Source organism: candidate division KSB1 bacterium (genome assembly GCA_022562085.1).
Lineage (GTDB): Bacteria > Zhuqueibacterota > Zhuqueibacteria > Oceanimicrobiales > Oceanimicrobiaceae > Oceanimicrobium.
Map to the genome: position 1 here is coordinate 1 of JADFPY010000001.1, position 52,240 is coordinate 52,240.

At 42.1% G+C, this 52,240-nt stretch carries 52 protein-coding genes and 1 riboswitch; of the genes, 49 read left to right on the plus strand and 3 right to left on the minus strand.

All coding sequences use genetic code 11. The features are described from left to right. Positions 1–215 precede the first annotated feature (215 nt). The 14 genes from IH879_00005 (at position 216) to guaB (ending at position 19,220) form a co-directional block, all read left to right on the plus strand. Positions 216–1,406, plus strand: a complete 1,191-nt coding sequence (locus IH879_00005) for a TonB-dependent receptor (protein ID MCH7673314.1) — start codon at positions 216–218, stop codon at positions 1,404–1,406. A 49-nt stretch (positions 1,407–1,455) separates the two neighbouring features. Further along, positions 1,456–1,656, plus strand: a riboswitch (cobalamin riboswitch). 180 nt (positions 1,657–1,836) lie between these two features. Continuing rightward, entirely contained in the window at positions 1,837–3,981 is a 2,145-nt protein-coding gene (locus IH879_00010; protein MCH7673315.1) for a TonB-dependent receptor, read from the plus strand. A gap of 137 nt (positions 3,982–4,118) precedes the next feature. Continuing rightward, positions 4,119–5,039 carry a cobalamin-binding protein gene (locus tag IH879_00015; GenBank protein ID MCH7673316.1) on the plus strand — a complete coding sequence of 307 codons (921 nt, stop codon included), beginning with the start codon at positions 4,119–4,121 and terminating at the stop codon, positions 5,037–5,039. A gap of 498 nt (positions 5,040–5,537) precedes the next feature. Then, a complete protein-coding gene (locus IH879_00020; protein MCH7673317.1) occupies positions 5,538–6,476 on the plus strand; it encodes a diguanylate cyclase in 939 nt (312 codons plus the stop codon). 8 nt (positions 6,477–6,484) lie between these two features. After that, positions 6,485–7,981, plus strand: coding sequence for a HAMP domain-containing protein (locus IH879_00025; protein ID MCH7673318.1), 1,497 nt, complete (start codon positions 6,485–6,487; stop codon positions 7,979–7,981). A gap of 32 nt (positions 7,982–8,013) precedes the next feature. Beyond that, a complete protein-coding gene (locus IH879_00030) occupies positions 8,014–9,915 on the plus strand; it encodes a PAS domain S-box protein (GenBank protein MCH7673319.1) in 1,902 nt (633 codons plus the stop codon). Positions 9,916–9,920: 5 nt separating this feature from the next. Then, positions 9,921–11,288, plus strand: coding sequence for a sigma-54-dependent Fis family transcriptional regulator (locus tag IH879_00035; protein MCH7673320.1), 1,368 nt, complete (start codon positions 9,921–9,923; stop codon positions 11,286–11,288). A 272-nt stretch (positions 11,289–11,560) separates the two neighbouring features. Continuing rightward, entirely contained in the window at positions 11,561–12,379 is an 819-nt protein-coding gene (locus tag IH879_00040; GenBank protein ID MCH7673321.1) for a ParA family protein, read from the plus strand. A gap of 2 nt (positions 12,380–12,381) precedes the next feature. Continuing rightward, positions 12,382–12,777: a response regulator gene (locus IH879_00045; protein MCH7673322.1), complete on the plus strand. Its 396-nt coding sequence runs from the start codon at positions 12,382–12,384 to the stop codon at positions 12,775–12,777. Between the two features lie 51 nt (positions 12,778–12,828). Further along, complete coding sequence (locus IH879_00050; GenBank protein MCH7673323.1) at positions 12,829–13,536, plus strand: transglycosylase SLT domain-containing protein; 708 nt, start codon at positions 12,829–12,831, stop codon at positions 13,534–13,536. Between the two features lie 323 nt (positions 13,537–13,859). Continuing rightward, entirely contained in the window at positions 13,860–15,263 is a 1,404-nt protein-coding gene (locus IH879_00055; protein MCH7673324.1) for a hypothetical protein, read from the plus strand. Between the two features lie 37 nt (positions 15,264–15,300). Continuing rightward, positions 15,301–16,941, plus strand: a complete 1,641-nt coding sequence (ftsZ, locus tag IH879_00060) for a cell division protein FtsZ (protein ID MCH7673325.1) — start codon at positions 15,301–15,303, stop codon at positions 16,939–16,941. 23 nt (positions 16,942–16,964) lie between these two features. Beyond that, a complete protein-coding gene (locus IH879_00065; protein ID MCH7673326.1) occupies positions 16,965–17,534 on the plus strand; it encodes a hypothetical protein in 570 nt (189 codons plus the stop codon). 213 nt (positions 17,535–17,747) lie between these two features. Further along, positions 17,748–19,220 (plus strand): IMP dehydrogenase, encoded by a 1,473-nt coding sequence (guaB, locus tag IH879_00070; GenBank protein ID MCH7673327.1) that lies wholly within the window; start codon positions 17,748–17,750, stop codon positions 19,218–19,220. 98 nt (positions 19,221–19,318) lie between these two features. Here the strand turns inward: guaB and rpsT are convergent, their stop codons facing one another. After that, a complete protein-coding gene (rpsT, locus tag IH879_00075; GenBank protein ID MCH7673328.1) occupies positions 19,319–19,570 on the minus strand; it encodes a 30S ribosomal protein S20 in 252 nt (83 codons plus the stop codon). A gap of 259 nt (positions 19,571–19,829) precedes the next feature. Here rpsT and mutS point away from each other — a divergent pair, with 259 nt between their 5' ends. The 21 genes from mutS to IH879_00180 all read left to right on the plus strand — a co-directional run bounded on the left by mutS (position 19,830) and on the right by IH879_00180 (position 38,092). Further along, positions 19,830–22,430, plus strand: a complete 2,601-nt coding sequence (mutS, locus tag IH879_00080) for a DNA mismatch repair protein MutS (GenBank protein ID MCH7673329.1) — start codon at positions 19,830–19,832, stop codon at positions 22,428–22,430. A 185-nt stretch (positions 22,431–22,615) separates the two neighbouring features. Further along, positions 22,616–23,644 (plus strand): PorV/PorQ family protein, encoded by a 1,029-nt coding sequence (locus IH879_00085; protein MCH7673330.1) that lies wholly within the window; start codon positions 22,616–22,618, stop codon positions 23,642–23,644. 327 nt (positions 23,645–23,971) lie between these two features. Next, positions 23,972–24,850 (plus strand): YicC family protein, encoded by an 879-nt coding sequence (locus IH879_00090; GenBank protein MCH7673331.1) that lies wholly within the window; start codon positions 23,972–23,974, stop codon positions 24,848–24,850. 9 nt (positions 24,851–24,859) lie between these two features. Further along, on the plus strand, positions 24,860–25,435 hold the full coding sequence (gmk, locus tag IH879_00095; GenBank protein MCH7673332.1) for a guanylate kinase: 576 nt from the start codon (positions 24,860–24,862) through the stop codon (positions 25,433–25,435). Between the two features lie 13 nt (positions 25,436–25,448). Further along, positions 25,449–25,754: a DNA-directed RNA polymerase subunit omega gene (locus tag IH879_00100; GenBank protein MCH7673333.1), complete on the plus strand. Its 306-nt coding sequence runs from the start codon at positions 25,449–25,451 to the stop codon at positions 25,752–25,754. Between the two features lie 6 nt (positions 25,755–25,760). After that, entirely contained in the window at positions 25,761–26,990 is a 1,230-nt protein-coding gene (coaBC, locus tag IH879_00105; GenBank protein MCH7673334.1) for a bifunctional phosphopantothenoylcysteine decarboxylase/phosphopantothenate--cysteine ligase CoaBC, read from the plus strand. Between the two features lie 16 nt (positions 26,991–27,006). After that, positions 27,007–27,714: a uracil-DNA glycosylase gene (locus tag IH879_00110; protein MCH7673335.1), complete on the plus strand. Its 708-nt coding sequence runs from the start codon at positions 27,007–27,009 to the stop codon at positions 27,712–27,714. Between the two features lie 5 nt (positions 27,715–27,719). After that, a complete protein-coding gene (dnaB, locus tag IH879_00115) occupies positions 27,720–29,108 on the plus strand; it encodes a replicative DNA helicase (GenBank protein ID MCH7673336.1) in 1,389 nt (462 codons plus the stop codon). A gap of 3 nt (positions 29,109–29,111) precedes the next feature. Next, on the plus strand, positions 29,112–31,304 hold the full coding sequence (locus IH879_00120; GenBank protein MCH7673337.1) for a bifunctional (p)ppGpp synthetase/guanosine-3',5'-bis(diphosphate) 3'-pyrophosphohydrolase: 2,193 nt from the start codon (positions 29,112–29,114) through the stop codon (positions 31,302–31,304). Positions 31,305–31,380: 76 nt separating this feature from the next. Further along, positions 31,381–31,698 carry an HU family DNA-binding protein gene (locus IH879_00125; protein MCH7673338.1) on the plus strand — a complete coding sequence of 106 codons (318 nt, stop codon included), beginning with the start codon at positions 31,381–31,383 and terminating at the stop codon, positions 31,696–31,698. Between the two features lie 69 nt (positions 31,699–31,767). Then, entirely contained in the window at positions 31,768–32,196 is a 429-nt protein-coding gene (ruvX, locus tag IH879_00130) for a Holliday junction resolvase RuvX (protein ID MCH7673339.1), read from the plus strand. Positions 32,197–32,217: 21 nt separating this feature from the next. Then, on the plus strand, positions 32,218–33,246 hold the full coding sequence (locus tag IH879_00135) for a hypothetical protein (GenBank protein ID MCH7673340.1): 1,029 nt from the start codon (positions 32,218–32,220) through the stop codon (positions 33,244–33,246). Between the two features lie 67 nt (positions 33,247–33,313). Further along, positions 33,314–33,946, plus strand: a complete 633-nt coding sequence (locus tag IH879_00140) for a hypothetical protein (GenBank protein MCH7673341.1) — start codon at positions 33,314–33,316, stop codon at positions 33,944–33,946. 33 nt (positions 33,947–33,979) lie between these two features. After that, positions 33,980–34,801, plus strand: a complete 822-nt coding sequence (bamD, locus tag IH879_00145; protein ID MCH7673342.1) for an outer membrane protein assembly factor BamD — start codon at positions 33,980–33,982, stop codon at positions 34,799–34,801. Positions 34,802–34,808: 7 nt separating this feature from the next. Beyond that, positions 34,809–35,390, plus strand: coding sequence for a nicotinate (nicotinamide) nucleotide adenylyltransferase (gene nadD / locus IH879_00150; protein ID MCH7673343.1), 582 nt, complete (start codon positions 34,809–34,811; stop codon positions 35,388–35,390). Between the two features lie 123 nt (positions 35,391–35,513). Beyond that, positions 35,514–35,798 (plus strand): 1-acyl-sn-glycerol-3-phosphate acyltransferase, encoded by a 285-nt coding sequence (locus IH879_00155; GenBank protein ID MCH7673344.1) that lies wholly within the window; start codon positions 35,514–35,516, stop codon positions 35,796–35,798. Positions 35,799–35,803: 5 nt separating this feature from the next. Continuing rightward, on the plus strand, positions 35,804–35,992 hold the full coding sequence (locus IH879_00160) for a 1-acyl-sn-glycerol-3-phosphate acyltransferase (protein ID MCH7673345.1): 189 nt from the start codon (positions 35,804–35,806) through the stop codon (positions 35,990–35,992). Positions 35,993–36,199: 207 nt separating this feature from the next. Then, on the plus strand, positions 36,200–36,385 hold the full coding sequence (locus IH879_00165) for a hypothetical protein (protein ID MCH7673346.1): 186 nt from the start codon (positions 36,200–36,202) through the stop codon (positions 36,383–36,385). A gap of 16 nt (positions 36,386–36,401) precedes the next feature. Further along, a complete protein-coding gene (locus IH879_00170; protein MCH7673347.1) occupies positions 36,402–36,830 on the plus strand; it encodes an NUDIX hydrolase in 429 nt (142 codons plus the stop codon). A gap of 20 nt (positions 36,831–36,850) precedes the next feature. Beyond that, positions 36,851–37,357: a biotin/lipoyl-binding protein gene (locus IH879_00175; protein ID MCH7673348.1), complete on the plus strand. Its 507-nt coding sequence runs from the start codon at positions 36,851–36,853 to the stop codon at positions 37,355–37,357. A gap of 45 nt (positions 37,358–37,402) precedes the next feature. Continuing rightward, positions 37,403–38,092 carry an amino acid racemase gene (locus IH879_00180; GenBank protein MCH7673349.1) on the plus strand — a complete coding sequence of 230 codons (690 nt, stop codon included), beginning with the start codon at positions 37,403–37,405 and terminating at the stop codon, positions 38,090–38,092. A gap of 50 nt (positions 38,093–38,142) precedes the next feature. Here IH879_00180 and IH879_00185 read toward each other — a convergent pair whose 3' ends face one another. Next, the gene (locus IH879_00185) at positions 38,143–38,838 is read right to left on the minus strand and encodes a response regulator transcription factor (GenBank protein ID MCH7673350.1); all 696 of its coding nucleotides are present in this window, start codon (positions 38,836–38,838) and stop codon (positions 38,143–38,145) included. Between the two features lie 713 nt (positions 38,839–39,551). Here IH879_00185 and IH879_00190 point away from each other — a divergent pair. From IH879_00190 to rnc, 14 genes are all read left to right on the plus strand, one after another. Continuing rightward, positions 39,552–40,865 carry a GTPase gene (locus tag IH879_00190; protein ID MCH7673351.1) on the plus strand — a complete coding sequence of 438 codons (1,314 nt, stop codon included), beginning with the start codon at positions 39,552–39,554 and terminating at the stop codon, positions 40,863–40,865. 8 nt (positions 40,866–40,873) lie between these two features. After that, positions 40,874–41,836: a carbamate kinase gene (arcC, locus tag IH879_00195; protein ID MCH7673352.1), complete on the plus strand. Its 963-nt coding sequence runs from the start codon at positions 40,874–40,876 to the stop codon at positions 41,834–41,836. 95 nt (positions 41,837–41,931) lie between these two features. Beyond that, positions 41,932–43,089, plus strand: coding sequence for an ADP-forming succinate--CoA ligase subunit beta (sucC, locus tag IH879_00200; protein ID MCH7673353.1), 1,158 nt, complete (start codon positions 41,932–41,934; stop codon positions 43,087–43,089). A gap of 48 nt (positions 43,090–43,137) precedes the next feature. Then, positions 43,138–44,010, plus strand: coding sequence for a succinate--CoA ligase subunit alpha (gene sucD / locus IH879_00205; protein MCH7673354.1), 873 nt, complete (start codon positions 43,138–43,140; stop codon positions 44,008–44,010). 62 nt (positions 44,011–44,072) lie between these two features. Then, positions 44,073–44,501: a nucleoside-diphosphate kinase gene (ndk, locus tag IH879_00210; protein MCH7673355.1), complete on the plus strand. Its 429-nt coding sequence runs from the start codon at positions 44,073–44,075 to the stop codon at positions 44,499–44,501. Positions 44,502–44,521: 20 nt separating this feature from the next. Further along, positions 44,522–45,094: a DUF177 domain-containing protein gene (locus tag IH879_00215; protein ID MCH7673356.1), complete on the plus strand. Its 573-nt coding sequence runs from the start codon at positions 44,522–44,524 to the stop codon at positions 45,092–45,094. A 19-nt stretch (positions 45,095–45,113) separates the two neighbouring features. Beyond that, the gene (gene rpmF, locus IH879_00220) at positions 45,114–45,296 is read left to right on the plus strand and encodes a 50S ribosomal protein L32 (protein MCH7673357.1); all 183 of its coding nucleotides are present in this window, start codon (positions 45,114–45,116) and stop codon (positions 45,294–45,296) included. A gap of 65 nt (positions 45,297–45,361) precedes the next feature. Beyond that, positions 45,362–46,384 (plus strand): phosphate acyltransferase PlsX, encoded by a 1,023-nt coding sequence (gene plsX / locus IH879_00225; GenBank protein ID MCH7673358.1) that lies wholly within the window; start codon positions 45,362–45,364, stop codon positions 46,382–46,384. Between the two features lie 4 nt (positions 46,385–46,388). Beyond that, positions 46,389–47,366 carry a ketoacyl-ACP synthase III gene (locus IH879_00230; GenBank protein ID MCH7673359.1) on the plus strand — a complete coding sequence of 326 codons (978 nt, stop codon included), beginning with the start codon at positions 46,389–46,391 and terminating at the stop codon, positions 47,364–47,366. Between the two features lie 36 nt (positions 47,367–47,402). Beyond that, positions 47,403–48,320: an ACP S-malonyltransferase gene (gene fabD / locus IH879_00235; GenBank protein MCH7673360.1), complete on the plus strand. Its 918-nt coding sequence runs from the start codon at positions 47,403–47,405 to the stop codon at positions 48,318–48,320. A gap of 101 nt (positions 48,321–48,421) precedes the next feature. After that, on the plus strand, positions 48,422–49,162 hold the full coding sequence (gene fabG, locus IH879_00240; GenBank protein MCH7673361.1) for a 3-oxoacyl-[acyl-carrier-protein] reductase: 741 nt from the start codon (positions 48,422–48,424) through the stop codon (positions 49,160–49,162). Between the two features lie 135 nt (positions 49,163–49,297). Beyond that, complete coding sequence (locus tag IH879_00245) at positions 49,298–49,540, plus strand: acyl carrier protein (protein MCH7673362.1); 243 nt, start codon at positions 49,298–49,300, stop codon at positions 49,538–49,540. Between the two features lie 50 nt (positions 49,541–49,590). Next, complete coding sequence (gene fabF, locus IH879_00250) at positions 49,591–50,847, plus strand: beta-ketoacyl-ACP synthase II (GenBank protein MCH7673363.1); 1,257 nt, start codon at positions 49,591–49,593, stop codon at positions 50,845–50,847. 181 nt (positions 50,848–51,028) lie between these two features. After that, complete coding sequence (rnc, locus tag IH879_00255) at positions 51,029–51,790, plus strand: ribonuclease III (protein ID MCH7673364.1); 762 nt, start codon at positions 51,029–51,031, stop codon at positions 51,788–51,790. Positions 51,791–51,808: 18 nt separating this feature from the next. Here the strand turns inward: rnc and IH879_00260 are convergent. Further along, the coding region (locus tag IH879_00260) for an amidohydrolase family protein (GenBank protein ID MCH7673365.1) at positions 51,809–52,240 on the minus strand (432 nt) is incomplete at its 5' end.

Genomic DNA, 52,240 nt, shown 5'->3' on the forward strand with positions numbered 1-52,240 from the left:
TTAAATTCGAAGGTAAACAACCTTACTCAAAGGTAAACTTTCGGGCGGGCAGTTGGGGGTATAGCGACCTGGGGATCCTTTTTGCGTTGCCAATCACAAAAAATGTTAATTTCACGTTCTCTGGTAAGCGCCAGGGATTCGATGGATTCGAAGTTAACAGAATGCATACAGGCTCCAGAATTTTTGGCAGAGTTTCATTTCAACCGCACTCAAAAATGGAATTAAACTATACCATTTTTTTAAACAAAAATGAGTTTGAAATTCCGGCGCCTTTACTACCAGCTTTTGTGCCTTTAGCATCTGGTGCCAAACGAAAAGACAAGCGTTTGGATCAGGCCCTGTCTTTAAAACTGGGAAGTCTTTCCGAAGAAAATAAACTGCTTAATGCCAGTTTGTTTTTTTCAACTATTCAGGAACAGTCGATTGCAGACTCGGTTGCATTTAATCCCAGAAACATGACTTTCGGCACAAGAATTCAACAGCAAATAATTGCAGGTAATCATCTTTTTGGTTTCGGAGGAGAATTTAAAACAGATGACCTCTCCAGTCCTCGATTAGGAGATCACACTGATAAGTTTGGACGGGTCTTTATTCAGGATGATTTTCTTTTGGCCGATAAATGGCGCCTGGGATTACAACTGAACTTAGAGAGGAAAAACGATTATCCAATTGGGTTTAACCCTGCTGCGTTTCTCTATTATGAACCTACAGAAATCAACAAAATTTGGATGGGTGTCCGGAGGGCGCGGCGTTACCCAAGCTTTGTGGAACGCTTCTGGCCAACCTCGGGTTTTCGTGGAGAACCCGAACTCTCGGCTGAAAGAAGTTCGATTTTTGAATTAGGTTTTAGTTTAAATCGCGACGATGTTCAAGTACATGCAGCTGCTTTTGTGCAGCAAGTTGACAGCTGGATAGGAAACGCTTTACTAAAAAATCTCGACGACTTCGGGCCGGTCGATTTAGGTAAACGAACTGTCTTAGGTCACGACTTTAAATTTATCTGGAAATATTTTAAGGGAGGCGAGTTTGGATTTGTTAGCTCTTACTTAACCGTTACCGAACCGGGACCCTCAAAAAGATTGCAGATGCCGGAGATTTCCATTTACAGCTATTTGGACTTAGGCGGTCATATGTTTGAAAATTATGTTTATGTAAATATTAGATTCATTGGCAGAGTTTTTGGAGAAAGATCCGGATTGATTTATGAAAACAACTCATTTTTGCCTTCGACGGTGAATTTGCCCGAGGCTGTAGTTTTCGACAGTCAAATTTCTTTTCAATTCTCAGATGCCCGTTTGTCGATTTCAATGGAGAATCTTTTCGATAAAAAATATCAACTGGTGCCAGGGTTTTTTATGCCGCCTAAAACGTTCCGGTTTGGAATTGTCTGGGAGTTTTGGGATTGACAATAATTTTTTACTTGACATTTAACATTTCTTAGAATATATTAACGTATAATTTCAAACGGACACGGGTATTCTCAGTCTGGCATCTGTCAGATTGTGAATGGAAGCCGGTGAAAATCCGGCGCTGCCCCGCAACTGTAAGCAGCTACGAAAGCCGCAAACAAGCCACTTTTCGAACATGATTGGGAAGGCGCGGTGATTAGGGTGAAGCTGCAAAGCCAGGAGACCTGCCCGTGGAAACCTTCGAGGGAAGGACAAGCTTAAAATCGATAACGGTTAATCCCCGACTTTTTCCTAAGGTTGGGGATTTTTTTTTGAACCTACCCGTGTTCATAAACAACGCTGATTAGGTCAGCCTGTCCTTTTCTTAATTCAATTCTGTTCGTTCGCGAATAGAAAAATTATTCATTTTTTAAAAAGGGAGGCCGTCATGTTTCATCGTTGGATTATTTTTGTTTGTTTTTCATTTGTTCTGCTATTACCCGCCCGTATTTTTCCCCAAACAGGTAAACTAAGCGGTTACGTTCTTGATCATTATTCAGGAAAAGCGTTGCCCGGTACCAATATCGTTATAAAGGAAAAAAATATCGGAGTTGCAGTGGATAATAATGGGTTTTTCATTCTAAACCAAGTTCCTGTCGGTAAAAATGTTGTGGAAATTAGCCGCATCGGATTTGGCTCGATTACTCAAGAAATTGAGATAGGAAATGGTCAAACAGCTATCCTGAATTTCCGCTTAAAGGCAGAAGTGGTTAGATTTAGTGAAGTGTTAGTCACAGCGACTCGGGAAAATGCGTTGCAGAATGAAGTAGCGGTCGCTACCGAAGTTATTTCACGTTTAGAACTTCAAGAGAGCCATTCTCAAAATATCGGGGAGGTTCTTGAGTTTGCAACCGGCGTTTTTGTTAAGAATTACGGTCACATCGGTGCACTAAAAACTGCCTCGATTCGCGGAGCCAGCGAAAATCAGATCCTCATTCTTCTCGATGGACAGCGCTTGAATCTGGCCCAGGGCACTGCTCCGGATTTAAGTGATATTCCATTGCAAGCCATTGAGCGTGTCGAAATCATTCGTGGTGGCAATTCCGCTCTTTATGGCACGGATGCGGTTGGCGGCGTTGTTAATTTGATCACTCGTTCAAACACGGAAAGCAAGCCGTTATCGGGTCAAGTTACAACGACTGCAGGATCTTTTGGGACACGGGTACTTGAAGCAAATTTCGGCCAGAAATTGAATAAGTTTGACTATTTTTTGGCTCATACTTACATCAGCAGCGATGGAGATTTCAGCATTGAAGATTCGCAAGGCAGCTCAGTAAAAAGAACGAACAACGAACTGACTTTGAATGATACGTTTTTTAAAGTTAGATATACCCCAAATTCTGCCAGTCAAATCAGTGGGTTCGTTCAGATTCATGATGCCGACCGAGGCGCACCAGGCCCAACAAGTTTTCCGTCCGAGACAGCTATCCAAAAAGATAAATCGTGGAAGTACAATTTATTCTACCGGCAACAATTTGCTGCAAGGCTTGGCCTAAAAGCCCAAACCTATTTCTATAAATTCAAACAAAATTTTGACGATCCGAATCCAGCTTTTCCTTTCTCAAGTGAACATAAAAATGATGTCTTAGGATTTAATTTTCAATCAAATTGGCGAGCATCAAATTCAAACGAGATCACGGGAGGTTATGAATTTCGGCAAGACAAAATTAACAGTACAGATGTTGCTTTGCAAAAGCGCAGTAACCACAGTGTTTTTTTACAGGATCAAATTCGGTCTTCATTAAAACAAAATTTCGAAATTACTCTCGTGCCTGCACTGAGGTGGGATAAATTTTCTGATCTCGATGAGCAGATCAGTCCCAAGATGGGATTCTCACTTAGATACCTAGCCGGGTTTCAGTTGAATCTTAGAGGCAATTGGGGAAAGTCTTTCCGTGCGCCTTCTTTTAACGATCTTTACTGGCCTGCTGGTCCTTTTGCCGTAGGTAATCCCGATTTAAAACCTGAAAAAGGAATCGGTTATGATTTAGGGTTCCTGCTAAATTTAAAAAGAACCGGGTATTGGGCTTTTGAAGTAAACTATTTCAATTCGAACTTGGAGAATTTAATTATCTGGGGGCCGGATGCGAACTTTGTATTTAGTCCGGAAAACGTGCAAGAGGCGAGCATCAAGGGGTTTGAATCGAGACTAAGCTACAGTGATCCAAATGATATCGCCCATCTGAATTTAGATTATACTTATCTCGATGCCGAGGATGCGGTGAACAATAATCAGTTGATTTATCGACCCAAGCATCAACTAAAGGCTGAATTGATTGTGAGTATCAAGCAAATTCGAGTGAAAGGTGGGTTTAGATTCCTGGGGAAAAGATTTACTAACGCCGATAACTCAAGCTTGCTAGACTCGCATAGTTTAGTTGATATTGGAGCCGCTTGGAATCAACCTTTTAATGTTGGTAATTTCAAGATTAAGATAGCAATGCGGAACATCTTTGATAAACAAATAAAAGTTATTGACGGTTTTCCTGCACCCGGACGTGAACTGCGATCCAGTGTGGGTTTTACATTCTAAAATGTTTCAGGGGTTTCCCAACAATGAACTTTAAGTAGGGTATCGCAGTGGCTTCCGACACTGCGATACTTGAGCCGGTGGCTGAGGCCACCGGCCTACCCGCTTGCATTTAAGATTTATCTCAACAAAAACACAAAATGAAAATCGTTTCGCTCTTACCCAGTGCAACCGAAATTGTTTATGCGCTTGGCTTAGGTGAGCAGCTTTTGGCGGTCACACACGAATGTGACTATCCGTCTGGAGCCACCGAGAAGCCGGTAATTACTTCAAGTGTTTTAGAGCATTCGCATAGTTCGAGTCTACAAATACACAAAGGCATTACCGGCTTGGTTCATGAAGGAAAAAGCATTTACCATTTGAATGAAAAACTGCTTGCTGAAATTAAACCGGATTTGATTTTGACACAAGAACTATGTGATGTTTGTGCAGTTTCTTATAACATTGTCTTTGAGGCAGCAAAAATTTTGGAGGGCGAGGAGGAAATTATTTCTCTGGAACCGCATTTTTTTCGAGATATTTTGTCAAACATTTTGCTGGTTGGAGAAAAGACAGGAAAGAATCAGCAAGCTAAACAGTTAATTGAATCGTTTGAGCAAAGAATTGCTTTTGTAGAGGATAAAACCAGCAAACTAACTGCTCCCCGCAAAGTTTATTGCATGGAATGGATCGATCCGCCGTTTGCTGCCGGCCACTGGATTTCCGAAATGGTATCGATTGCCGGCGGCAGAGAAGAGTTGGCCGTTAAGGGAAAGCCATCCGTGCAAATTGAGTGGCAAGATGTGGTTGATTACGCCCCGGAGATTCTTGTTTTCATGCCCTGCGGGTTTGGTTTAGAAAAATCGATTGCAGAAGCAAAGCAGGTTCAAAGTTGGCCGGGCTGGTCAGATCTCCCTGCTGTGCAAAAAGATCAAGTTTATGCGGTAGACGGCTCCTCATTTTTTAACCGGCCGGGTCCAAGGCTAGTCGATGGCCTCGAAATTCTTGCTCAAATACTCAATCCGGAGATTTTTTCTTCTATTTCACAGCAGCAAAATTACCAAAAAATACCTTTCGCCTGATAACCGTTCATATGTTTGGATTTCTACCATTTAATCTGCATAAATTATACCCTAAAATTATTGAATCAACTCAGTTAGAACATAAGCAGGTAATTGTGATAGTATATAGGATTAAAAAACCGGCTCCTTTTTGACTAACGTATTTTTTACATGCAAAATGTTACTATACTTTAACTGCGTTTCAACAAATATTACTTGACTATCAAGTTTATAAATTGTATTTTTTTGGTAAAAGTGAACGGTTTCTGACCACCTCGATTACGATTTCAAATTGTTTTATTACCTATAAATTTGAAAAAAACTTCAATGAAAACACCGGTTGAATTGTTTGACTGTGAACTCATTTCTTCTTTTTTTTAGGAGTGAGTTGTTTAAAGATGAGATGAGTGAACCCACCGAAATAGTCCAACACGGTTACTATGTTAGTCCCAAGCGCTGCAGAAAATTCAAAACCTACTGACTATTTCAAAATTTAACTAAAAGTGAGCACAAGCGAGCATGCCTAGCAGCAGGATACTGGTTGTCGATGATGTCCCGGTAAATATTCAATTACTCGTTACCTATCTTGCTGCTGAAGGCTATGATGTCGTTTCGGCCAAAGATGGGCACGATGCGATGAAAGCGGTTAAGGAGCATCAGCCGGATTTGATTTTACTCGATGTTATGATGCCCAAAATGAATGGCTTTAAAGTCTGCGAAGTAATTAAATCTGATGACGCTACTAAATTTATTCCGGTGATTCTGGTGACGGCGCTTAACGAATTGGAAGATAAAGTTAAAGGCATGAATTCCGGAGCTGATGACTTTTTGGCCAAACCGTTTAACAAATTAGAACTGCTTGTTAGAGTCCGTTCGCTATTGCGGATTAAGCATTTGCACGACGAGCTTCAGGAAAAAGTTATTGAGCTGCAAAGAACAAAAGAAGAATTGCGTCAGCTTGCTATTACAGATGGATTGACCGGTTTATATAATTATCGTTACTTCAAAGAGCAGTTGCTGCAGGAGTTAAAACGGGCGCAACGGCACAGTTTGAACATATCCGTTGTGATGATCGACATTGATCACTTTAAACAATATAATGATAAAAATGGCCACCCTGCCGGCGACGTTGTCCTGAAAGACATTGCGCGATTACTTAGAGACAATATTCGAAATATTGACCTGGCAGCAAGGTATGGCGGTGAAGAATTTTCCCTCATTCTCATTGAAACTGATAAACCGTCGGCAAAAATTGTATCTGAAAAAATAAGAAAGCTTGTCGAAGACTATGGTTTTGCTTATGAAAGTTCTCAGCCGGACGGTAAGCTGACCATAAGTACCGGTGTTGCAACATTCCCGGAAGACGGCGAAGATTTCGATACTTTGGTCAGTAAAGCAGATCAACGATTATATCGTGCCAAAGAGGCGGGCAGGAACCTTATTTTTGTAGATTCATAGAGAGGTTGATGAAATTTCCATTTATAAAAAGACCTTCAATTTTTAAGAAGTTATTTCTTTTAACATTTCTTGTTGCTGCAGTTCCAATTGGATTGTCCTGGATTTATTTTATCTACGTGGGCACCGGCCTGGACAGCCAGGTTGATTTGCCCTTTGTCTATTACGGACTATTTATGTTGACTCTGTGTTTGGCTGTCATTGGCGCTTATTACTTTAGCAGGCAAATCAGCCGTCCTATTACTCAGTTCAAAAATAGCGCCCTTGAAATTGCTCGCGGTAATTTCGACCATAAAATTTCAATAGATTCTGATGACGAAATAGGCAAACTGGCCAAAATTTTTGATTATATGACCGAGGAATTTCGCAAGCAGCATATTCAGGGAAGTCTGTCTCAGAAAAAGCAAATTGAGACGATTCTTCAGGAAATCGGGGATGGCGTTATTGTTACGGATGCGAATAATAAGATCCTGCGAATCAATTCAGTTGCAATTAAGTGGTTTAATTTGGATGAAAATAGCGAAAAAAAACCTCTTCGGGATTTAATTGAAGACGAAACATTGGTTAAATGTATAGATGAAATTGGCAGAAATAGCAAAAAGAAAAGTGCAACCATCGAGATAACTACGTTACCGCTGGGTGAAACTAAACCCATAATTCTGCAAGCGTTGGCTTCCCGAATTGAAGACGACGAGGGCGTCGGAGCAGAAATGAATAACACGGAAGGGCTGATTGGTGTGGCGACGATTTTTCGGGATATTACCCGGGAAAAAGAAATAGATCGTTTAAAGACCGAATTGGTCTCTCTGGTTGCACATGAGCTCAGATCCCCGCTCACTTGTATTTCCGGCTTTAGTGAATTGCTCCTGGATGAAACCATCACCCGCGATCAATCCGAGGAATATGCTTCCATTATCCTTAAGGAATCAAATCGTTTAAGTGAGCTGATAAACAAGTTTCTGGATATTTCAAAAATTGAGGCTGGAAAAAGCCAGATTAGAAAAACTCCCGTCGATATAAAGATGCTGGTTGAAAAAGTACTGGATTTTAATTCTCAATTGGCTGACAGAAAGAAAATTAGTGTTACTTTAGAAGTGCCGTCGGAGGTCACGACGATTTACATCGATCGGGATATGATGGAACAAGCAATTTTGAATGTATATTCAAATGCAATTAAATACAGCGCTGAAAAAGCCCACGTGACCGTACGGATCACTGAAAGTGAAGAGGAAATCCAAATCGGTATTGAAGATACGGGATTTGGTATTTCGGAGGAGTCGCTCCCACATATTTTTGACAAATTTTATAGAATCACTGATGACGAAAAAGTTCGAGATATCGCTGGCTCCGGATTAGGACTTTCATTAGTTAAGGAAATTGTAGAAATACACGGGGGTCTAATTAGGGTTAAGAGCAAGCTGGGTCAGGGGTCAACATTTACCGTCATTCTTCCCAAAAACAAACAAATGACAGAAGAGGAAAATATTGCTGAGCAGATGGCTGGTTAACATAACTCAGGTGTTTATTTAGCGCCGCGCCCATGGATAATAACAAAAAGATAATTCTACTTGTGGATGATGATCCTGATATGCTTGAAATTGGCGGCATTATTGTTAAGCGAGCCGGATATGGGTGCATCCCCGCTATGTCCGGAGAAGAGGGATTGGCCTCTCTAATCCAAAACAAGCCGGATCTGGTCATACTGGATTATATGATGCCTAACATGAATGGGTTTGAGTTTTTCCAGCAACTCAGGCAAAATTCAAAATACAAAATTGTGCGGGATACGCCAGTTATTCTATTAACGGCTGCTTCTGAGAAAGAGACAGAACGACAGAAGTTGTTCGAGTTAGGATTAAGCAATTTCCTATTGAAACCTTTTGGCAATCGCGAGTTGTTAAATATTATCGATAATGTCTTAATTCAACATGAGCTACGTTTAAAAAATAAGGAGTTGCAAGAGCAGGTTAAGCGCATAGAATACAAATACCAGGACTTGATTGAGAATGCTAGTGATTTAATCTTCACCTTAGATGTGCAGGCGAAGTTTGTTTTCATCAACAGACGCATGGCCACAATTTGTAAACAACATAGAGAAGATTGGATCGACAAGAGTTTTTTTGATATTATTGTTGTCGAGGATCGGGAAGAGGCCGCAGCGAAAGTAAAGAAAACCATAGAAGGTCGGTCAAGAATTTTTGAAGTTCGGATTAAAAGCGAAAAGGGCAAATATATTTACCTTTCCATTAACATAAATCCAATATTCGAAAAGGGAGAAATTGTAGGATGTGTCGGTATTGCTCGGGATATCACCGAAAAGAAACAGCTAGGCCAGGAAATTGTTGAATTAAAAAATTTCAATGAGAGCATAATACAAAGTATAAGTTCAGGTTTAATTACAGTTGATCTGCATCATAAGATAACCTCTTTTAACCACAGTGCTGAAGAAGTGTTGGGATATCCGGAAATTGAGGTCATTGGCAAACCCTTAAATGAAGTTTTTGCAAAGGAAGATTGCGAAAAATTACTGTCAAACATGGATGAGCCGGATAGAGAGCTTTTGAACCGTGAGATGCCGCTGACTGCCAAAGACGGCAATCGGGTTTATATCGGTTTTACCGTTACGCCAAGAATCGACACGCAAAATCGGCGGGTTGGCTCGATAATTTCTTTTAAGGACATTACGCAAATAAAACAGATGCAGGTCGAAGTTCAGAGGATGGATAGGTTGGCATCTATGGGGGTTCTGGCTTCAGGAATTGCCCATGAAATCAGAAACCCTCTCGCCGGTATCAAAACTATCGCCCAAACATTAGAGGAAGATATCGAGCCCGATGATTCCCGTCGTGAATATGTCTCCCGTATTGTTCGGCAAGTCAACCGGATGGATGATTTACTTAAGACAATCTTTTCTTATGCAAAACCCCGCCAGCCAAAAAGAAATTTGCACCGGTTCCAGGAAATAGTACAGGAAGTTGTTGCTTTATTGGAGAATCGAATGCGGGCACAATCTGTTAAATACATTGAAGCCTATCATTCTGATTTGCCCTTGGTTCATGTTGATTTTCATCAATTAGAACAGGTATTTGTAAATTTGTTTCTAAATGCCTTAGATGCCATGCCCAAAGGGGGCGAGTTAAAGCTCGAGGCCTATCCAAAAATAACGACGCTATGCCGTGTCGATCGGCGTGGGCGTTCTTTCTCGGTTCAAAACAAGAGCTCTCTGTACACCGAGGTCAGCATAACCGATACCGGAGAGGGAATTGATTCGAGTAACCTGAATTCGATTTTCAATCCATTTTTCACCACCAAACCTCAGGGCTCTGGTTTGGGGTTGTCAATTGTTTATAGAATTATGTCGGAACATCAAGGAGATATCCAGGTAGGCACCACCACAAATAACGGTACGACATTTAAGCTCCTGTTACCTACGGAGGGATAAGATTTATGTCTAAGGGAAACATACTAATAGTCGAAGATAACGAAGATTTAGGCCTAACTCTGGCTGACGTTTTGAGAAAAGAAAGCAACAAAGTCAGCATTGCCTTAACCGGCGAGCATGCTTTGTCTGTCCTTCAAAAAGAGATAATCAACTTGGTTCTTTTGGATATTAAACTTCCCGACATTAATGGTATAGAGCTGCTTCAAAAAATTAAAGAGAAGGACCCGGATATTCTGGTAATTATGATAACTGCACTAACCGACGCTAAACCCGCGATAGACGCCATGAAAATGGGCGCCTATGATTATTTGATGAAGCCGTTTGAATTGGATGAGCTTAAGATCGATGTGGCAAAAGCTCTGGAGACTCAGGATCTCAAAAGAGAGGTGACCCGACTCAAGAGCCAGCGCAAAGAGGCATTTCCAGACAATGAGCTTTTTGGAGAAACGGAACCGATACGCGAACTCAAGAAGCTGATTCATATCGTCGCATCAACACCGAAGACCTCTGTTTTGATTCAAGGTGAAAGCGGCACGGGAAAAGAGCTGGTTGCAAATGCTATTCATAACTGGAGCCAGCGTAAAGATAAGCCGCTGGTTAAAATCAATTGCAGCGCGATTCCGGAAACTCTTCTGGAGAGCGAGCTGTTTGGTCATGAAAGGGGTTCGTTTACTGATGCCAAAACTCTCAAAAAAGGCATCTTTGAAATGGCCAACAACGGCACGATTTTTTTAGATGAAATTTCCAGCATGCAGATGTCCATTCAACCGAAACTTTTGCGCGTACTCGAAACCCAGTCTTTTCGGAGAATCGGCGGGACTTCAGACATCCAGATCGACGTGAGAATAATTGCCGCCACAAATAGAAATCTTGAAGATTGCATTGAGAAGCAGATTTTCAGGGAAGATTTATATTACCGACTGAAAGTGATGGTCATAAACATTCCACCGTTGCGGGAAAGGCAGGAGGATGTCATTCCGTTAGCTATGTTGTTTATTGAGCGAAACAACAAAGAAATTGTCAAAGAGATAAAAGGCATCTCTCCCGAAACTCAGGAGCGCATGCTGAAATACAACTGGCCAGGCAATGTTCGGGAACTTAAAAATGTGATCGAAAGAGCGGTTATTTTATGTGGCGAGGATAAACTCCAGTTAGACCATCTGCCGGAACTGCGAGATGGCGTTTCGAGACTAGGACCTTCCAAGGAATTTTCTTCCTTTTCAAGCGACGACGACTCCTTAGAAGCAATGGAGAAACAGCATATTTTTAGAATGCTGGAAAAATATAACGGCAACAAGTCTCAAACTGCCCGAAACCTGAGCATCTCTCGTTCAACTCTTCGCGAGAAAATGAAAAACTACGGCATCGCTTGATTGGATTGGCCTAAAATCGGCCATCTGCTTGAGATTTCTTCAGCTTTTTTACCTTCCTAAATCTTCTATTTTTTTATTCTTATTAAGCATTTCGAGAGTTGTAAAAATTTCTTATTGAGTTAAGGTTTTGATTTTCTTTGACGAAACTATTTTGAGAGGTTTTCTCTCTATAAACTTTGAGCGAAAACAGATCAACACGTAAAAAATGGTACGGCCTTTGCTTTAATGATGCCAAAATAAGTTTATCAGAAATGACCAACTAAAGGAATGTTATGGGAGAGGTTATCGCCATTTCCAGCCAGAAAGGTGGTGTTGGCAAAACGACAACAGCAGTAAATTTAGGCGCAAGTCTGGCCCATCTGGGGCATCGTGTCTTATTGATCGATATGGATCCCCAGGGAAGTGTTTCGGCAAGTTTCGGTCACAATCGTTATGATATCGTTGCCGGAATTATAGACATTTTTATTGAAGAGGTTCCAGTTTCAAAAGCAATTCATGCGACCGGGCAAGATAATTTTGATTTTATCCCCACAAATTTATGGGCAGATGAAAGCGAAAAAAGAAAGTTAATTGGAATTGCTCCGAAAATACAATTAAAAAAGGTTTTGGAACCCATTAAAGAAGACTACGATTTTATTCTGATTGATTGTCCGCCGTCTGTCGGAAATTTGACTTTTAATGCCCTGACAGCGGCCGACTCGATAATTATTCCAATCCAGTGCGAATACTACGCTCTCAAAGCTCTGGGACGCTTCCTGAAGCTCACCAGAATTATTAAAAATGAGTTGAATCCAAATTTAAGATACCGCGGTTTTTTGTTGACTATGGTGGATATACGAAATAAGCTCACTAATATAGTAATCGAAAAAATCCGGTGTACATTGCAGGGATTGGTTTTTGACACCATGATTCCAAGAAACATTAGGTTGGCCGAAGTTCCTTACCGCGGCGGTGCTGTGATAACCTTTGACAAAAGCTGCAAGGGTGCACAAAGCTATTTAGATTTAGCGAACGAGGTCCTCGACCACAAAGTAAGAACCGTGGTAACCGCTGAAGAGTCTGAGAAAATAAACGTTGTAGAGGGAGTCTAATATTGCCTACGATTCTTTTAGTTGAAGATGATACTAACACTCGTTTTGGACTTGCAGAGATTTTAACAAGTGAAGGCTACGACGTCGTATTAGCGGAGGATGCTGAGGAAGCCCTTGAAAAGGTAGACTGGGAAACCGACTTGCTATTATCAGATTTACAACTTCCCGGGATCTCTGGTTTGGCGTTGTGGAATCAAGCGAGGCAGCGGTACCCGGAGTTGGTTTCAATCATTATGACTGCATTTAACACTCCCGAAAATAAATTGCAAGCGGAGGATTCAGGGGTTTTCTCTTTTCTCAACAAGCCTTTGAATATTGATCAGTTGTTATCAGCAATAGAGAACGCACTGCTTCAAAATAAATTAAATGGGCGACATATTTTGATAAAGGCACTGTGATTGAATCGTGATTCATTTGAGTTCTTTTTAAATCGGAAGGAGGTAACGGTTTTGATAGTTTCATTTTTGGTTTCTATGTTTAAGAAGGCTTTATTTATGGGTCTCATGGTTTTGATGTTCGTATCAGTGATGAGTTTTACCCACAATAATAGCTTAAAACTGCAGAAGGAACGCGAGACGCTCAGCGAAATCACGCGCGAGGTGCTGAACTATCAAGGGACTGTCAAGACAGAAAGTTTCCGAAAAAATGCCATCAACAAAATTATTGGCATCATTGACAGATATAATCGCACAATGAGTAGCAGCTTGAAATATGACATTGCCAGAGAAATCCAAAAGATGAGTGTTAAATATTCAAATTTGGATATCAATCTCATTTGTGCAACCATTACTCATGAAAGCGCGCGAAGTTGGCGGCCGGAAGTGGTGTCCCCGGCAGGAGCTTTGGGGTTGATGCAAATTATGCCATATACCGGGAAACATCTTGTCAAGCATGAAGGGATTAAGTGGACGTCTTCTAAGGAAGTTCTATTTAACCCGATTACCAATATAAGAATAGGCTGCCGTTATCTTTCCATGTTGGTTGAGCTTTACAATGTTGATGGCGGCCTTGCGGCCTATAACGGCGGGCCAAGACGAGCCAAAAAATGGATTACCAGCGGGCGCAATTATGACGTTTTGCTGGAAGAAACCCGGTATTATGTACCCGCAGTTTTGGAATTATATGATCATTATAAAAGCAGAACTTTGTTAGATTAGGTTTAAGTTAAGATATGCCAGTAAAACCGAACGAGTTGTCAATAGATCATTTTCGTACCGAGCTGATAAATCGTTTTTTCCATTCTGAGAGTTACTTTTTACATTGTTTTGGCCACCACCTTCAGGCTTTCCTGGATGAGGGAGGCAACTCAAACAAGAATGAGTATCTGCTCGTCGGAAATTTGATGGATAAACTCGTCGCTTCTCAGAATGTCACTTCCGAATTCGAATCAATTTTAGCGCTGCAAGGTTTTGAAGAGTTCAAGGAAAGGCTCTCAAATGGAATTCAATACCTCTACGAGTCCGACCTGGAACCTGAAAAAATGAAAATCGAGATCGAGAGTCTGGCGCAATCGATGTTCGGCAGTGCAGTAGCTGCTTTTCAAAATGAAGAAAGCAATCATGAAATAAAAAGCCTGCTTGGGATTAATCTCATACCGGCAGATAGTGTAGATGTGTTAGAGTTACAGGAGCCATCTTCTGAAGGACCAGGATTAACGGAGTCAGAATTCTCAATGGAAGAGACAGACGGCATGGATGCCATTCCTCGGAACCAATTTGAAGAAAAGGATTTTCTTCTACCTGTGGATGAGGGCAAGGACGCGAACCCTGATGAACTGGAAGTTGGTTTGGTTGAAGAAGATGGCTCTCGTAACTCTGCCCATGACGATGTTATCCTGATTAATAGTGAAGTAAGTCAGAAACCCGCAAGTGTTGATGAGGCCTTTCATTTGGCTGTGGGAAACCAAGTTAATGAATTACAGAATAAAATTGACCTTCTGAGCTCCGAGAACCATAACAGCAACAGCTTGCAGAAGTGTGATGAAATTTTTGAAAATATTCTTTCCAGTTCGATGATTTGTGGTTTTGACGCGGTTGAAGAAGTCGCTGCGCAAGCAAGAAGATTTTTAGCGAACCTAAGCAGACAGTCAAATTTTGACGGCTGTCTTGCAATCTCACTGCTGACAGAAACAGTCAGCGTTCTTAAGATGATTTTGGAAAACGACCCGGATAACGTTGACGAACAAGCAATTTCGAATCTTTCTCAAAACCTTCTGAACCCGAATACAGTTGTCCCTACCAAAGAAGACGCTTCCGTAGCGCCAAAACCAAATAAAGAAAAGAATGATGAGCCGGTTAATTCTGGGCACTCCAATCTTGATGAATTTAAACTACCTGGCGAGGATGAGATTTTTAGTTTAATTAGCGAAATATCTGGAAATAGTCCACTTCAACAAGGAGTGGATATGCCTCCGAAATCGTCACCAGAGCCAGAGCCTGAAATTAGTGCTGACGTCATGCAGGCTGAACCTGAGGACTTACTTTCAAGTTATAAGCAGCAGGCGGAGCTTTATTTTAAGGTAATTGAGCAAGCGCTGAATCTTCTTGAGGGGCAACCCGGCCATAAAACCGCTCTCAAAGATATTGAGCTCGCTTGCAAATCGCTCTACGAGCTTTTAATGAAAATGAACCTGGATTCCATCGCTAAAACACCTGCACTTATGTCCAAATTAATCAATAGCATAATAAGCAATAGATATTCGCTGTCCACACACGAGCATAGCTTAATCAAAAATTCACTCAAAGATTTTCATGATATTGCCAACGTAGTTGATACGGAAAGACGAGAGTTTAAGGAAAACCTCGCTTCACTACAATCTTTGAATTCAAAAATTAAAATGAGCCAATCTCCATTACCCGATGCCAGAACGATAGACAAATTTTAAAGAAGATAAAGTTTTATTCGCATTACATCATGATGATATGGTTAGTACAATGGCAAACAAAATTAAGACTGAAATAGATAAGCAACTGGAAGCAGTTCTCAGTTCACATAAAACCAAAATTCGTATTGTCGGTACAGGTGGGGGAGGAAACAACACGGTCACCCGGTTAGTTGAAGTCGGCATTAGTGAGGTTGACGTAATTGCCGTAAATACGGATGCCCAGGACTTGCTCTATGCCAAAGCTGATCACAAGGTTTTGATTGGCAAAAACATTACCCATGGCCTGGGAGCTGGCAGCGATCCTCAAAAAGGTGAAGATTCAGCGAAAGAAAACATTGAGGAACTGGAGGAAGTTCTCTCTGACAGCGATATGGTTTTTATCACCTGCGGACTGGGCGGGGGCACAGGAACAGGTTCAGCTCCGGTCATTGCTGAGATTTCCAAGAGATGTGGGGCACTGACCATAGCGGTGGTAACATTGCCATTTAGCGACGAAGGCGTTATTAGATGGGAAAATGCTCGAAAAGGCCTCGAACAGTTACAGAATAACGTTGATACGGTCATTGTCGTTCAGAACGACCTGCTATTAGATTTAGTTCCGGATATGCCCCTGAATGCTGCTTTTAAATTTGCAGACGAAATTTTAGTGAATGCGGTTAAAGGAATCACCGAGCTGGTGACCGAGAAGGGCCTGGTAAATCTGGACTTTGCCGATGTGAAAACCATCATGCAAGGCGGCGGACTTGCGATGATCGGTTTGGGAGAAACAGATTCGCAAGAAAACATCGAAGAAGCAGCCAAGAAAGCGCTGGAAAATCCGCTGCTAGATATCGATATTACTGGCGCGAAGAGCGCGTTGATTAACATAACCGGCGGTCAAGATATGTCTTTGAAGTCAGCGAAAACCATTATGAAGACAGTTGCCGAGCAATTAGATCCATCTGCGAAAATTATTTGGGGAACCCGAATCGACGAATCTATGGGGCAGTCCCTGAGAGTGATGCTCATCGTGACCTGCTTGAAATCCGGCCAACCCTCGACCTCTGGGAAGGAAACCCGGCCGAGCTTCGAAATAAGTGACGAAACGTCTTCCCAAGATGAAGCCGAAGAGGTTCAAGTGGTTGAAAATTCAGACACAGCTTCGCAGCATCCTTCCAAATCTCAAAAAGTATTTTCCGAAATTTTCATGGAAGAGACAGAAACGGACATTTCAGTCCTGGAAGAAGCGATTAATAACTTAGCTGTAGAAAGTGGTGAGAACGAGAAACATCTTAGTGACATTAGCACCTCTGCTTCATCTATTTACAGTTCATCTGAATTGTTTGATTATGACAAAATATCAGAGTTCGCAGAACTTTTGGGAGAAGTTACTAAAGATGCATTAAATGGTAAACTCAATCTTTCTGAAGACGTCATAGAATTATTTCAACAAATGCCTTCAGCGTTAAGAAGTGCCACGAAAGGAGATGGAAAAGACCTCGAAGAGATAAAGCAAAGTATTCTGAAGTTACTGGACTCGATTATTCAATCGCGCGACACCGATTCGGCTCCGGATTTTGAATCCACTGATGAAGAGCCTGAGATTCTTAATGAATCCGAAGCTCAGGAAGAGGAAGTTGAGGATCTTGAGCATACAAATGTTCGTGAAACGGTAAAATACTTTGATAAACTGCTTTAATTTCAGCTGCTAATATTGAAAGCATGAACTCGTCAAGTATGCAGGATCCCTCATTGCAAAAACCTTATGTTCGCAAGGTAATGCGAGGTTTAAAAAAGATAAGGATTGCCCTTGCCAGGGTTCATGACAACCCGAACAATCGCGATGCTTGTATTGAAATTCGGAACACAGCCCAATCAATTTCCGAACTTGCAATGATACATGGGTATCACGGCGTCGAAAGCATCGCGCGCAAGATTTATACCTCATTTAAGCGGTCCAAAATTAAATCAGATCCTGATTTTCTTTACAAAATCGAACTCGCTGTCAAAGGCATTCAACGTGTGGTGGGAATGGAAGACGGGATAGAGAGTAAATTGACCATTGAAAAGGTAACTCGGGGCGCGAAAGAGGTCTCTAAACAAATCTCAAGTCTCGATGAGCTTAGTGAAGAGCAGCGCCAAATGGTTGAATTGGAAAGTGACGCGAAACTTTTATTTGATATAAAAGAGAGCGATTTTTTAAACAATATTCCAGGTGTACCCATCTCAAAAAATATAAAAACCGATCTTAAGATCAACCCGAACCGGCAAGATACCTTCCTGAGCAGATAAATAAAATCGTCTCATAACACCTCCGACGCCAGCTTTTCAATCGAAAGGCTGGCTTTTTATTTGTAAGTCAATTATGGCCGTAGACCTATTTGACAGGTTCAACTTCGAATATCTTTGAACTATCGTCTAACATTTAGAAAACGGTTGATTTTTTCACCGAAATTTATTAAAATGGCTTAACTAAAATCATATTTGGAGAATTTTGGAGACTAAATGCACAAAAAAGTTATTGGCGAAGCGTTAACTTTTGATGATGTTTTGCTGGTACCGGATTATTCCGAGGTTTTGCCCAAAGAAACAGATACCCAAAGCTGGTTAACTAAAACCATTCAACTAAATCTGCCTTTAGTTGCGGCGGCGATGGATACGGTAACAGAATCCGGGCTGGCGATTGCTCTCGCCCGTGAAGGAGGCATTGGGATTATTCATAAAAACATGTCGATTCAGCAGCAGGTAGAAGAAGTGGATCGCGTGAAACGCTCGGAAAGCGGCATGATTTACAACCCGATTACTTTAACACCGGTACACAAAGTTAAAGAAGCCATGTCGCTCATGAACCGGTATAAAATTTCAGGCATCCCCATTGTCGAAGGATCAAAATTGGTGGGCATTTTAACCAACCGCGATTTGAGATTTGAAATCGATACTGAATTGGAAATTAAACAGGTGATGACAAGCGGTAATTTAGTGACGGTTCCGGCCGGCACTACCTTAGAACAAGCTGAGAAGATTCTGCAAAAAAACCGCATTGAAAAACTCCCGGTGGTCGATGGCGATAATAATCTTAAAGGTTTAATCACAGTGAAAGACATCCAGAAAAAGCGCCTTTACCCAATGGCTGCGAAAGATGGGCACGGGCGGCTGCGAGTCGGCGCTGCTGTCGGTGTTGCAAACGATACTCTGGAACGAGTACAGGCGCTGGTTGACGTGCAGGTAGACGTTATTGCAATTGATACGGCTCACGGACATTCAAGAGGTGTGATTGAAACGGTAAAACGGGTCCGGCAGAAATATCCAAAAGTGCAAATTATAGCCGGGAACGTTGCGACAGGTGAAGGGGCGCGTGCTTTGATTCAAGCCGGGGCCAATGCTATAAAAGTTGGCATGGGACCGGGCGCAATTTGTACCACTCGCGTAGTTGCGGGCATTGGTATGCCGCAGATCACGGCAATTATGAATTGCGCCGAAGTCTGTCAAGAACATCAAATTCCCCTAATTTCAGATGGCGGGGTTAAACAGACCGGTGACATTCCGAAAGCGATCGCAGCGGGTGCGGACACAGTTATGATTGGTAACTTGTTTGCCGGGACCGAAGAGAGTCCTGGTGAAAAAATTTACTTAGGCGGCAGAAGTTTTAAACTTTACAGGGGTATGGGTTCTCTTTCCGCAATGCAGCAAGGGAGCAAGGACAGGTATTTTCAGGAGGGAGAGAAGGATTTGCGAAAATTAGTTCCCGAAGGAATCGAAGGCCGGGTGCCTTATCGTGGAAAACTGAGTGAGGCAGTCTATCAAATGGTTGGTGGTCTAAAAGCGGCCATGGGGTACTGTGGCACAAATAATATTGAAGAACTTAAGAAGAAAGGTCAGTTTGTTAAGATTACCGGTGCCGGTTTAATGGAGAGTCATCCTCACGATATCGTCATTTCCCGGGAAGCCCCGAATTATAATATCGATCGAATTCAATAAAAAAGAAACCGGGGTTGCAAGCCTCTACCGGGATTAGGGGGAGTTACCGGTTGAGACACGCGTGCCCGGTTTCATATATTTTTATTTAAAAAGGAGAGCTAAAGATTGTTGACAAAGATGGTTAGTCGTGATTTTTGATTTGCCGCTTTATTGCGATGAATAATCCGTTTTGAAGCAAGTTTGTCCAGCAAAGATGAAGTGCGTGGTAAAATCTTTTCTGCATCCTCCTTTGTTTTTGAAGAAAGCACATCTTTGATTGTTGATTTCAGCATCGACTTGTAATGCCGATTGCGTTGTCTTGATTTTTCACTTCTCCGAATCCGTCTAACGGATGATGCATAATTAGCCATTTTCCCTAACGTATCTCCTTAATATTCAATTTTTAGTGTCCAAATATACGAAAATAGATCACTTTTGTCAATAGAAAAAACCGAGTCAGTTTTTTTTAGATTTTCTTGATCGGCTTTGGTTTAATGCCTATATTTCAAAACAAAGAAAGAAGAGTCGTAAGAATTAAAAAGCAGAAATATCGCTCGCAAAAATTGAACTGCACAGAAAATAATTTGGTAAAACGTGTCTAAATCTGAGCCCCAAAAAAAGACCCCCATGATGGAACAGTATCTTTCCATCAAAGCAAAACATCAGGATTCAATTCTCTTCTTTCGGATGGGGGATTTCTATGAGCTGTTTTTTGATGATGCCAAAACTGCCTCTGAAGTCCTTGGGTTGACCCTTACCTCACGCGCGCACGGTAAAAAATCCGCGGGCGTGCCTCTCGCCGGTTTTCCTCACCACAGTCTTGATACTTATTTATCCAAAATGATTAAAGCGGGATTCCGGGTTGCAATTTGCGAGCAGCTTGAAGATCCCAAAGCCACCAAAACCATTGTGAAGCGTGATGTCACCGAAATAATTACACCCGGCACGGTTCTAGCAGATGATTTGCTTGACAGCAAGCGGAATAATTTTTTGTGTTCGCTTTATTTTAAAAAAGAAATCTGTGGTCTGGCAAGGGTCGATATTTCTACAGGTGAATTTACCGTCTACGAAATGCCGATCGAACAATTTGTTGAAGAAATTAAACGAACTTCACCTGCGGAGATTCTACTTTCCGAGGAGCAAGCTGCGTTTGTAGAGGGAAAATTAGGTACGGTAGAAAAATACTTTCTCACAAAACGGGAGGAGTGGATATTTTCACGGGATTATGGCTACGAAACCCTGACCACTCATTTTGGGACACTCTCTTTGAAAGGCTTCGGCTGCGATGATCTGGACACGGGAATATGTGCGGCTGGCGCTGCGTTCCATTACTTAAAAGAAGTTCAAAAGTCCCACTTGCTGCACATCAGCCGAATCCAACGTCAGTCCGCAAACGAATTTGTAGGCATCGACAGCGATACCAGGAGAAATCTGGAGCTGCTTAAATCCCTGCGAAGCGGAACCAGTCAGGGAACTTTGATTTCAACAATCGATAGAACCAAAACGGCAATGGGGGGACGCAAGCTGGTGCAGTGGATGTTGAAGCCGCTGCTGAATCCAAATCAAATTCGGAAAAGATTAGACGCCGTTGAAGAACTTAAAAAATCTACTAACGTGCTGAGCGAGGTTAGTGAGATCCTTGTACGCATTGGCGATCTTGAAAGATTTGTCTCGAAGATCATTACGAACCGCGCCACTGCACGGGACATAAATGCTTTAAAGAACTCTTTAAAAACATTTCCTGAATTAAAAAAGAGCCTGGGCAAAGTAGAGAGTACCGACCTGATCTCGGTTCGTGATAAGATTGATAACTTAGAAAAGCTGGTTGTGAAGATTGAAAAGGCAATTGTCGATGACCCGCCGCTGGCAGTTACCGAAGGCGACATCATCAAGCGGGGTTACGATAAAGAGCTTGATGACTTGAGAGACATTTCCTATTCCGGGAAAGATTGGATTGCCCGGCTGCAGGGCCAGGAGCGCGAAAAGACCGGCATCCCATCTTTGAAAGTAAGCTTCAACAAGGTATTCGGATACTACATTGAAGTTACCAAACCGAATCTTTCCAAAGTCCCGGATTATTACACCCGCAAGCAAACCCTGGTCAACGCCGAAAGATTCATCACACCGGATTTAAAGGCATACGAAGAAAAAATTTTAGATGCGGATGATAAAATTGTTACAATCGAGTACGAGCTTTTTGATCAAATTCGCAAGATGGCTGCGGAACAAGCCAAAACAATCCAAAAAAATGCGCAGTTGATTAGCACGCTGGATTGTTATGCCGGTTTTGCACAACTCGCGGTCGAAAATAACTACGTTCGGCCTGAAATCAACGATGGTTCACAAATCTCGATCATGGAAGGCCGTCACCCGGTGGTGGAAAAGCTGCTGCCCTACGGTGAATCTTTTATTCCCAACGACAGCCAACTGGATGCAAAAAAGGAGCAAATCATTATCTTGACCGGACCAAACATGGCGGGAAAGTCAACCTATTTGCGGCAGGTTGGTTTGATTGTTTTGCTGGCGCAAATGGGGTCTTTCGTACCCGCGAAAGCAGCGAAGATTGGGGTGGTGGATAAAATTTTTACCCGGGTCGGTGCTTCGGATAATTTAGCCGGTGGTGAAAGCACATTCCTGGTTGAGATGAATGAAACTGCGAATATTTTAAACAACGCCACGCCAAAGAGCTTGATTTTACTCGATGAAATCGGCCGTGGCACCAGCACTTTTGATGGACTTTCGATTGCCTGGGCCGTGGCCGAGCACCTTCATAATTCACCCCAAGTCGCCGCTAAAAGCATTTTCGCAACCCACTATCACGAGTTGACCGAACTCGCTTTAATTCTAAAAAGAGTAAGAAATTACAATGTTGTGGTTAAGGAATGGGGAGAAAATGTCGTTTTTCTAAGAAAGATCGAAGAAGGCGCCTGTGATCATAGTTATGGCATTCAAGTGGCCAAATTAGCAGGTCTTCCGAACTCACTACTGAACCGTGCAAAAGAAATTCTTTCGAACCTTGAAGCGGATGAATTGACGACAAATAATCTGCCGAAATTGGCCATGAGCAAAAATGGTCATTTGAAAATGAATGATAAACAATTAGATATTTTTGAAAAACAGGAACAGGTCATTCGAGCTGAAATCCAAGACTTGAAGTTAGAGGAAATGACGCCTTTGGAGGCTTTGAATAAACTAAATGAGTTGAAAAATACGGTTGACGGGGCGAACTAGTGTCTGGAAAAAATGTCGCTGGCTGACACGAAAATCCTTCGATTTCGTTCAGGATCAGGTTGAGTCGTTTCATAGCGAGCCTTTCGACGAGCCCAAAGTAAACTCCGTCGGCTCATAGTTAATTTTTTGTATTTATGGCAAGATGTTTAAATAATTCAGACGTTAAATTTTATTGAGGTTAGTAGATGTTTAATTTAAAATTTAGAATTTTGCTCATTGCTCTTTTTTTGCTCACAGGAAACCTGTTCGCACAAAGTTTTTCGAAATATGCCGGTGAGTTTTTGTCCCTCGGCGTGGGAAGCAGATCGTTAGGTATGGGTAGCGCTTATGTGGCAGTTGCCCGCGATGTCTCCGCCGGCTATTGGAATCCCGCCGGCCTGGCGTTCATCAACTATCCTGAAATTATGCTGATGCACTCAAGACAGTTTTCGGGTGTGGTCAACTACGATTATGGAGGTGTTGGATTACCGGTTGGCAACAGAAGCAGTATGGGATTCGGTTTAATCCGTCTGGGAGTAGACAATATTAAAGAAACCGATATCCCAAATCCGGATTTGGCAGTTGGTGAAATTTTTGTAGATGAAAACGGACAGGTAGTCCGAAATACACCTTTTGAAAAGGGCAGTTTTGGAGCTACGGACTACGCGTTGTTTTTAACTTATTCGAAGCGGCTGGGGGAGAATTTTTCATACGGCGGCAATATCAAACTGTTGAACCGCTCGATCGGGGACAATTCGGCCTGGGGCATCGGTTTTGATGTTGGCGTTATTTTTAACCCCGTTTCCAAACTCATCGTTGGCGTGAACGTGCAGGATGTTACCTCAACAATGATTGCCTGGGACACTGGCCGTAAGGAATTCATTACACCGTCGTTACGGACCGGATTTTCTTACCCGATTACTTTTTCATTTATGGGAGGACAACTTCTGCCGGCGATGGATATTAACTTCCGATTTGAGAATAGAAGAGCGTCTGCCCAGGGAAATATCGGACGGGTGAGTTATGATCTCAATTTTGGTTGGGAATACCAGTATCATGACGCTTTTGCAATTCGGCTTGGCTCTTCGGAATTCGCGCCATTTACGGCCGGTGTCGGCGTGCATTTACCCAAACTCCAAATCGACTATGCCTTCTATCAACACCAGGATTTGAACAATACGCATCGTATTTCAGCAAAACTCACTATCGAAGAACCCAGATTCCAACGCAAGTAACCTACCTCGTAAGAACAACCTTTGAAAGGTTCATGAAGAAATAAAGACTTTTAACATAGATTTCTAAATAATTTTTTTAATCTAAATCTGCTTTCTTCTAAACCTTTCAAAGACTTTTCTTTGCTTTATGAAAAGCCCTTTTTGTTTTATTTACAAGGATTTCGCTCACCAAAAAAGTTGAAATTTTATTTGACAATTGCAAAAAATTGTCGTATAATTTAGGTCAATTTGTGTGTTCTAACTCAATGTATTTTAAATTTTTACAAATTGCATGTTTCTATACCATTTTGAGAAAAATACAACTGGCCGAGGAGTTTAGATAGTCTCATGATTTCAAGCATGACAGGGTTTGGCCGTGGCGAATCAAAGCACAATGGTATGGTGGTATCCGCTGAAATTCGTTCTTTAAATCATCGTTTTCTGGATGTCGAACTTCGTTTGCCGAAAAGTTTGTGTGGGTTTGAGAGAGAGCTTAAAGGGATCATTGGTTCCGGATTGTCACGCGGCAAAGTGAATGCAACAATAACAATAAAAGGCGAAGAAATCACTTCGGCGGGGCTGACCATTGATAAAGAATTAGCAGCAACCTACATCAAACTATTAAATGAACTCAAGGATGACCTGAACATTGATGATTCCATAAAACTGGAACAATTGCTGAATTTCCCTGACATCATTACGGTTGATAACTCAAAGGAATTGGATGACAGCGTTTGGGAAGCTGTAAAGGCAGCGATTGAATTGGCGATCGACGATTTAAGGGACATGCGCCTTAAAGAGGGCTTGGAAATCAAAAATGATTTGGAGTCTCGGGTTGCAATAATTGAGGAGAAGATCGTTGCAATCGAAAGTAGTTCAAAGGAAAAATCAAAAGAAGAGTTTGGGAAGTTAAAAAAGAGAGTTGAGGAACTGGCGAGTTCCGAAATAATTAATGAGGGCCGTCTGGAAATGGAGATTGCTCTTATCGCTGAAAAAGCCGATATAACCGAGGAATGTATTCGTTTTAAAAGTCACAATAAGTTTTTTTTTGACTTGCTCAAAAACGGAAAATCCGAGGGACGTAAACTGAATTTTCTCGTTCAGGAAATGCATCGTGAAGCCAATACCATCGGCTCGAAAGCCAACGATGCATCCATTGCCCATTTGGTGGTTGGTATCAAGGAGGAAGTAGAAAAATTACGTGAACAAATTCAAAATATCGAATAAATTATATCTATGGGAAGAAAAGGCCTTCTGGTTGTCATCTCTGCGCCGTCCGGCGGTGGAAAAACGACGGTGATCCGGAGGGTTCTTGCGTCGGGAAACGGTAATTTTAAATATTCTATTTCGGCCACTACTCGCCGGATTCGTGCTGGCGAAGTTGATGGGCAGGATTATCATTTCCTAAGCCTTGAGGGATTTAAAGATAAAAAAGAACAGGGCAAATTTGTGGAGTGGGCCGAAGTCCATGGTAACTACTATGCTACCCCGAGGAAACCGATTGAAAAATGGCTTAACGAAGGCAAGACCGTCTTTCTGGATTTGGATGTAAACGGGGGATTAGAAGTAAAAAAATATTTCAACGATTCCGCTCTTTTGATTTTTATCAAACCGCCTTCTGTGGAAAGTCTGGTGCAACGGCTCAGGGGTAGAAAAACCGAAACTCAACATGAAATTGATAAGCGGCTTAAGCGGGTTCCTGAAGAGATGCACAAATCACAACGATACGATTATCAAATCTTAAATGAGGATTTAGATAACACAAAAACTGAAATATTAGAAATCATTAGAAACCATAATTGTCAACACTAACTGGAGTAATTGAATGATCAAAACACTTCCCATCCACGAATTTGACGATAGAGCAGATAATATTTATGAAGCCATAATTGTCTTGTCAAAACGAGCCCGTCAAATTAACGATATACAAAAACAAGAATTGAGCCAAGGCCGGGATTACGATGACGAATACGATGATTTCGGCGATGATGAAATCATAGAAGAACCCGGGGAAATAAAATATGAGAAGCTTCCAAAACCCGCTTCGGTTGCTTTGAAAGATTTCTTTGACGACAAAGTTAGGTATGAATATCGTAAAAAGCCGGACGAAAATGAGAAGCCGGAATCGTAAGAATTAATGAAGTTAGCTGCTAAAAAAATTGCGGTTGGCGTTACCGGGGGCATCGCTGCTTATAAGTCATGTGAACTGGTACGGGAACTCAGAAAGTCAGGCGCTGAGGTGCGGGTTGCCATGACCGATTCAGCTAGAAAGTTTGTGACAGATCTGACCTTGGCGACCCTTTCAGAAAACCCGGTTTTGAACTCTCTTTTTGAAGGAAACGAAAAATTGGGGACCGTTCATATTGATTTGGCACGCTGGTGTGATGTCTTTGTGATTTGCCCGGCGACGGCAAATATAATCGCCAAAGCCGCAGCCGGCCTTGCTGATGATGTTATCTCAACTTCTATTTTAGCCACACAGTCGAAAGTGATTTTCTGTCCTGCCATGAATTCAGCGATGTGGAAGAAGCTAATCGTGCAGCAGAATATTGCCAAATTAAAAGAGCTTGGTTATGATTTCGTCGATCCGGAGTGGGGCGAACTTGCCACCAAAGCTGAAGGCGAGGGTTGGGGACGTTTGGCCGCTATTGAAAGTATTGTACAAAAGTTACAATTTGCGCTTCTCGCAACTGAAGAATTAACTGGCAAAAAAGTGCTGGTGACCGCCGGACCAACTCGGGAGCATATTGATCCGGTTCGATTTATCACCAATCATTCGTCCGGGAAAATGGGATTTGCTTTGGCCGAGGCGGCCAAATTAAAAGGCGCTGATGTCGTCTTGATTTCTGGTCCGAATAATCTTAATAAGCCGCAGGGACTAAAATATATCGAAGTCGAAACAGTTGAAGAAATGCAAAAAGCCGTTGAAACTGACTATGGGGATGTGGATATCCTCTTAATGTCGGCTGCAGTTTCCGACTACCAGGCAAAAAAAATCTCTTCTGAGAAAATAAAAAAGAATTCTTCTGAAATCGCTTTGCAGCTAAAAAAATCCCCGGATATTCTGGCGAGTTTAGGGAAGAAAAAATCCAATTGCGTTCACATAGGCTTTGCCCTCGAAACAGAAGATGTCATTGCAAACGCAACTAAGAAATTGAATAATAAAAATCTGGATTTGGTCGTTTTGAACAATCCGCTCGAACCCGGGGCAGCTTTCGGTGGCGACACGAATATTGTCTCACTTATCAGCAAAGATAAGCAAGTTGAGACCTTGCCAAAACTGCCGAAAACCAGAGTTGCAGAGATTATTTTAGATAGAGCCGTCGAAATTTTGCAAAGCGGGAATCGTCAAGCAGTTGCAGTTTAATCCCCAAGAGTACCGTATGCTAAATCGCGAATCCACAATAAAGTTAACCAAAGAATATTTTATTCAACAGAGCGAATTATACGGTAAAGAATTTTATGCAGATTTAGAATTCCCTATTGCGAAAAAAGGCGCTGGGCTTGAAACGCTCGGTGAATTTAATCATGATATTCAGAATTGCCTGAAGTGTCAACTGTCGAAATCAAGAACCCAGGTAGTATTTGGGGCGGGCAATCCGCAAGCAAACCTGATGTGCGTTGGGGAGGCTCCTGGTTACGAAGAGGATAAACAGGGCGAGCCTTTCGTTGGCGCAGCCGGTCAGCTTCTCGGTAAAATTTTGGCAGCAATCGGATTTAACCGCAAAGAAGTTTACATTGCCAATATCGTTAAATGCCGCCCCCCCGGCAATCGCGATCCTGAACCTGAAGAAGCAGCTGAATGTTTGCCCTACCTAAAGAAACAAATTGCCATGATTCAGCCAAAGCTTATTTTAGCTTTAGGACGTGTAGCCGCTCAGAATCTGCTGGCTACTCAGCAATCCCTCGGCAGTTTGCGTGGTACTGTCCAACAATTTGAAAATATCCCGGTGGTTGTTACCTATCACCCGGCGGCGCTTTTGAGAAATCCACAATGGAAGCAGCGGACTTGGGAGGATGTCCAAAATCTTCGGAAAATTTATGATGAAACCGTTGGCGATAAACCGCCCATTCAGCCTAAGAATTCATAGTTAAGATGAATCAGAAGAAGGAATCCCAAAAAGAAACCGTTATCGAGCGAATGCCGCCGCAGTCGATTGAAGCGGAAATGGCGGTTCTGGGCTCCATGCTTATTGACAATGAAGCGGTCAGCAAGGCGATAGAAATTTTGGACGAAACTGCATTTTATCGTTCGGCTCACCGGAAAATCTTTCAGGCGGCTGTTAAGCTTTTTGAAGCGCAAGAGAAAGTTGACATGCTGACCGTTTCTAACCAACTGGAAAAGATGGGATGTTTGGAAGAAGTCGGCAGCGCTTATTTCTTAACGGAATTGGTCAATCAAGTACCTTCGGCAGCCAGCGTTGAGCATTATGCAAAAATAGTCTTAGAAAAATCTTTATTAAGAAAACTAATCAGCGTTTCGACCGAGATTGCTTCCGAAGCTTACGAAGCCAGGGAAGACGCGGTTGAGCTGATTGACACCGCAGAACAAAAAATCTTCTCTTTGTCTGAACGAAAACTCCGCAAAGGTTTTTTGTCCATCGATCCGATTTTACACGACACGTTTGAAATTATCGATGGCTATCATAAAAGAAAAGGAAGTGTTACCGGTATCCCAACCGGTTTCAGGGAGTTAGACAAGTTGACTTCCGGTTTTCAAAACTCCGACTTGATCATTGTGGCGGGTAGACCCTCGATGGGGAAAACGGCGTTTTGTTTAAATATCGCCCGCAATGCGGCTGTAAAGCACCGGATACCGGTGGGAGTGTTCAGCCTGGAAATGTCAAATACCCAGTTGGCAATGCGCATGTTATGTAGCGAAGCACGAGTGGATTCCCATAAGGTAAGAACAGGTACGTTGCCAAATAACCAATGGTCTGATTTAAGTAAAGTTGTGGGAAATTTATCCGATGCTCCAATTTATATCGATGATTCGGCCGCTTTGAGCGTTTTGGAAATCCGCGCGAAAGCAAGACGTTTAAAAGCTGAAAAAGACGTTGGGCTTTTAATTATCGATTACTTGCAGCTCGTTAGAGGTCCAAAATCCTCCGAGAGCCGTCAGATCGAGATTTCTATGATTTCCCAATCTTTGAAAGCGCTTGCCAAGGAATTGGAGGTTCCGGTGGTGGCACTTTCGCAATTATCTCGTGCCGTGGAATCGCGCGGGGGAGACCGAAAACCGATTTTATCCGATCTTCGCGAATCCGGCGCTATCGAGCAGGACGCAGATGTGGTGATGTTTATTTACCGACCGGAGGTCTATGGCCCGGTGGAATTCCCAGGTCATGCTGAGATAATCATTGCAAAGCAACGAAACGGCCCGACAGGGAAGGTTGAACTGCACTTTCATAAAGAGTATGTTCTATTTGCTGATTTAGACAAAACCGGCCGCAAAGAATTTGCTGTTGTCGAAGAGGCTTATTAAACAATGGAAAACGGGTACAAAAAACCTTTTCAGGACTTGCTGAGAAGACACCGGCGGTATACGACTTACAACGATACCGTTTTGATCACTCGTGCATTCGATTTCAGCTTCGATGCTCATAAAGATCAGCTGCGTAAATCCGGTGCGCCTTATTTTGAGCATTGTTTTGAGGTCGCCAAAATTTTGACCGACCTGAAAATGGACTCAGTGACGATTGCCAGCGGCTTTCTTCATGACGTTGCCGAAGATACGGGTTATACCATTGAGGATGTTTCCGAAGCCTTTGGCGCCGATGTCGGGCTTTTGGTGGATGGTGTGACTAAAATAAGTGAACTAAAATTCGACAGCGTCGAAGAACGGCAGGCTGAGAATTTTCGCAAGATGATCATTTCCATGGTTAAAGATATTCGGGTCATTTTGATCAAGTTTGCCGACCGCCTGCACAATATGAGAACACTCGAGTTTTTGCCTAAAAAAAAGCAAGAGCGCATTGCTATTGAAACGCGCGATGTTTATGCACCTTTGGCACACCGCCTGGGAATCGCTAAAATCAAATGGGAACTGGAAGACCTGATATTAAAGGCCTTGCATCCTGAATCTTATTGGGAATTGGTCAAAAAAATTTCTGATAAAAGGGAAGAAAGAGAACGTTACATTCGGAAAGTAACGAATCCTATTCGAAAAGAGGTTCGCCAGGTAAAAATAAAAGCCACGATTACCGGCCGGCCAAAGCATTTTTATAGTATTTACGGTAAAATGCACAAACGTAAACTACCTTTTGAACAGATCTACGACCTGCTGGCGATTCGAATTATTGTAGAAAAAGTCGAGGACTGTTATTTTGTTCTCGGGATTGTTCATAACCTCTACGCCCCGGTTCAAGAACGGTTTAAAGACTACATCGCAACGCCTAAATCGAATTTTTATCAATCCCTGCATACAACAGTAATAGGCCCTGACGGCAGAATGGTTGAGATTCAGATTCGCACAGATGAAATGCATCGAACGGCTGAAGAGGGTATTGCTTCACATTGGCGTTATAAAGAAGGAGAGCAGAAAGAAAACGAGCTCGACAAGTATTTGTCCTGGCTGAGGCAGATGATAGAGTCACAACAAGAGGCAAGCGATGCTTCAGAGTTTATGGAGAACCTGCGCATCGAGCTTTTCAGAGATGAGGTCTTCGTCTTTACTCCGAAAGGAGATTTGCTGAGACTGCCGCTTGGTTCTACCACCGTTGATTTTGCCTTCGCTGTTCACACCGACGTTGGCTACCATTGTATCGGGGCAAAAGTGAATGGGAAAATGGTGCCGATCAGGCATGAGTTAAAAAGCGGTGATTCCGTCGAAATTATTACTTCGCCAAATCAAAAACCGACCCCGGATTGGATTAACTTTGTTAAGACCTCTAAGGCAAGAAGCAGAATCAAACGCTGGTTAAAGGAATCGTTCTATGAGCAAAGTTTGAAGTTGGGCGAGGAGATTCTAACCAAGAGTCTTAAAAAATATGGTATCAAAAAAGAGTTTGATTTGAATGAGATAGCCCAGAGTTTTAATTTTCAAAAAGCCGAACAGCTTTTTGCTGCAATCGGATGCGGCGATACATCGATTCAGACCGTCATGAATCGGATTGCTCCGGAGGAAAGAGTTGAGATCAAAGACACGTCGGTCCTGCAGAGATTCATAAAGAGAGCCCGGGGTTCAGCTAAGGGTATCAGGGTTCAGGGCTTGGATGAGTTAATGATCAAGTTTGGCGGTTGCTGTCATCCTGTTCCCGGGGATAATATTTTAGGCTTCATTACCAAGGGCCGGGGTATTGTGGTCCACCGCAGCGATTGCAGGAATATTATTAATTTGCTTGCGAATCCCGACCGAAAAATCGATGTTGAATGGGATGTTGACAAGGACAAGCATTTTATGGTGCGGCTGCAATTGGTAGGGGGAGATAGGAAGCATTTCTTGCGCGATGTGTCTGATTCCATTTCTCAAACAGACACCAACATAGTCAGTATAGATATGAAAGTTGAGGATACCGTTGTCAATAGTAATATTATTCTTGAAGTTCGGAATTTACAACATTTAACCAGGATTGTTAAAAAAATCAGTCAAGTGAAAGGAGTGATGAACGTAGAAAGATTAAATGGTACGGGTGAAAAGATATCTGACACGAGCGCTTTTGTGAACCAGGATTCCAAATGAAGTTTATTTAGTTTCGGATCAACTAATAGGTTTGAGGAAATAAGGATAAGTATTTAAAGAGAGAGGAGTGGATTTCATGAAAAAAACCATTACTAAAAAGGATGTTGCTAAAAGAACCGCTAAATTAGTAGGCGAAAAGATTTATCTGGCTGAACGAATCGTAGATGGAGTTTTCACATCACTGCGGCAGTTTATGGCTGAGGCTGACCCGGAAGTTAGAATTGAAATTCGCGATTTCGGAGTTTTTGAAGTAAAAACAACGAAGCCGAAGCCAAAAGCCCGTAATCCCAAAACCGGTGAAATTATCTATGTTCCTGCTCGTCGAAAGACTCATTTTAAGGCAGGCAAACTTTTAAAAGATGTTTTAAAAACACCACTGGATCAGATTAAATAATTTATGAATCAGAACGTGGTTAGACTTTGGTTCTGATGATTTTAACTAAATATTCGATCTAATCTGAGGATGGGAAGAATTTTAGGCATTGATTACGGCAAAAAGAGAATTGGATTGGCAGTTAGTGATCCAATGAGGAAAATTGCACAAGGCCTTCCTACCATTGAAAATTGCAGCCTTCCCGAAGTATTCACCGAGTTGGAAAATATCATAAACAATCAGGAAGTAATTAAAATTGTGGTCGGTTTCCCCATAACGATGAAAGCTGAGGTGGGTAAAGCAGCCCAGGTCACTGATAAATTTGTTACGGCTTTAAAGAGTCGATTTGAGCTACCTACAGTGGTTTGGGATGAAAGGCTCACAAGTGTTTTGGCCAAACGTACGATGAAAGAGTATGGAAAATCACCAAGTAAAAACAAAAGCAAAGTCGATGAAATAGCAGCTATTCTTATTTTACAAAGCTATTTAGATAGTATTTTGCATAGTTCTATGGATTAAAGTTGGCTGAGAATATAATTGATGTTGCGAAAAACCCTAACCTGTATTTTGATTTTAACCGTAAATATTATTTGTGTTTCTGCCCAAAACAATCTTTTTATAACTTTAAGTCATGTAAAAGCTCGTCCGTTAGCGATGGGTGGCGCCTTTACGGCAGTTGAAGGTGATCTGGCAGCGATCAATTTTAACCCCGCGGCATTTTCGCTTTTTGAAGTAAAAAAATCAAAACGCTTCACATTTTTTTTGAACCCAGTCGCGCCGATTATTGGGACCATTGAAAACAAAATGTTATTTCAAGGCAGTGGTTCTAAGATTGACGATTATTTGTTTTCGCTGGGCCTTCTTTTAAAATCCATTTCTCTCTCTCTTGGATCAATCGATTTCAGCTTTTTGCTTAGTGAGGAGAGCTTAAATTTACCTGACACCTTTGTTGATGAAAAATTCTTTAGAGTTTCAGGATTTCGTCAAAATCATTCGCACACCTTTGCTGCTCGTTTAAAACTCGCAGATAGAGTTTCCTTGGGCGGTTCCGCCAGCGTTTTGTTCGGAAGCCAGGAAGCTGACCCCTTAAAACGCGAGAGAGGATTTGGTTTCAGTTACGGAATTTTGTTAAAACCCGAAAAAGGACTAAACATTGGGGTTTCTTTTTTTAATATGCCGGATTCGTTGAAAGAATTTAGATTGCAAAGCGAAAGAATCGTCGACGAGTCCGTTAATGTTGGTGTATCTTATCAGCCTTTTAGCGGCACTCAGCTTTCACTCGATGTTCGAAACCTGGGGGAAGAGGGTTCAGAAGCCGTGCGGGAATTTCATTTTGGGCTTGAGCAGGTCATATTTTCACATATAGCAATTCGTGTAGGGTATTTTTTTAAGGGGGATGGCGACAACGTTTTTAGTGGAGGGGTTGGCCTTTTCGACTGGAATACTATTTTTGATTTGGAGGATGCTTTTAGCCATCGAAATTTTGTGCTTAATTATGCGTTTGTTTATGAAGAAACCGGAGTGACCATCGACCGTAGGCATTTTCTGTCTTTTTTGCTGAGATTGTGATATTCGTTCACTGCTTAGTCGCTTACAATCCGGTGGAACTTTGAAGATCATAATAAGTTAGTATGAGGTGCTCTTTAAAAAACAGACAATACTGATCGGCTTCTTATGGCTCATTGCAAGTCTTTCAAATCGTTGTTTGGCTCAAGAAAGCAATTTTCAGTTTATTTCAAGTTTGACAGACAGCTTATTGGATCTGGCTACGACTCAAATACCTGGTGAAAAGACAAGTCAAGCTATTCTTAGAGGTTTAGAAGACAACAACATAAACTGGTTTTTTGAAGATAGACTTGTAGAGTTATTAAAACGAAAGAATATAGCTCATATTTATTTTGAAGATCAAGTTGACAGATCACGTGGTTCTGTGAATTCATCCCTGACTTTTCAATATAAAGTATCGAAACTGGACGTTAAATATAACAAGCAAAGCAGGAATTCAAATAGGGTTAAAAGAATTGCTGAAGTTGGCTTTTTTTTGAGAATTATTCAACATGCCACGGGGACGGTTTTATTGAGTAAAAACTTCGAAGCAACGAAAGAAGGGTGGCTTGATGTAAACCAGGAAAATTTGCAACAGACAAAAGATATTCAATTTAACCAGGGTCAACCAAAACAAAAAAAAAGAAATATCCTTCAACCGATATTAATTTCAAGTATTACTGGCATTATCGTATATTTGTTTTATGGATTGCGGAGCCGATAAATTTGAAAAGAATAAGTGATTTAAGGTAGGTGAATGATAGTTAATTTAACAAAGCATTGGAAATGGTTACTGATCTTAATAATAGTTCAGTTCGGATGTAAATCCTACAACGTGAAACCCAATCTCACAGCAGAAAAGCGAATTGAGTTAGCAAGGGTGATGTTTAAGAATAAAGATTATGTTGAGGCTAAAACTCAATATAAAATTTTGACCTTGAATAATCCCGGGCTACAATTTATTGATGAAGCGCAGTTTTTTTTAGGTGAATGTCACTTTAATATAAAAGAATACATACTCGCTGCGGACGAATATAGTCGTTTGACTCGTTTGTACCCGAGGAGTCCCTGGGTTGACGACGCCTATCTTAAGATTGCACTCTGTAACTATAAACTCTCACCGAAGCCCGCTTTAGATCAAAAATATACCAAATTAGCCGTTTTGCATTTTTCAGCATTTATTGAGGATTACCCCAATAGCGAGTTAGTACCCGAAGCTGAACGCCTGCTGAAAATATGCAGAACTAAATTAGCTGAAAAGGAATTTATGGCCGGTGTGCTCTATCGAAAATTAGATATTAATTACGCAGCGCTTGTATATTTTGATAGCGTTTTGGAAAACTATTATGATACAAAATTTGCCAGAGATGCTTTATTTTTAAAAGGTGAAAGCTTGTATGAGTTAGATCGAAAAATTGAGGCAGATGAAGCCTTTAAAGAACTTATTTCTAAATATCCAAAAAGCAAACATGTGATTCGAGCGAAAAGGCGTATTAAAGAAATCAGATCAGAAGTAGCAAAAGTACGTAAGGCAAACGGCATTTCTCCTTCCGGCAAGCAACAAAAAAAACAACCATGAGATTAAATTGAAGATCGGCTTGTATGGTGGCACGTTTGATCCAATTCACACCGTCCATTTATTAATTGCTCAATATATCGGCGAAGAGTTAAACCTTCAAAAAATAATTTTCATTCCTTCCGCAAGCCCTCCACATAAAAAAGTCTATGCAAAGCCTGAGCATCGTCTTCGAATGGTTCAACTTGCTATCTCAGACAATCCTGTATTTGAATGCTCTGATTTTGAAATTAAGACGGAAGGAACATCTTTTAGTGTTGACACTATCGGAGAGCTTAAAAAGCAGCTTGAAATGGATAAACAAAATCTTTTTTGGATAATTGGTTCTGATAATTTTGTAGATTTTCCGAATTGGAAAGATCCGGGTAAAATTTTTGACTTATGTAACCTTGTGGTTTTTCCAAGAAACGCTGATGATTTTGAGAGGGCTCCAAAAGAATATCGGGAACAAACGCTCTACTTAAAAAACACGCCATTATTAGATATTTCCTCTACCCGAATTCGTTCCTTAGTCGAGGAAAAACGCTCAATTGAATATTGGGTTCCGCCTGCTGTCGAAGCGTTTATTCACTCTGAAAAACTTTATGTTTAAACGTAATAATAATAGTAGATTAGAAATCAGAATACCTGCTTTTTGTTTCCAGATTTCAAACGTAAAAAAGACTTGCTTTTCTATGACTAATACATTATTTTTTGAGAAAAAATCAGAACAGCAATGGTATATTGGACTTCATTTCATATTTTTAAATTTATTATAAAAATATTTTTTCGCGGGAAGTGCTACAACAGAGAAAATATACCGAAAAATGGTCCATTCATCGGTATTATTAATCACAGCAGTTTATTTGAGATACCGGCTGCTTTAACGTTAGCTTTTAAACACCGGGCAGCAACAATGGTGAAGCATTCGTTGTTTTCTGTTCCTGTATTGGGTTGGTGGTTAAATGCAGTTGACATGTTAGAAATGAAAGCGATGATGAATCTTTTAAGTGGGCATTAAGTCTATTGAAAAAGGGACGTGTCGTTTTTATGGCGCGGGAAGGAACAAGAAAATATGATCCAGGAAATCCGCCTCGTGCTCGTACAGGTTTCGTGCGGTTAGCCCAGGAAGCAGATTGTCCGGTTGTTCCAATAGCTGTTGCAGGGACAAGAGAAGTCCTGCCGCCGGGAGGCAAAATTCCCTCGATTTGTTAAGGTTACCGCAAATGTAGGCAAAGAAATCCGATTTAAAAAAGTGAACGCTAATTTAAAAACCGTGCTAAACTCCAGGAGCAAGCAACCCAAGCAATGAGGGCAATCCATCAGCTTAAGGATGATCTTTTGACGAAATATAATTATTGGATTTCAACAAGTATTTTTTATTTGGATGCTTTTGATCAATAAATCATTTTGGAGGATTTGATGAACAGCAAGGGTATCAACAAAAATGAAACACTAAAAATAAGACTATCTGGATACAATCCCGACGATGATATTGAAGATTGGGCAGAAGACGATGAATGGGATGATGAACACGAGGATGACCTCGATGAAACCGAGGATAATGGCGAGGATGATGATGTTAATTTTGAAGAAGACTGGAATTAGCCTGATTCGATAAGTTTTGATTACGAGAAAATACCCACATCAACCGCTGCTGGGTGTTGGAGCTGTTATTCTTAAAAATGACAAGATTCTCCTGGTTAAAAGGAAGTTTGAACCAAAAGCCCGGTTTTGGACTTTGCCTGGTGGGATGGTGGAATTAGGCGAAAGTCTTGATCAGGCTCTGAAACGAGAAATTCGCGAAGAGTGCGGTATCAAAATTGAGCCCCAAAAAATCATCGATGTGATTGATTACATTGAAAGAGATGAAGACGATCAGGTTAAATACCATTATCTTTTAGTCGACTTTCAAGCTGAACACATTGGTGGCACACTATCGCCTTCCTCTGATGTGCTCGATGCCGGCTGGTTTGATTTAAGCGAACTAAGTGGACTCACCCTTCCTGAAATTACCCAAGAATTTCTTAAAAAACATTGCTATATAGATTAACCCTCAGCCATTTTTTTAAAATGAAATATTTTACTAAAGTATCGGGCAGGGAACTGCAAGTTGAAGTTGTTGAATCGGATGGCGGACTCTCTCTTATTGTAAACGGCAAACCCCACCATGCTGAACTTGATAGAATTGGCTCAGACAATCTTTTTTCCTTAATCATAGACAATCGCTCTCATCAATTGTTTTTCGAGGAGGCAGACAACGGGCATTGGGTTTCCGTCGATGGTCACAAGTTTTTTGTTGAATTAGAAGATGAGAAGACGCGCTTTATCCGCGGATTAATCAAATCCGGTGCTAAGCCTCAAGGGCTGACCGCAATTAAAGCACCGATGCCCGGCTTAATTATAAAACTTTTTGTAAAGGAAAATCAGCCGGTCAAAAAAGGTGACGGACTGGTTATCATTGAGGCCATGAAAATGGAAAATGAAATTCGTGCGAATGGCGACGGCACCGTGGGAAAGATCTTAATAAATGAAGGAGATTCAGTCGACAAAGGCGCGGTGCTAATTATAATGAAATAAGTTTTCATCTCGAAAATCTTCACAGTTTAGTAGTTTAGAAAAACCATGCCACCAAAAACCATCGGTGTCCTTGGCGGAATGGGACCTGATGCAACAGCGCTGTTTTTTCAAAGAGTCATTGCGCTAACCCCGGCCCAATCCGATCAAGAACACATCCCGGTAATTATTTATAACAATCCTCAAATTCCTGATCGGACCCAGGCCATCCTGGAGGGGGGAGAAAGCCCGATTCCTGCCCTTAAAGATTCGATTGCACTTCTTCGAAGAGCATCAGTAGATTTTATTTGCATTCCGTGCAATACGGTTCATGTTTATTATGATGAAATGCAAAAGGGCTCGAATGTGCCGATTGTCAATCTGATTGAAGTCGTTGTTGATCGAATTTTAAACGAACTCCCGGATCTTAGACAGGTTGGACTACTTTCCACTGTCGGCACAATAAAATCCTGTCTCTATCACAATGCGCTGCTAAAAAATAGTATTGAGTTGATAACACCGGACGAAGGCCAGCATGGTAACTTGCAAAACGCCATCCACGAATTAAAAAACCATTCCAACGATACCGCCATTGTTCAGTCGTTGGCAAATGATCTAATCGATACAGGCGTTCAGGGATTAATATTAGGGTGTACTGAACTCTCCCTTATTGCAAAAGATCTTTTGTTAAGTGTACCCGTTTTTGATTCGATTGAAATTTTAGCAGAAAAAGCAGTTCAGCTGGCTTTGGGAAAATAAAAAAGCCCCCAGCATACGCCAGGGGCCCGGAGGGAGGAAAAAATGATATATTAGAGGAAGCGATATCCTGTACCATGTATTGTTTCAATGTATTGAGACGGGTATTTGTATTCACCCAGTTTCTCACGTAACCTTTTGATATGAACATCCACTGTTCTGTTGGTGACGTAGACCTTCTTTCCCCATACTCTATCGAGAATTTCTTTCCGTGAAAATACATTCATTCTGCGAGATGCCAGGAGATAAAGCAGTTTAAATTGAATGTAAGTTAAATCGATTTGCTTACCGCCTTTACTTACACGATGCTCATCAAGGTTGATTTCGATATCTTTGACTTTTATCTTTTTTCCTTCGCTTACATTTAGTCTTCGGCCAAGCGCTTTGATTCTGGCAACGAGTTCGCGTTTGCTGTAAGGCTTGCTAACGAAATCATCAGCGCCAATCTCAAAACCTTTGATTTTCACAGATTCATCATCAGTCGATGAAACCAAGATAATACCGGTTCCGCGTGTTGCAATGTCATCTTTTAGTTCCAGACAGGTTGACCAGGCATTATCTCCAAATTCATCAAGATCGATGATAATAACCGAAGGTTTTGTACGCATTGTCACTTCCAGAGCATTCCGAAGAGTCTCGAAATGATTCGGCACGTAGCCTTCTCGTTCCAAGATTTCATCTACAACTCTGCCGCCGTTGAGCAAGGATTTGTCAAAAAATACGATGTTCGCTTTTTCTACCTTTTCCATGGTTTGGCCTCCAAAGAGTTATGTTACTATTTAATTCTTATTTCACTTTCAGAATTTGAATTATTCCATTAATTCAGGTCTCACACCGAGAGACGTTGTCTTGTCAAAACTTGTATTCAATGTCTCTAAACTCTTCCTTTAAAATTTTGTTTAGGGCAATCCGGCGATCCCGGTGTGAGACGATTGCTTTACACCATGATGTGTGATTTGAATTTCAATTATGAAATCTGTGGGTTCTTTTCGCAACATCTGTGCCATTAATAGACACTTTTTGTCATGTTTCCTGTTTTAAAGCAATTGTTGTTTCTAGAAAGATATCGGTATCTTTAACGATTTAAATAAGTTAATAGCGGACGGAAAATGCAATTTTTGTAAAGAAATAATGTTTCGTTTATATACATTGCGGTAATACTGTTTATCTCAAGATAGATTTTATACGGTTAGAAATCGGGCAACTGACCGAAAACAGTACATATTTTTCGCAAAATGATACAACATTTCAATAATTATTAACGTTTTGAGATAAATAATTGCTTTTTTCGATGATATGTATTTTTGTATAGAATTTACCTGATTCCGGGGAAGAAAAGCTAGGCAAAGTGATGCTTCTAATTAAGATTTTGTGCCTAAAAAGACCTTGCAAATTGATTTTAATTGTGGTATATTCTCCCCGAATTATTTGAGAATTAGTTGACTAAACAACCGGAGGCTTTATGCAGCAAACGAAAGTTCTCATAATGGGAGCAGCTGGTAGAGATTTTCATAATTTCAATTTATTATATAAGGATAATGAGAAGTACAAGGTTGTGGCTTTTACAGCCACTCAAATTCCGGATATCGAAGGTAGAACGTATCCTGCTGAGTTAGCAGGCAGCCTGTATCCCGATGGCATTCCAATTCATCACGAGGATGAACTGGAATGCTTGATTAAAGAGAAGCAAATCGATGAAGTGGTATTTTCATATAGCGATGTTTCCCACGAATATGTTATGCACCGTGCTGCTTCAGTAAATGCAGCCGGCGCATCCTTTGTTTTGCTAAATACGCAAAAAACGATGATAAAAAGCAAAAAGCCCGTGGTTGCAATTTGTGCAGTAAGAACCGGTTGTGGTAAAAGTCAGACCACTCGGAAAGTAGCATCGGTTCTAAAAGAAATGGGTAAGAAATTAGTCATTGTACGCCATCCGATGCCTTACGGGAATTTGGTCGCGCAAAAGTGCCAAAGGTTCGCGAATTATGACGATTTAGAAAAACACGACTGCACAATTGAAGAACGGGAAGAGTATGAACCGCACCTGGCAATGGGATCAATCGTTTACTCAGGAATAGATTATGGGGAGATTTTATCCCAGGCACAAGCAGAGGCAGATGTTGTCATCTGGGATGGCGGCAACAATGATACACCTTTTTTTAAACCTGACATGCATATTGTTGTCACGGATCCACTTCGGCCCGGGCATGAGCTGAGATACTATCCCGGTGAGACCAATTTGCGCATGGCTGATGTGGTAGTTATTAATAAAGAGGGAAGTGCGAAGCTGGAAGATATTGAGAAAGTGCGGGAAAATGCGCTTAAGCTAAATGGCAAAGCAATTGTAATTGATGCAGTGTCTCCTATCTCCGTTGAAGACTCGTCTATTATTAGAGGTAAAAAAGTTTTAGCTGTCGAAGACGGGCCGACCCTCACCCACGGTGAAATGAAGTTTGGAGCAGCTGTGGTCGCGGCGAAAAAGTTCGGTGCTGCGGAAATTGTCGACCCCAGGCCATTTCTTGCAGGTTCTTTAAAGAAGACATTTGAAATTTATCCTGAAGTTGGTAGGGTTTTGCCTGCCATGGGATACGATTCTGCGCAAATGAAGGATCTGGAGACGACAATTAATAATACTGACTGTGAGGTGGTTATTATCGGTACGCCGATTGATCTCAGGAAATTGATCAATATAAACAAACCCGCGGTTCGTGTGACCTACGATCTTCAGGAGGTTGGTAAACCGAATCTGGAGGACGTCCTCCAAAAGTTTGCATAGAGCCTAGTATGACGGTGGATGATTCAAATAGCGGCACAATTGCGGTGGTCGCACTTGGGGGAAATTCCATTACACGGGAATTCGAGGAAGGAAACATAGCGCAGCAATTTGAAAATACGCGCCGGAGTCTCCTGGGTGTTCTTCACCTTATAAAAAAAGGTTACCGCCTGGCAATCACGCACGGCAATGGCCCGCAAGTTGGAAACAACCTGATTCGGGTTGAGGAAAGTCGGCATTTGGTTCCACCGCTGCCTCTGGGCGTCATTGTTGCGGATTTACAAGGCGGCATGGGCTATATGATCCAGCAGACATTACAAAATAAACTGCATCTTGCCGGAATTAAACGCGAAGTCTCCACAATTTTGACCCAGGTAATTGTAGATAAGGATGATCCTTCTATTTTAGAGCCGGCCAAGTTCGTCGGCCCTTATATAAAAGAGACGGAAATAGATGAAGTTACACAGAAGCGCGGCTGGATTATAAAAGAGGATCCCGGCAGAGGTTACCGCAGGGTTGTTCCATCTCCTGTTCCAATTGAAATTGTTGAGAAAGAAACCATCAAACATTTGGTTGAAAACGGCACCATTTTAATCTGCAGTGGCGGTGGCGGGATTCCGGTTTATGTTGAAAAGGATGGGACTTATGAAGGCGTCGATGCGGTTATTGACAAAGATTTGGCAGCGGCGATCCTGGCACGAAATATTAAGGCCGAGGAGTTATATATTTTAACCGCTGTTGAAAAAGTTGCTTTAAACTTTCGCAAACCGGATGAAATTCAACTGGATAAAATGACAGTCCAACAAGCCAGACAGTATCTGGAGGATGGCCAATTTCCGGAAGGCAGTATGGGGCCGAAGATTCAAGCGGCTATCAATTTTATCGAAGAAGGTGGCAAAGAAGTGGTTATTAGCTCAATTGAGAAAATGACGGATGCTGCTGAAGGAAAAACGGGAACAAAGATTGTCGCTTAAGCCGAGATATTAAATAAATTTATAGCCGCTTTTGTCGATTATTATTAAGAATTGTTTCAAAAAATTTTGAATATCCTAATGTAAGGGAGGTAAATTTGAAAATTCACGAATATCAGGCAAAGGCAATATTGAAAAATTTTGGCGTTGAGGTGCCTCGCGGCCATCTGGCGGAAACAGCGGCCGATGCCAAAAAGTTTGCCGCTGAATTAGGGGGGACTGTAGTTGTAAAAGCCCAAATACACGCGGGCGGTCGCGGCAAAGGGGGCGGTATAAAAATTGCCAAAAACGCTGACGAAGCCGAAGCTTTCGCAAGGGAAATGATCGGCATGAATCTCGTCACCCATCAAACCGGGCCGGAAGGCAAAGAAGTCCGTAAGGTCTTGATTGAAGAAAGGTTGGATATCGAACGCGAGTTTTATTTGGGAATCGTTTTAGACCGTGCCCAAAGCCAACTGGTTTTTATGGCCAGTACCGAAGGCGGTGTAGAAATTGAAAAGGTGGCCAGCGAAACTCCGGAAAAAATTATAAAAGAACACATCGATCTTGCAGTCGGGTTGCAGCCTTTTCAAGCGAGAAAGTTAGCGTTCGGTTTAGGCTTGAAAGGTGAACAGGTAAAGAATGCTTTAAAGTTTTTCAGTGCGTTGTACAAAGCATTTATAGAGTCGGACTGTTCAATGGCGGAAATTAATCCGCTTGTTGTCACCAAAGATGGCAATGTGCTCGCCTTAGATGCAAAAATAAATTTCGATGACAATGCTTTGTACCGTCATAAAGACTTTGCTGAACTACGGGACTTGCATGAGGAAGAACCGCTGGAAGTTGAAGCATCTAAATATGGCTTAAACTATATTAAGCTGGACGGTGTTGTGGGCTGCATGGTAAATGGCGCAGGCCTGGCAATGGCGACTATGGATATGATAAAAATTGCCGGCTCTGAACCGGCTAATTTTTTAGACGTTGGCGGCGGCGCAAGCGCCGAAACCGTGGAAAATGGCTTCAAAATTTTGTTGTCCGACAAAAATGTCAAGGCGGTTTTGATTAATATTTTTGGCGGCATTGTGCGCTGCGATCGTGTTGCTAAGGGCGTCATTGAGGCAGCTTCGAAAATAGATATTAAGGTGCCAGTAGTGGTTAGACTGGAAGGCACAAACGCGGAAGAAGCCGCAAAACTCTTGGAAGAGTCTGACTTATCTTTCGAGGTTGGACGAAGTTTTCAGGAGGCTGCTGAAAAAATAGTTGCAGCAATCACTTGATTATTACTTAAGGACGAAGTTTTTATAAAATCGCGAAGGAGAACTAAATTGAGCATATTAGTTGATGAAAACACTCGAGTTGTTGTTCAGGGGATAACTGGAGGTGAAGGGTCATTTCATACTCGCCAGATGATTGAATACGGGACAAATGTTGTTGCCGGTGTCACGCCGGGTAAAGGCGGCCAAAAGTTCGATGACAAGGTGCCTGTTTTTAATACTTTAAATGAAGCGGTTGCAGAGACAGGGGCGAATGCATCTGCTATTTTTGTACCGCCGCCATTTGCCGCTGATGCAATTATGGAGTCCGCAGATGCCGGAATTATTTTGGTGGTTTGCATCACAGAAGGTATTCCAACTTTAGATATGTTAAAAGTCCACGCATATTTAAAAGATCGCAGCACTCGCCTCATCGGCCCGAATTGTCCCGGGGTTATTTCACCGGGAAAATGCAAAATCGGAATCATGCCCGGTTTTATTCATAAACCCGGCAAGGTTGGTCTTATTTCTCGAAGTGGCACACTCACCTATGAAGCTGTGAAGCAGCTTAGCGACTTAGGAATCGGTCAATCAACTTGCATCGGAATTGGCGGCGATCCGATTATTGGTACAACGTTTACCGATGCGCTTAAAGTCTTCAAAAGTGATACTGATACTGAAGCGATTGTTATGATTGGTGAGATTGGCGGAACGGCTGAGCAAGAGGCCGCTGCTTATATAAAGGAAAATCTGGACAAACCGGTAGTTGCTTTTGTAGCCGGTCGAACGGCGCCTCCAGGAAGAAGGATGGGACACGCCGGCGCAATTATTTCGGGAAGCGAAGGGACCGCAACTGAAAAAACAGAGATTTTGCGGAACGCCGGCGTTCATGTGGCTGACACCCCGGCAGATATCGGTGCAACGATGCAGAGAGCTTTAAACTAAACAATATTTTATCAACTTATTTCAGGATTGGAATTTTCAATTTTTAACGTAAGGAGAACAAGTTGGAGCTAACGTTAGCAATTTTAAAACCAGATTGTGTGGGAGCAAATAAAATAGGTAAAGTAGTAGATAGAATTGAAGCAGCAGGCTTTAAGATTCTTGCAATGAAGATGGTTCGCTTAACAAAAGAAACCGCCAGTGAGTTTTATGCAGTACATAAGGAGAGACCGTTTTTTCAGGATTTAGTGCAGTTCATGAGTTCAGGAAAATGTGTCCCGATGGCTCTGGCCAAAGAAAATTCAGTCGCTGATTTCAGAAAACTTATAGGCGCAACCGATCCGGTAGAAGCTGAGCAAGGCAGTATCCGCCGGGATTTTGCCGAAAGTAAGCAAAACAACATTGTCCACGGCTCTGATTCTGTTGAAAATGGAAAACTTGAAATCGGCTTCTTCTTTTCTGAAAAGGAACTTGTTGAGAATAATCCAGCTTAATTAGCTCACCCAATTTTTTCTTGACTCTTGGCGAAAGAAATCTTACATTAATCGTCTTACTTGCAGACCTTGAATGTATGAAAATAAACGTTCACAGCTTAAACAACGGCGTCCATATCTTTGAATTCGACTTAGATAGCTCTGAGTTGGATCTGGAAAAACAAAATTTTTCTATTACAGAAATAGCTTTAAAATGTACCGTAAATAAAGGCGAGAAAAACGTTTATATAACTTCCAAGGCAAGGACTCGGGTTCGTTTTGTTTGTGATAGTTGCTTGGTCGATTTTGCCGATGTTTTAGAAGATGAATTTTCTATATTTTATACTTCAGATAAAGAAACGGTTAAATACGATGACGAGCAAGTCGTTCGGTTACTCAAGCCGGGAACCCCAATAGACCTGACCTATGGACTAAAAGAGAACCTGCTTTTAACCATCCCGATGAAAATTGTGTGTTCGGATGATTGCAAGGGTTTGTGTTTGACTTGCGGTATAAATTTGAATGAAGCGAAATGTAATTGCAAAAAAACTGCAGTTGATCCAAGATGGGCGGGCTTAGAAAAATTAAGAAACGAATCACCAGGTGTAAATTGAGTTAAATAAGGAGAAACAGTTGCCATTACCTAAAAGAAGACATTCGAAATCACGGAGAGACAAAAGAAAAACGCATTGGAAACTGACTGCGCCGAATGTAGCAGAATGCTCTAACTGTCATCAACCAAAACTGCCGCACCATGCTTGCCCAAATTGCGGCTATTATAATGGGCGCTCTGTCTTTGTTCCAAAAGAAGTTTAATCTTGTAGAGTGGAGATTGAGGTTAATGTCTATGGGGGGGCCTAACCACAATAACTTAAGAAATAATGAAGATCGCTATTGACGCTATGGGCGGGGACTATGCCCCCGAAGCTATCATCCATGGAGGCGTTGAAGCCGCGAAGTCTGGGAAAGGCGAATATGAAGTCGTATTTGTTGGAGACGAATCCACAATAAGTTCAATTCTTTCCAGACATTTTAGAATCCAAGAATATCCAATATCAATTATTCATGCATCTCAAAAAATCGAGATGGGTGAGTCTCCTACCGCTGCTTTGAAAAAAAAACCTGATGCTTCTGTTGTTGTTGCGATGGAGTTGCACACACAGGGCAAGGTCGATGCCGTTGTAACTGCAGGTCATACCGGCGCTTCGATGGCCTCAGCTTTCTTTAGTTTGGGTAGGATAAAAGGAGTCAGGCGTCCTGCCATCGGCTCTCTTATCCCTTATGGACAGGGGGTGACTTTACTCATTGATGTCGGTGCCAATTTGGAATGCAAACCGATTCACCTGTTACAGTTTGGCGTAATGGGTGATATTTATATGAAAAATGTTTATCATATTGCTGAACCCAAGGTAGGTTTACTTAATATTGGTGAGGAAGCGACAAAGGGTAGAGAAATTCACAAAGAAGGAAATATACTTCTTGCTGAAAGTAACTTGAATTTCGTTGGAAATGTCGAGGGCAGAGATATCATGAGTGGACTTGTAGATGTAATTGTCTGCGAGGGTTTTATCGGCAATATTGTTTTGAAATTTGCTGAGAGTTTTAACGGCGTTTACTCAAAAACTCTAAAAAGAAAGATTGGGAAAAAAGTGTTTTCAAACGTCGGTGCGTTTCTTTTAAAGCCGACGTTTAAGAGGTTGCGTAGAATTTATGACTATGAAGAATATGGCGGCGCGCCTTTGTTAGGCATAAACGGAACCTGTATGATTTGCCACGGGAGTTCGACGCCCAAGGCAATTATGCACGCAGTAATTGAAGCAAGCTCCATGATTAAGCAACGGGTGAATGAAAAGATAAGTCAAGAACTTGTCGGAATGATGGAGGAGGGAAAAAATGCAGAATAACGATGTGAGTTCAATGATCCGCGGGATAGGTGCGGCCGTTCCGGAGAGAATTCTCACCAATGCCGATTTGGCAAAAATAGTGGATACCAGTGACCAGTGGATTCAGGAGCGCACGGGAATGAAAGTCCGGCATATAGTCGACGATAAGGTTCAGAATTCTGACCTATCTGCGCAAGCTGCAAAGAAAGCTTTGGACGATGCACAAATGACCGCCGAAGAAATCGATACAATTATCGTCGCGACAGTGACCGGCGATGTCACATTCCCTGCCACTGCTTGCTATGTCCAGGAAAAAATTGGCGCCGTAAATGCCGCCGCTTTTGATATTTCGGCCGCGTGTTCAGGTTTCCTTTTCGGACTCAGTATAGCCGACGGATTTATCGCATCCGGAAAAAGCAAGAATGTCCTAATCATTGGCTGCGAAGTTCTCTCCAGAATATTAGATTGGAAAGACCGGACAACCTGTATTTTATTTGGCGATGCTGCAGGTGCTGCCGTGGTGGGCCCGGCAAATGGCGACGGCCGTGGTGTTTTAGGAACATTCATCAAAACCGATGGCAGACTCGCTCAATTGTTGTGGATGCCCGGCGGCGGTACCCGTTTCCCTGCGGAAGTAGCTTTAAGTGAGAACTTAAATAATATCAAAATGAAGGGACAGGAAGTATTCAAAGCAGCGGTTACCGCAATGGGTGACGCAGCAGTCCATATATTGAAAAAAACCGGGCTAACGCCGGATGAGATCGATCTGTTGATCCCTCATCAGGCCAATATCAGAATCATTAATGCGACTGCACGCCGGTTAAAAATGCCGATAGAAAAAGTTTTTATAAACGTACAAGACTACGGCAATACTTCCTCAGCCTCTATTCCGTTGGCACTCGCCGAAGCGCGGCAAAAAGGAATTTTAAAAGAGGGCGACGTTTGTCTGATGGTGACCTTTGGTGGCGGTTTTACCTGGGGTTCGGCCGCGGTTCGTTTTTAAGTCAATTTACGATTTTGAATTTGGAGGAAGTTGTAAATCGGCAAATTAGCATTTGTTTTTCCGGGTCAAGGTTCACAGTTTGTTGGGATGGCAAAAGACCTTTATGACCACTTTGAAGATGTTAAACAAACCTATGAGAACGCCAATCAAATTCTGGGTTTTGATTTAGCCGATATTTGTTTTAAGGGACCCGAGGAAAAACTAAGGCAAACCCGTGTCACTCAGCCGGCGATTTTTGTACACAGCACTGTTTTAGTAAAGCTTTTGTTTGAAAAGAATAGTAAGCCGGAAATGGCCGCGGGACATAGTCTTGGCGAGTATTCCGCTCTTTACGCTGCGGAAGCTTTGACCTTCGAAGATGGATTAAGACTGGTAAAAGTTCGAGCAGAGCTCATGCAAAAGGCCAGTGAACTCAACGAAGGGACTATGGCGGCGTTTATTGGCCTGCAAGAGGATGTCGTCGCGGAGGTCTGTGAAACCGCAAGTTCTGTGGGAGTGGTTCAGGTAGCGAACTTTAATTCACCTGGGCAAGTTGTGATTTCCGGCTCCGTTGCCGGTGTCAATCGCGCTATCGAAATCGCTAAAGAAAAAGGGGCAAAGCGGGCAATCCCGCTTGTGGTTGGAGGTGCCTTTCATTCACCTTTGATGGAGTATGCTTCAGAAGGGCTGCAGAAAGCGCTCGCGGAAGTTGAGATTAGGCCGGCAAGTATGCCTGTTTATTCAAATGTCCACGCAAAACCAGTCACTCAACCTGACGAAATCAAGCAGCTTTTAGCGGAACAGCTAACTAGTCCGGTGCGCTGGGTGGAAATTGTTGAGAGCATGATTCAAGATGGCGCTACTGAGTTTCATGAAGTTGGTCCCGGTTCAGTTTTAAGAGGCCTTTTAAGACGGATTAACAGAGAAGTCACCGGAAAATCCATAGATAAATTAGAAAATCTTCAAAGTTATTAAATCCTGGAATAGTCTTCACAGGCTTCTTGAGCCAATTAATCAGTCATATCTTGCGTGTTAATTGAAATGCTGGGATATTTTGACAAAAACGGAGACGATTTATGAAGTTAAAAGATAAAGTAGCAATTGTTACTGGTTCTGCACGCGGGATCGGCAGAGCAATTGCTCTGGAATTGGTGAGAAATGGTGCAAAATTGGTGATTTGTGATCTCAACATGGATGATATTCAAATAGTTGTTGATCAATTCACTGAAATGGGCGGCGAGGCTAAAGGATTTGTCTCGAATGTGACACAGGCCGAAGACGCTCAACAACTGATTGACAAAACCATTGAGGCATTCGGTAAAGTTGATATTTTAGTAAACAATGCTGGAATTACACGAGATAATTTGTTGATGCGGATGAAAGAAGATGAATGGGATGCTGTTATTGCCGTTAATTTAAAAGGGACGTATAACTGTATTCGAGCCATTGCCAAACCATTCATAAAGCAGCGGTCTGGAAAAATAATTAATCTTGCATCTGTAGTTGGTCAAATAGGAAATGCCGGCCAAGTAAATTATTCAGCTTCAAAAGCCGGAGTAATTGGCCTGACCAAAAGTGTAGCTAAAGAATTAGCAGCACGCAATGTTCGGGTGAATGCAATTGCACCCGGATTTATACAAACAGATATGACCGCCAAGTTGACAGAAAAAGCAAAAGAAGAATTAACCAATGCCATTCCTCTGGGTAAGCTTGGCCAGCCTGAAGATGTAGCTAAGGTTGTTTTATTCTTGGCTTCTGATGATGCGGCTTACATTACTGGGCAAGTTATTAATGTTGACGGTGGTATGGTGATGTAGCATCTCTACCATGTCATTTCGACCGAAGGGAGAAATCTTGTTACGATTATGAATCGCAAGGTTACTTAGGCCTCCCTAAAATTGCAAAATAAATAGTTATAGAAAAATTTTAATCAAATAAAGGAGGAGAGTTTAATGGCACTAAAAGACAAAGTTAACGAAATAATTGTAGATCAACTGGGTGTTGACGCAGGCGAAGTAAAGGACGGAGCTTCATTTATCGATGATCTCGGAGCTGACTCATTGGACACAGTGGAACTTGTAATGGCATTTGAGGAGGAGTTTGACATTGAAATTCCGGATGAAGACGCAGAAAAGTTAAACACCGTTGGTGATGCAGTCAAGTACTTAGATGCAAAATTGGCGAGCAAAGAATAAAGCACATTTTTCATAAAATTTCCAAAATTATTTAAATTTAGATGTCTTCCATGGCCAAAACCATAGAACTAAAAAGAGTCGTAGTCACCGGTATGGGCGTCGTTTCTCCATTAGGTCACGAGGTGCATGAATTTTGGCAAAATTTGCTGGCCGGTAAAAACGGTATCGACACGATAACCGGTTTTGATACTGCCGATTTTACTACCAAATTCGCTGGCGAAATTAAAGACTTTTCGCCGGAGGAATTCATCGACCGCAAAGAAAGCCGGAGAATGGACCGATTTACGCAGTTTGCCGTTGTTGCTGCTGGAAAAGCTGTAAAACATTCCGGCATCGATTTTGATAACGAAGACAAAGATCGAATCGGCGTTATTGTCAGCTCGGGGATTGGCGGGATGCAAACCTTCGAGCAACAATCGCGCACGCTCATTGAGCGCGGCCCCCGGCGAATCAGTCCGTTTTTTATTCCAATGATGATTACCGACATTGCACCCGGCCAAATATCCATACGATATGGTTTAAGAGGACCCAATTTCTCTACGGTCTCGGCTTGCGCCTCCAGCTCACACGCTATTGGCGAGGCCTTCAGAACTATCCAGCGAGGCGATGCCGATGTAATGTTGTGTGGCGGCTCTGAAGCAACAGTTTCACCCATGGGAATTGGTGGCTTTAACGCAATGAAGGCTTTGTCTACTCGAAATGACGAGCCTCAAAAAGCCAGCCGGCCCTTTGACAAACACAGGGACGGCTTTGTCATGGGAGAGGGTGGAGGTATTATTATTCTGGAAAGCCTTGAGCATGCTCTAGACCGAGGCGCTGAAATTTGGGGCGAAGTGGCGGGCGTTGGTTATACGGCAGATGCCCACCACATTACGGCCCCGGCACCCGGTGGGGAAGGTGCAAGGGTTGCCATGCAAAAGGCCCTGCGTGATGGTGATTTGGCACCAGAAGACATTGACTATGTGAACACTCATGGTACCTCGACCCCGCATGGTGATATTGCCGAAACCAATGCAATTAAAGCAGTTTTCGGTGATCACGCTTACAAAATGAATATTAACTCTACAAAATCTATGATTGGTCATTTACTCGGTGCATCCGGTAGTGTGGAATTTATCGTGACCACCATGTCTATTAAACAAGATACGGTTCACCCAACGATCAATCAGGAAGAGCCGGATCCGGAATGTGATTTAGATTACACAGCAAATGAATACAGAAAAAGATCGGTTCGGGCTGCTGTTTCAAATTCCTTTGGATTCGGCGGCCACAACGTTTCAATTGTGGTGAAAAAATATCAAAATTAAATCGGATAGTCGAAAAGTTAAGTCAAACAAATTAATTTGGACGGAGTTTACCCGATCGGTGCCGAAAAGTTCAGGATGAAGATAAGCATTCTTCATGGTGAACCCTTTGGTAAGGTCGGATGAACTTAGTCGACCCCTGACTTTAAATTACACCTTTTCGGCCGCTAAGCAACCCCAAATTTTGTTACATCTTAGTATGCTCAACTGGCTAAAGCTTCGTTTTAAGAAAACTCCTTCCAATTCAAAACCGCAAATAGATTTTACGGCACTCAAAGAAACGATTGGCTATGACTTTGTTAATGAAGAGTTCTTTGTCCAGGCGCTCAAACATCGTTCCTATTTACCAGTAGCTCAGGAAAATCGAATCGACTCAAACGAGCGGCTTGAACTCCTCGGTGATGCCGTCTTGGGATTGGTCGTTGTCGAGCATTTGTACCGGCGTTTTCCGGACAAAGACGAAGGTGAGCTGACGAACATGAAATCTCTCATCGTCAGCAGGAGAATTTTGGCCAAAATTGCCCAGGCATTGAAGCTGGGAGATTTCCTTTTGTTAAGCGAGGCAGAAGACAAATCAGGCGGCCGAGAACGAGCCTCGATCAATTCCGATGCTATGGAAGCAATCATGGGAGCAATTTATATCGATGGCGGTTTGGAGCCTGCGCGCGAATTCATTGAGCAGAAGGTTCTTTGTAACTTCGATGAACTTATTTCCGAAGAGCTGCACAAGAACTTTAAGAGCATGCTTTTGGAGTATGCACAGAGTCAGAGTCTGGGTTCTCCGTTCTACTCAGTTCACTCAGTGAACGGCCCGGATCATGAAAAAGAATTTACCATCGAAGTGAAAATCCAGGATGATGTTCTAGGAACAGGAACCGCCAACAGCAAGAAGCGAGCTGAACAGTTGGCAGCTCGAGAGGCGTTGAAGAGTTTGTATATAATTTAATATCCTTTTGTTAAAAAATCATTTCTTTGCATAAACGAGTTTTCCCCCTACAATCGTGTAGAGCACCTCAACATTGCGGATATTGTTCGCCCGGATTGTAAGAAGATCCTCGGAGAGCACGATCATATCCGCCAGTTTTCCAGGCACAATCGAGCCTTTTATATGATCTTCAAAGGAAGCATACGCAGATGTAAGGGTGTATGCTTCAATTGCCTCCTCAACGGTTATTTTTTGTTCGGGGAACCAGCCGTCGGGATTAGCGCCGTCGGTGGTTCGCCGGGTAACAGCAGCATCGATGCCGAGAATCGGATTCAGCGGGGCAACCGTCCAGTCGGAGCCGAAGCACATCTTGACGCCGCTGTCCAGAAATGTGCGAAATGGGTACGTGGTTTTACACCGCTCATGGCCGATGCGTTTTTCCGCCCAGCGGCCATCATCGATCGCGTGATA

Bases quoted from the DNA above. Each gene is read 5' to 3' on its own strand.
- IH879_00005 (MCH7673314.1), top strand. From the start codon at position 216: ATGGAATTAAACTATACCATTTTTTTAAACAAAAATGAGTTTGAAATT.
- IH879_00010 (MCH7673315.1), top strand. From the start codon at position 1,837: ATGTTTCATCGTTGGATTATTTTTGTTTGTTTTTCATTTGTTCTGCTA.
- IH879_00015 (MCH7673316.1), top strand. From the start codon at position 4,119: ATGAAAATCGTTTCGCTCTTACCCAGTGCAACCGAAATTGTTTATGCG.
- IH879_00020 (MCH7673317.1), top strand. From the start codon at position 5,538: ATGCCTAGCAGCAGGATACTGGTTGTCGATGATGTCCCGGTAAATATT.
- IH879_00025 (MCH7673318.1), top strand. From the start codon at position 6,485: ATGAAATTTCCATTTATAAAAAGACCTTCAATTTTTAAGAAGTTATTT.
- IH879_00030 (MCH7673319.1), top strand. From the start codon at position 8,014: ATGGATAATAACAAAAAGATAATTCTACTTGTGGATGATGATCCTGAT.
- IH879_00035 (MCH7673320.1), top strand. From the start codon at position 9,921: ATGTCTAAGGGAAACATACTAATAGTCGAAGATAACGAAGATTTAGGC.
- IH879_00040 (MCH7673321.1), top strand. From the start codon at position 11,561: ATGGGAGAGGTTATCGCCATTTCCAGCCAGAAAGGTGGTGTTGGCAAA.
- IH879_00055 (MCH7673324.1), top strand. From the start codon at position 13,860: ATGAAAATCGAGATCGAGAGTCTGGCGCAATCGATGTTCGGCAGTGCA.
- ftsZ (MCH7673325.1), top strand. From the start codon at position 15,301: ATGGTTAGTACAATGGCAAACAAAATTAAGACTGAAATAGATAAGCAA.
- IH879_00065 (MCH7673326.1), top strand. From the start codon at position 16,965: ATGAACTCGTCAAGTATGCAGGATCCCTCATTGCAAAAACCTTATGTT.
- guaB (MCH7673327.1), top strand. From the start codon at position 17,748: ATGCACAAAAAAGTTATTGGCGAAGCGTTAACTTTTGATGATGTTTTG.
- rpsT (MCH7673328.1), bottom strand. From the start codon at position 19,570: ATGGCTAATTATGCATCATCCGTTAGACGGATTCGGAGAAGTGAAAAA.
- mutS (MCH7673329.1), top strand. From the start codon at position 19,830: ATGGAACAGTATCTTTCCATCAAAGCAAAACATCAGGATTCAATTCTC.
- IH879_00085 (MCH7673330.1), top strand. From the start codon at position 22,616: ATGTTTAATTTAAAATTTAGAATTTTGCTCATTGCTCTTTTTTTGCTC.
- IH879_00090 (MCH7673331.1), top strand. From the start codon at position 23,972: ATGATTTCAAGCATGACAGGGTTTGGCCGTGGCGAATCAAAGCACAAT.
- gmk (MCH7673332.1), top strand. From the start codon at position 24,860: ATGGGAAGAAAAGGCCTTCTGGTTGTCATCTCTGCGCCGTCCGGCGGT.
- IH879_00100 (MCH7673333.1), top strand. From the start codon at position 25,449: ATGATCAAAACACTTCCCATCCACGAATTTGACGATAGAGCAGATAAT.
- coaBC (MCH7673334.1), top strand. From the start codon at position 25,761: ATGAAGTTAGCTGCTAAAAAAATTGCGGTTGGCGTTACCGGGGGCATC.
- IH879_00110 (MCH7673335.1), top strand. From the start codon at position 27,007: ATGCTAAATCGCGAATCCACAATAAAGTTAACCAAAGAATATTTTATT.
- dnaB (MCH7673336.1), top strand. From the start codon at position 27,720: ATGAATCAGAAGAAGGAATCCCAAAAAGAAACCGTTATCGAGCGAATG.
- IH879_00120 (MCH7673337.1), top strand. From the start codon at position 29,112: ATGGAAAACGGGTACAAAAAACCTTTTCAGGACTTGCTGAGAAGACAC.
- IH879_00125 (MCH7673338.1), top strand. From the start codon at position 31,381: ATGAAAAAAACCATTACTAAAAAGGATGTTGCTAAAAGAACCGCTAAA.
- ruvX (MCH7673339.1), top strand. From the start codon at position 31,768: ATGGGAAGAATTTTAGGCATTGATTACGGCAAAAAGAGAATTGGATTG.
- IH879_00135 (MCH7673340.1), top strand. From the start codon at position 32,218: ATGTTGCGAAAAACCCTAACCTGTATTTTGATTTTAACCGTAAATATT.
- bamD (MCH7673342.1), top strand. From the start codon at position 33,980: ATGATAGTTAATTTAACAAAGCATTGGAAATGGTTACTGATCTTAATA.
- IH879_00155 (MCH7673344.1), top strand. From the start codon at position 35,514: ATGGTATATTGGACTTCATTTCATATTTTTAAATTTATTATAAAAATA.
- IH879_00165 (MCH7673346.1), top strand. From the start codon at position 36,200: ATGAACAGCAAGGGTATCAACAAAAATGAAACACTAAAAATAAGACTA.
- IH879_00175 (MCH7673348.1), top strand. From the start codon at position 36,851: ATGAAATATTTTACTAAAGTATCGGGCAGGGAACTGCAAGTTGAAGTT.
- IH879_00180 (MCH7673349.1), top strand. From the start codon at position 37,403: ATGCCACCAAAAACCATCGGTGTCCTTGGCGGAATGGGACCTGATGCA.
- IH879_00185 (MCH7673350.1), bottom strand. From the start codon at position 38,838: ATGGAAAAGGTAGAAAAAGCGAACATCGTATTTTTTGACAAATCCTTG.
- IH879_00190 (MCH7673351.1), top strand. From the start codon at position 39,552: ATGCAGCAAACGAAAGTTCTCATAATGGGAGCAGCTGGTAGAGATTTT.
- arcC (MCH7673352.1), top strand. From the start codon at position 40,874: ATGACGGTGGATGATTCAAATAGCGGCACAATTGCGGTGGTCGCACTT.
- plsX (MCH7673358.1), top strand. From the start codon at position 45,362: ATGAAGATCGCTATTGACGCTATGGGCGGGGACTATGCCCCCGAAGCT.
- fabG (MCH7673361.1), top strand. From the start codon at position 48,422: ATGAAGTTAAAAGATAAAGTAGCAATTGTTACTGGTTCTGCACGCGGG.
- IH879_00245 (MCH7673362.1), top strand. From the start codon at position 49,298: ATGGCACTAAAAGACAAAGTTAACGAAATAATTGTAGATCAACTGGGT.
- fabF (MCH7673363.1), top strand. From the start codon at position 49,591: ATGGCCAAAACCATAGAACTAAAAAGAGTCGTAGTCACCGGTATGGGC.